The sequence below is a fragment of the Psychrobacter sp. Arc29 genome (assembly GCF_041431175.1).
Classification (GTDB): Bacteria; Pseudomonadota; Gammaproteobacteria; order Pseudomonadales; family Moraxellaceae; genus Psychrobacter.
Window position 1 is genome coordinate 115,343 of record NZ_JASMRR010000003.1, and the last position, 57,671, is coordinate 173,013.

General features: G+C 44.5%; 50 protein-coding genes. 32 read left to right on the plus strand and 18 right to left on the minus strand.

Going from position 1 to position 57,671, the window contains the following annotated elements; all coding sequences use genetic code 11:
• Nucleotides 1–232: 232 nt before the first annotated feature.
• On the plus strand, nt 233–862 hold the full coding sequence (locus QO189_RS05560) for a LysE family translocator (protein WP_371531883.1): 630 nt from the start codon (nt 233–235) through the stop codon (nt 860–862).
• Between the two features lie 189 nt (nt 863–1,051).
• On the opposite strand, the gene QO189_RS05565 is transcribed toward QO189_RS05560, so the two are convergent.
• Together QO189_RS05565 and uvrA are read right to left on the minus strand one after the other, a co-directional pair.
• The gene (locus tag QO189_RS05565; protein WP_371531884.1) at nt 1,052–1,582 is read right to left on the minus strand and encodes a hypothetical protein; all 531 of its coding nucleotides are present in this window, start codon (nt 1,580–1,582) and stop codon (nt 1,052–1,054) included.
• Between the two features lie 183 nt (nt 1,583–1,765).
• Entirely contained in the window at nt 1,766–4,672 is a 2,907-nt protein-coding gene (uvrA, locus tag QO189_RS05570) for an excinuclease ABC subunit UvrA (protein WP_371531885.1), read from the minus strand.
• Between the two features lie 670 nt (nt 4,673–5,342).
• Between uvrA and QO189_RS05575 the strand changes: the two genes are divergently transcribed.
• The 14 genes from QO189_RS05575 (at nt 5,343) to QO189_RS05640 (ending at nt 19,957) form a co-directional block, all read left to right on the plus strand.
• Nucleotides 5,343–6,707: an MFS transporter gene (locus QO189_RS05575; RefSeq protein WP_371531886.1), complete on the plus strand. Its 1,365-nt coding sequence runs from the start codon at nt 5,343–5,345 to the stop codon at nt 6,705–6,707.
• A gap of 129 nt (nt 6,708–6,836) precedes the next feature.
• The gene (locus QO189_RS05580) at nt 6,837–7,394 is read left to right on the plus strand and encodes a DUF3833 domain-containing protein (RefSeq protein WP_371531887.1); all 558 of its coding nucleotides are present in this window, start codon (nt 6,837–6,839) and stop codon (nt 7,392–7,394) included.
• A gap of 245 nt (nt 7,395–7,639) precedes the next feature.
• Nucleotides 7,640–8,248 carry a single-stranded DNA-binding protein gene (gene ssb / locus QO189_RS05585; RefSeq protein ID WP_371531888.1) on the plus strand — a complete coding sequence of 203 codons (609 nt, stop codon included), beginning with the start codon at nt 7,640–7,642 and terminating at the stop codon, nt 8,246–8,248.
• Between the two features lie 601 nt (nt 8,249–8,849).
• Entirely contained in the window at nt 8,850–9,524 is a 675-nt protein-coding gene (locus QO189_RS05590) for a hypothetical protein (protein ID WP_371531889.1), read from the plus strand.
• A 76-nt stretch (nt 9,525–9,600) separates the two neighbouring features.
• Nucleotides 9,601–10,128 carry a BLUF domain-containing protein gene (locus QO189_RS05595; protein WP_371531890.1) on the plus strand — a complete coding sequence of 176 codons (528 nt, stop codon included), beginning with the start codon at nt 9,601–9,603 and terminating at the stop codon, nt 10,126–10,128.
• A 56-nt stretch (nt 10,129–10,184) separates the two neighbouring features.
• Complete coding sequence (locus tag QO189_RS05600; protein ID WP_371531891.1) at nt 10,185–10,622, plus strand: BLUF domain-containing protein; 438 nt, start codon at nt 10,185–10,187, stop codon at nt 10,620–10,622.
• Nucleotides 10,623–11,077: 455 nt separating this feature from the next.
• On the plus strand, nt 11,078–11,401 hold the full coding sequence (locus QO189_RS05605) for an H-NS family nucleoid-associated regulatory protein (protein WP_371531892.1): 324 nt from the start codon (nt 11,078–11,080) through the stop codon (nt 11,399–11,401).
• 242 nt (nt 11,402–11,643) lie between these two features.
• Complete coding sequence (gene gspN, locus QO189_RS05610; protein WP_371531893.1) at nt 11,644–12,480, plus strand: type II secretion system protein N; 837 nt, start codon at nt 11,644–11,646, stop codon at nt 12,478–12,480.
• On the plus strand, nt 12,481–13,377 hold the full coding sequence (locus QO189_RS05615; RefSeq protein WP_371531894.1) for a type II secretion system protein N: 897 nt from the start codon (nt 12,481–12,483) through the stop codon (nt 13,375–13,377). It abuts the gene before it with no gap.
• Nucleotides 13,378–13,455: 78 nt separating this feature from the next.
• A complete protein-coding gene (gene gspD, locus QO189_RS05620; RefSeq protein WP_371531895.1) occupies nt 13,456–15,708 on the plus strand; it encodes a type II secretion system secretin GspD in 2,253 nt (750 codons plus the stop codon).
• 225 nt (nt 15,709–15,933) lie between these two features.
• Nucleotides 15,934–16,098, plus strand: a complete 165-nt coding sequence (locus QO189_RS05625; RefSeq protein WP_371531896.1) for a hypothetical protein — start codon at nt 15,934–15,936, stop codon at nt 16,096–16,098.
• 172 nt (nt 16,099–16,270) lie between these two features.
• Nucleotides 16,271–17,209 carry a TatD family hydrolase gene (locus QO189_RS05630; RefSeq protein WP_371532049.1) on the plus strand — a complete coding sequence of 313 codons (939 nt, stop codon included), beginning with the start codon at nt 16,271–16,273 and terminating at the stop codon, nt 17,207–17,209.
• A gap of 69 nt (nt 17,210–17,278) precedes the next feature.
• Nucleotides 17,279–18,160: a ThiF family adenylyltransferase gene (locus tag QO189_RS05635; RefSeq protein ID WP_371531897.1), complete on the plus strand. Its 882-nt coding sequence runs from the start codon at nt 17,279–17,281 to the stop codon at nt 18,158–18,160.
• Between the two features lie 21 nt (nt 18,161–18,181).
• Nucleotides 18,182–19,957 (plus strand): ATP-binding protein, encoded by a 1,776-nt coding sequence (locus tag QO189_RS05640; RefSeq protein ID WP_371531898.1) that lies wholly within the window; start codon nt 18,182–18,184, stop codon nt 19,955–19,957.
• 218 nt (nt 19,958–20,175) lie between these two features.
• On the opposite strand, the gene efp is transcribed toward QO189_RS05640, so the two are convergent.
• Complete coding sequence (gene efp / locus QO189_RS05645; RefSeq protein WP_201602581.1) at nt 20,176–20,748, minus strand: elongation factor P; 573 nt, start codon at nt 20,746–20,748, stop codon at nt 20,176–20,178.
• A 162-nt stretch (nt 20,749–20,910) separates the two neighbouring features.
• Between efp and epmB the strand changes: the two genes are divergently transcribed.
• The 8 genes from epmB to QO189_RS05685 all read left to right on the plus strand — a co-directional run bounded on the left by epmB (nt 20,911) and on the right by QO189_RS05685 (nt 31,830).
• Nucleotides 20,911–21,918, plus strand: coding sequence for an EF-P beta-lysylation protein EpmB (epmB, locus tag QO189_RS05650; protein WP_371531899.1), 1,008 nt, complete (start codon nt 20,911–20,913; stop codon nt 21,916–21,918).
• A 400-nt stretch (nt 21,919–22,318) separates the two neighbouring features.
• Entirely contained in the window at nt 22,319–24,058 is a 1,740-nt protein-coding gene (locus QO189_RS05655; protein ID WP_371531900.1) for a hypothetical protein, read from the plus strand.
• Between the two features lie 330 nt (nt 24,059–24,388).
• Nucleotides 24,389–26,476 carry an EAL domain-containing protein gene (locus QO189_RS05660; protein ID WP_371531901.1) on the plus strand — a complete coding sequence of 696 codons (2,088 nt, stop codon included), beginning with the start codon at nt 24,389–24,391 and terminating at the stop codon, nt 26,474–26,476.
• A 58-nt stretch (nt 26,477–26,534) separates the two neighbouring features.
• Entirely contained in the window at nt 26,535–26,993 is a 459-nt protein-coding gene (locus QO189_RS05665) for a cytochrome c family protein (protein ID WP_371531902.1), read from the plus strand.
• A 48-nt stretch (nt 26,994–27,041) separates the two neighbouring features.
• Nucleotides 27,042–28,070, plus strand: a complete 1,029-nt coding sequence (locus tag QO189_RS05670; protein WP_371531903.1) for an AAA family ATPase — start codon at nt 27,042–27,044, stop codon at nt 28,068–28,070.
• Between the two features lie 110 nt (nt 28,071–28,180).
• Nucleotides 28,181–29,197, plus strand: coding sequence for a DUF58 domain-containing protein (locus QO189_RS05675; protein ID WP_371531904.1), 1,017 nt, complete (start codon nt 28,181–28,183; stop codon nt 29,195–29,197).
• Nucleotides 29,194–31,425: a transglutaminaseTgpA domain-containing protein gene (locus QO189_RS05680; protein ID WP_371531905.1), complete on the plus strand. Its 2,232-nt coding sequence runs from the start codon at nt 29,194–29,196 to the stop codon at nt 31,423–31,425. Before QO189_RS05675 ends, QO189_RS05680 begins: the two co-directional genes overlap by 4 nt.
• 117 nt (nt 31,426–31,542) lie before the next feature.
• Nucleotides 31,543–31,830: a DUF4031 domain-containing protein gene (locus QO189_RS05685; RefSeq protein ID WP_371531906.1), complete on the plus strand. Its 288-nt coding sequence runs from the start codon at nt 31,543–31,545 to the stop codon at nt 31,828–31,830.
• A 92-nt stretch (nt 31,831–31,922) separates the two neighbouring features.
• On the opposite strand, the gene QO189_RS05690 is transcribed toward QO189_RS05685, so the two are convergent.
• Both QO189_RS05690 and QO189_RS05695 read right to left on the minus strand, forming a co-directional pair.
• Nucleotides 31,923–32,441: a DUF302 domain-containing protein gene (locus tag QO189_RS05690; protein ID WP_371531907.1), complete on the minus strand. Its 519-nt coding sequence runs from the start codon at nt 32,439–32,441 to the stop codon at nt 31,923–31,925.
• A 93-nt stretch (nt 32,442–32,534) separates the two neighbouring features.
• Nucleotides 32,535–33,401 carry a LysR family transcriptional regulator gene (locus tag QO189_RS05695; RefSeq protein WP_371531908.1) on the minus strand — a complete coding sequence of 289 codons (867 nt, stop codon included), beginning with the start codon at nt 33,399–33,401 and terminating at the stop codon, nt 32,535–32,537.
• 297 nt (nt 33,402–33,698) lie between these two features.
• On the opposite strand from QO189_RS05695, the gene QO189_RS05700 reads away from it, so the two are divergent.
• Nucleotides 33,699–34,823 (plus strand): S-(hydroxymethyl)glutathione dehydrogenase/class III alcohol dehydrogenase, encoded by a 1,125-nt coding sequence (locus QO189_RS05700; RefSeq protein ID WP_371531909.1) that lies wholly within the window; start codon nt 33,699–33,701, stop codon nt 34,821–34,823.
• Nucleotides 34,824–34,954: 131 nt separating this feature from the next.
• Here QO189_RS05700 and QO189_RS05705 read toward each other — a convergent pair whose 3' ends face one another.
• Together QO189_RS05705 and QO189_RS05710 are read right to left on the minus strand one after the other, a co-directional pair.
• Nucleotides 34,955–35,650 carry a haloacid dehalogenase type II gene (locus QO189_RS05705; RefSeq protein ID WP_371531910.1) on the minus strand — a complete coding sequence of 232 codons (696 nt, stop codon included), beginning with the start codon at nt 35,648–35,650 and terminating at the stop codon, nt 34,955–34,957.
• A gap of 44 nt (nt 35,651–35,694) precedes the next feature.
• Nucleotides 35,695–36,348, minus strand: coding sequence for a DsbA family protein (locus QO189_RS05710; protein ID WP_371531911.1), 654 nt, complete (start codon nt 36,346–36,348; stop codon nt 35,695–35,697).
• A 399-nt stretch (nt 36,349–36,747) separates the two neighbouring features.
• On the opposite strand from QO189_RS05710, the gene nfsB reads away from it, so the two are divergent.
• The 7 genes from nfsB to QO189_RS05745 all read left to right on the plus strand — a co-directional run bounded on the left by nfsB (nt 36,748) and on the right by QO189_RS05745 (nt 44,665).
• Complete coding sequence (gene nfsB / locus QO189_RS05715; protein ID WP_371531912.1) at nt 36,748–37,404, plus strand: oxygen-insensitive NAD(P)H nitroreductase; 657 nt, start codon at nt 36,748–36,750, stop codon at nt 37,402–37,404.
• 418 nt (nt 37,405–37,822) lie between these two features.
• The gene (locus QO189_RS05720; RefSeq protein WP_371531913.1) at nt 37,823–38,494 is read left to right on the plus strand and encodes a 2Fe-2S iron-sulfur cluster-binding protein; all 672 of its coding nucleotides are present in this window, start codon (nt 37,823–37,825) and stop codon (nt 38,492–38,494) included.
• Nucleotides 38,491–39,483 (plus strand): xanthine dehydrogenase family protein subunit M, encoded by a 993-nt coding sequence (locus QO189_RS05725; RefSeq protein ID WP_371531914.1) that lies wholly within the window; start codon nt 38,491–38,493, stop codon nt 39,481–39,483. The genes QO189_RS05720 and QO189_RS05725 overlap by 4 nt, the downstream gene beginning before the upstream one ends.
• Nucleotides 39,484–39,485: 2 nt before the next feature.
• Nucleotides 39,486–41,909: a molybdopterin cofactor-binding domain-containing protein gene (locus tag QO189_RS05730; RefSeq protein WP_371531915.1), complete on the plus strand. Its 2,424-nt coding sequence runs from the start codon at nt 39,486–39,488 to the stop codon at nt 41,907–41,909.
• 125 nt (nt 41,910–42,034) lie between these two features.
• Nucleotides 42,035–43,324: an XdhC family protein gene (locus QO189_RS05735; RefSeq protein WP_371531916.1), complete on the plus strand. Its 1,290-nt coding sequence runs from the start codon at nt 42,035–42,037 to the stop codon at nt 43,322–43,324.
• On the plus strand, nt 43,321–44,070 hold the full coding sequence (locus QO189_RS05740) for a nucleotidyltransferase family protein (protein ID WP_371531917.1): 750 nt from the start codon (nt 43,321–43,323) through the stop codon (nt 44,068–44,070). The genes QO189_RS05735 and QO189_RS05740 overlap by 4 nt, the downstream gene beginning before the upstream one ends.
• A 34-nt stretch (nt 44,071–44,104) precedes the next feature.
• Nucleotides 44,105–44,665: a GNAT family N-acetyltransferase gene (locus tag QO189_RS05745; RefSeq protein WP_371532050.1), complete on the plus strand. Its 561-nt coding sequence runs from the start codon at nt 44,105–44,107 to the stop codon at nt 44,663–44,665.
• Nucleotides 44,666–44,671: 6 nt separating this feature from the next.
• Here QO189_RS05745 and QO189_RS05750 read toward each other — a convergent pair whose 3' ends face one another.
• From QO189_RS05750 to hutU, 11 genes are all read right to left on the minus strand, one after another.
• Nucleotides 44,672–45,349 carry a methyltransferase gene (locus QO189_RS05750; protein ID WP_371531918.1) on the minus strand — a complete coding sequence of 226 codons (678 nt, stop codon included), beginning with the start codon at nt 45,347–45,349 and terminating at the stop codon, nt 44,672–44,674.
• Between the two features lie 364 nt (nt 45,350–45,713).
• Complete coding sequence (locus QO189_RS05755; RefSeq protein ID WP_201599568.1) at nt 45,714–46,328, minus strand: hypothetical protein; 615 nt, start codon at nt 46,326–46,328, stop codon at nt 45,714–45,716.
• 61 nt (nt 46,329–46,389) lie between these two features.
• Nucleotides 46,390–47,019, minus strand: a complete 630-nt coding sequence (locus QO189_RS05760; RefSeq protein ID WP_371531919.1) for a hypothetical protein — start codon at nt 47,017–47,019, stop codon at nt 46,390–46,392.
• Nucleotides 47,020–47,118: 99 nt separating this feature from the next.
• Nucleotides 47,119–47,868 (minus strand): PhnD/SsuA/transferrin family substrate-binding protein, encoded by a 750-nt coding sequence (locus tag QO189_RS05765; RefSeq protein ID WP_371531920.1) that lies wholly within the window; start codon nt 47,866–47,868, stop codon nt 47,119–47,121.
• Between the two features lie 3 nt (nt 47,869–47,871).
• Nucleotides 47,872–48,366, minus strand: a complete 495-nt coding sequence (locus QO189_RS05770) for a PAS domain-containing protein (protein ID WP_371531921.1) — start codon at nt 48,364–48,366, stop codon at nt 47,872–47,874.
• An 83-nt stretch (nt 48,367–48,449) separates the two neighbouring features.
• On the minus strand, nt 48,450–48,812 hold the full coding sequence (locus QO189_RS05775) for a roadblock/LC7 domain-containing protein (protein ID WP_040641606.1): 363 nt from the start codon (nt 48,810–48,812) through the stop codon (nt 48,450–48,452).
• Between the two features lie 242 nt (nt 48,813–49,054).
• Nucleotides 49,055–50,380: an imidazolonepropionase gene (hutI, locus tag QO189_RS05780; RefSeq protein ID WP_371531922.1), complete on the minus strand. Its 1,326-nt coding sequence runs from the start codon at nt 50,378–50,380 to the stop codon at nt 49,055–49,057.
• A gap of 57 nt (nt 50,381–50,437) precedes the next feature.
• Nucleotides 50,438–51,469, minus strand: coding sequence for a formimidoylglutamase (gene hutG, locus QO189_RS05785; RefSeq protein WP_371532051.1), 1,032 nt, complete (start codon nt 51,467–51,469; stop codon nt 50,438–50,440).
• 42 nt (nt 51,470–51,511) lie between these two features.
• The gene (gene hutH, locus QO189_RS05790; RefSeq protein ID WP_371531923.1) at nt 51,512–53,074 is read right to left on the minus strand and encodes a histidine ammonia-lyase; all 1,563 of its coding nucleotides are present in this window, start codon (nt 53,072–53,074) and stop codon (nt 51,512–51,514) included.
• A gap of 121 nt (nt 53,075–53,195) precedes the next feature.
• Nucleotides 53,196–54,560, minus strand: a complete 1,365-nt coding sequence (locus QO189_RS05795; protein ID WP_371531924.1) for a YjiH family protein — start codon at nt 54,558–54,560, stop codon at nt 53,196–53,198.
• Between the two features lie 70 nt (nt 54,561–54,630).
• Nucleotides 54,631–56,343 carry a urocanate hydratase gene (gene hutU, locus QO189_RS05800; protein WP_371531925.1) on the minus strand — a complete coding sequence of 571 codons (1,713 nt, stop codon included), beginning with the start codon at nt 56,341–56,343 and terminating at the stop codon, nt 54,631–54,633.
• Between the two features lie 293 nt (nt 56,344–56,636).
• On the opposite strand from hutU, the gene QO189_RS05805 reads away from it, so the two are divergent.
• Complete coding sequence (locus QO189_RS05805; RefSeq protein ID WP_371531926.1) at nt 56,637–57,380, plus strand: UTRA domain-containing protein; 744 nt, start codon at nt 56,637–56,639, stop codon at nt 57,378–57,380.
• Nucleotides 57,381–57,671: the final 291 nt, after the last annotated feature.

The window sequence follows — 57,671 nt, forward strand, 5'->3', positions numbered from 1 at the left end:
TATTCATTATATTACTAATATTATGGCAAATTACATTGCATATAAATGAAATTTAAAACCTCATCCGATAAAAAAGGCCACTCCCAAAGAGTAGCCTTTTATCACTCGTTCAATAATTTCTATTAGCTTGTGTCTTTGAGCTTGAAAGTATTCTAAACCAATCATACTGACATAGATATTTGTTTATTAAATCAATTATACTTAAGGATTAATAGAGACATAAAGGACTGTCATGACCATCACTACCATCCAGCTATTTACTTTCATCATTGCTGTATTCATATTTATCATGACGCCGGGTCCTGGTGTGTTTGCTACGATTGCCAAAGCCATGACGCAAGGCTCTTGGGCGGCGCTGCCCTTAATCATTGGACTTGCCGCAGGCGACACTATTTATATGGTTTTCTCAGCTTATGGACTGAGCGCATTGGCAAGCAATTTTAATACCTTGTTTACTATAATTAAGTTTGTAGGTGCAGGTTATTTATTTTACTTGGCGTATAAGATGTGGACGACGGTGCCAAGTGAAATTATCACTGGAGATATAGCGTTAAAGAATAAGAATGAGGGATTAAAAAGTGTAACGTCAGGCTTTTTGGTATCTATTAGCAATCCAAAAGTTATTTTATTCTACATTAGCTTGTTACCCAGTTTTTTTCCAGTCACTAGCCTGACAGGGGCAGATATTACGATTCTATGTCTGGTGATTTTTAGCTGCGCCATTATTGCCATGATGATGTATGCCTTTATGGCGAGTTATGCGCAACAACGCCTAAAAAGTCCTAAAGCGCGTCAGAAATTTAACCGAGTAGGGTCTTCATTTATGGGATTGGCTGGCACATGGTTGATCGCGAAGGGTTAGATTTATAATACAAGGGTGGATAAATAGCTCATTGGATAGGTGTTTATCCAAGTAAATCAAAGTTGCCAAAAATCGTGAGCAGATTTTAAAGACAACTGCAGTTTTGAAAGTTAAGTAGAGTGATGCGTAGATTGGTATTGGGATATGAGGCTGAATAAGATGATTTTATCAAATGTTGGGTTTTCTGTGTCAATGCAATCTACGAGCTTGAATAATACTATTTTTAATTTCAAGAGCTCGTGTTCTTCCTTTGCTAGTAAAAGATATTAGATTAGGATCAAGGAAGTTAATATCAATAAGGCCTTTATTTGATAAGTCTGATACAATTTCTTGAAGCTCAAGCTTAGAAGAATTCATATTACTATAGTCTAAACTACCTAAATTTAAAAAGTCTTCTCTGCTATCTTCTATCATTACAGCAAAGTTGTATAGAAAAGATTGTTCATGATCTGATAGGTTTAAAGCTCTTACTTCTTGAGTTTTATTGCTAATACTTTTAGAGAAAAATTTCCAAATATATGGAATTATCAGAAATGATAACAGTGTTCCAGAGAATAAAAGACCTCCAATCAGTGGAAGTTTCCATTCATCTGGAATCTGAGGGATTATGCTAGGTATAAATGAATGTCCTAATAATATAGATATGCACACTACAAAAACTGCTGTAACAAATGCATGTGAAGTTTGTAACTGTTTTATTATTTCTGTTAGCCAGTCCATAGATACTCTTTTAAATTTTTTGCTAAAATTTAGCTTTAGTTTACTCTAAAAAATTTACTTTATAAAAAAATTAGCACCGAGAAAAGTAAAAAGTAGGATTAAACTATCACAAATAAATTCTAGGCAACAAAAAAAGGCCACTCCCGAAAGAGTAGCCTTTTAGCAATCATTCACTAATTTGTCTTAGCTTACGTCTTTTAACCCTTGCTCAAGCATGGGCTTTAAGAACTCACCCGTATATGAGCCTTTCACTTCCGCCACTTCCTCAGGTGTGCCTTCAGCGATGATCAGTCCGCCACCTTTACCGCCTTCAGGGCCTAGATCAATTACCCAATCGGCAGTTTTTATCACGTCCAAGTTATGCTCGATAACCACGATGGTATTGCCCTTATCGCGTAGGGTATGCAGGATATGGAGCAGCTTATAGATATCATGGAAGTGCAAGCCCGTGGTTGGCTCATCCAAGATATAGAGCGTCTGTCCCGTATCACGCTTGGCAAGCTCACGCGCCAGTTTGACACGCTGCGCTTCACCGCCAGATAGCGTCGGTGCAGACTGACCGAGGCGAATATAACCAAGACCGACATCCATCAGCGCTTGCAGACGGCGATAGATCGCAGGTATCGCTGAGAAGAACTCAACCGCATCTTCAACAGTCATCTCTAACACTTCGGCGATACTTTTGCCTTTATAGTGAATCTCTAAGGTTTCGCGGTTGTAGCGTTTGCCTTCACAGGTATCGCATGGCACATACATATCAGGCAAGAAATGCATTTCAACTTTGATAAGACCATCACCTTGGCACATCTCACAGCGTCCGCCTTTGACATTGAAACTAAAGCGACCCGGCTTATAACCACGAGCGCGCGCTTCTTGCGTTTGGGCAAACATTTCACGCACAGGGGTAAATACGCCCGTATATGTCGCTGGGTTTGAGCGCGGCGTGCGACCGATGGGGCTTTGATCGATATCGACCATTTTATCCAAATGCTCAAGACCGCTGATGCTTTCATGCTTGTCTGCGATAAGCGTTGAGGCATTATTTAACTGCGTCGCGGCCAATGGCATGAGCGTACGGTTGATCAAGGTTGATTTGCCCGAACCGGATACGCCAGTCACACAGGTCATGACGCCAACAGGGATGGTCAAATCCACATCATGCAAGTTATTGCCTGACGCGCCTTTTAGCTCAATGGTCATCGGTACTTTTTTGGCTTTGGCTTTACCCTTGACTTCCACATCCATGGTTTTGGCTTTATGACGCACGGTTGGAATTTCGATGCGCTTTTTGCCAGACATATATTGTCCAGTGAGCGATTCTTTGTTTGCCATGATGTCATCGACCGTACCTTGAGCGATCACATGACCACCGTGTACGCCTGCGCCGATACCGATATCGATCACGTGATCCGCTTGGCGAATGGCGTCTTCATCATGCTCAACGACCAGCACGGTATTACCCAAATCACGCAAGCGCGTCAGCGTCTTTAGCAGACGATCATTGTCACGCTGATGCAAACCAATTGATGGCTCATCAAGTACATACATGACGCCCATGAGGCCAGCACCGATTTGGCTCGCAAGCCTGATACGCTGTGCTTCACCACCCGATAATGTTTCGGCAGAGCGCGCTAGGGTCAGATAATCCAGTCCAACGCTGACGAGGAAGTTTAAGCGCTCGTTAATCTCTTTAAAGATTTTTTCCGCAACTTCACCTTTATGACCGCCAATTTTTAGCGTTTTATAATAGTCCGCAGAATCGCCAATAGAGAGCTTAACGATGTCAGCGATGGTTTGGTCATCAACACGGACGTTGCGAGATATTTCATTGAGACGCGCGCCATCACAGACGTTACACGTAGTGTCAGCCAGATATTTGGCTAGCTCATCGCGGACAAGGTTACTTTGCGTTTTAGCATAACGGCGTTCTAAGTAAGGCAGCACGCCTTCAAACGGTACGGTCTTATTCGTCTTACGACCGCGCTCATCAGTAAAGTTAAAGGTGAGTTTTTCTTTACCAGATCCGTGCATGATGAGGTCTTGCTGCGCTTTTGACAGGTCTTGCCACGGCATGTCCATATCGATTTTGAAATGCTTACAGACAGTGCTAAGCAAACCAAAATAGTAGGCATGACGTTTGTCCCAACCATTGATTGCGCCTTGATTAAGCGATTTTTCATGGTGAGTAATCAGTTTTTCAGCGGCGAAGTATTGGCGTTTACCAAGACCGTCACAGCTTGGGCACGCCCCATATGGGTTGTTAAAACTGAACATACGCGGCTCAAGTTCAGGTACGGCGCGATCACAGACAGGGCATGAGTGCTTGGCCGACATGACTTGATTGTCGTCACCGCCTTCTTTTGGGTTGCCATCCATAAAGTGTAGCGTGACCAGCCCTTGACCCAAACGTAACGCTGTCTCTAGACTCTCAGCGACACGGTTGCCCAAGTCATCACGGACTTTAAAGCGATCAACTACCACTTCGATGGTATGTTTTTTCTTTTTATCGAGTGTTGGTAGTTCGTCCGTATCGTACACGTCGCCATCGACACGTACACGGACAAAGCCTTGTCCAATCAGCTGCTCAAGTAACACGGTATGCTCACCTTTACGCTCACGAATCACCGGTGCCAAAATCATGAGTTTGGTATCTTCTGGCAAGGCCATGACTTGATCGACCATCTCGGTGACCGACTGTGCGACCATCGGCTCGCCGTGCTCAGGGCAGTACGGCGTACCGATACGCGCATAGAGCAGACGCAGGTAGTCATAAATCTCGGTAATCGTCCCAACGGTTGAGCGCGGGTTATGGTTGGTCGATTTTTGCTCGATGGCAATCGCAGGGGAGAGACCTTCGATGCTATCAACTTCCGGTTTTTCCATTTGCGAGAGGAACTGACGCGCATATGCCGACAAGCTCTCGACATAACGACGTTGCCCTTCGGCATAGAGGGTATCGAATGCCAGTGACGACTTACCAGAGCCAGACAAGCCTGTGATTACCACGAATTTATCTCGTGGAATGTCTAAATCAATGTTTTTTAAATTATGAGTACGTGCGCCGCGTATTGCGATATGGTCATGTGCCATCGTTTATGGGTTTCCTATTTGCTAAAAGAGTATTGGGAAATATCTCAAATGAAAAGGTAAATACAGATCAGTAAAATTATTGGTTAAAAACGCGAATGATTTCTAAATTTATAATGTTGTTATAAATAGCTCGGCTATAAAAATATGGTTATAAATAGTGCTTTTATACAGTGTTCACACATCCATAGAGTAAGGACTATAAATGCCAATTTACTGTTTTCTTATTTTGCAGTCTTTGATGCGATTGATTTCTGTTCGACTAAGCAAATCTAAATTAAATCCCTGTTAAGTAACAGGCATCGTTTGTTATGGTTTTGACCAAAAATGTCATTTTGTAGAGGAGTTTGTCGTTTGAACTGTCGTTCGAGCTAATGAGTAATAATGTTTACAACGCCTTACTTTATTGTTATGGCGACCGCATTATTCAAGGTTTGATTGCGCATCTGACGCAGTTGGTAACAAAATAATTGCGTAATATGAATGGCTTGGGTTGATGCGCTACGGGCGGCTGCGTCAGGAAGACAAAAGTATCGGCAACCAAACGGCGAATGTCTTATACTAGGGGGCTTGATTTATAGGCCAGCGCCTTGATAAACCAGTAGTGATAAATCATGGTGCAGTACAAGTACCAGCAGTGAAAAAACAGCAATGATCAATCAGTGAGGCAAGTATGAATAGCGTAGAGAAACGGGCAATCCTCGGAGTCGGTGGCATCTTTGCCTTGCGTATGATTGGCTTGTTTATGATTGTGCCGGTGTTTTCGGTTTACGGTGACAATTATGCACACGCGACGCCGTTTTTGATTGGTCTGGCAGTTGGTATTTATGGACTAGGACAAGCGATCTTTCAGATACCGATGAGCCTTGCCGCTGATAAATTCCCACGTAAACCGATTATATTTTTGGGATTGATACTGTTTGCAGTCGGCGGCATGATTGCGGCAAATGCGACGGATATCTATGAAGTGATCATTGGTCGAGCGCTGGCAGGCAGTGGCGCGGTCTCTGCCGTATTGATGGCATTATTGGCTGATGTGACGCGTGAAGAGATGCGTACCAAAGCAATGGCGACAATGGGTCTGACCATTGGAACGTCCATTATGCTTGCTTTTGCTTTTGGCCCTTTATTAGTCGGTACGCTTGGTATCTCGGGATTGTTTTGGCTGACGGCAGGTTTTGCTGTTTTAGCCATGCTGCTATTGCTGATGGTTCCCACACCTTTACGTGTGCTCAAGCACAATCTGGACAACAAGTCGATTCGCGAGCAGTTAGCGACCGTCCTGAAGGTAGGGGATTTGAACCGCTTACACATTGGTGTCTTTGCACTACATCTAACGATGACTGCCATATTCGTCATATTACCGCACCAGCTCAAGGACGTCATGGGTTTGTCGGTGAGTCAGCAGGGCATGGTTTATTTGCCGCTCTTGTTTGTTGGTTTCGCAGTCGCGATTCCCTTTATCATCATTGCCGAAAAGAAACGTAAAATGCGCCAAGTGTTTTTGAGCGCCATTGCGGTAATGACCGCAGCCTTGGCATTTCTTGCCTTTGGTAGTCAGGTTGGTGTTGGTATTATTTTTGGATTGCTACTGTATTTTATGGGCTTTAATTTGCTTGAGGCGACAATTCCATCTTGGATATCCAAGCGTGCACCAGTCGCCAATAAAGCGACCGCGATGGGATTAAACTCATCGAGTCAGTTCTTTGGGGCGTTCGTTGGTGGCGCGATGGGTGGTCTATTATTAAACCAGTCTAATTTGCTGGCATGGGGGCTATTGGCACTTGTCATGGGCATCGCATTGCTGCTAATTATACCCATTGCCCAGCCGCCTTATTTATCAAGCACGACAGTGACCATTCCCAAAAACATCAATATCCAAGATTGGTCACGGCAGATGCTAGCAGTCGATGGCGTGGATGAGCTGGTCGTGATGGAAAAAGAGCAGGTCGCTTATCTCAAGTTAGATAAGACCCAAATAACAGATGAGTCACGACAGGCGCTATCGCATTTAGCGCAAAGTCCGCTAGATATTTAGTACGCGATATAAGTAATATTTTCAGATGAATAAAAATAAATAGGCAGAACTGAGTAGACAATAATCCCGTAGACCGCCACTATTAATTAGTGACCGCAAAATATTTATCTCAATTTAAAAGGAATTAATATGAGTAAGTTTAATAAGTTAGCAATAGGTTTTGGACTGTCAGCCACGCTACTGACCTCTGGCTGTGCCACGCAAAATATTCAGACCTATCAGAACACCACACCGACGCTTGATATGCATGAGTTTTTCTCAGGTCAAATTGAGGGTTGGGGTATGTTTCAAGGGCGTAACGGTGAGGTCAAAAAACGTTTTTATGTCGATATCGATGCGACTCACGAAGGCGATGACGTCATTGTTTTAAACGAGAAGTTTTCTTGGGCAGATGGCTCAAAATCGCAGCGTATATGGCGACTGACTGAGCAAAGCGATGGACGTTGGATTGGCACAGCAGGCGACGTCGTTGGCGAGGCAACAGGCGATGTGGTAGGCAATACCCTGCATTGGGATTATGTATTAAACCTGCCAGTTGAGGACAAAACCTACAAAGTGAATTTTGACGATTGGATGTATCTTATCAATGACGATGTCATGCTCAATCGTTCAGTCATGACAAAGTTTGGCGTCGAGTTAGGTAGCGTGACATTAAGCATGCATCGCAAAAATACTGATACTCAGTAACAGATAGAGCGTGAGGAACGACTTAAAAAGAATAAGCGGACGGTGTTCATGCCTATTTTAAAATGGCAAAATAGTGGCGTGTTTGTTGGTTTAATTTTTATCTTGCATACCTAAGCGACATAGATTGACGTTTATCATAGCTAGACTGTAGATATTCGAACAAAAATTGGTTAAAGTAAAATCATATCATTGGTAGGACGTGTAGGTTCTATCGAATAATTATTCATCAGTAAAAGGACGGTATCATGCGCGGAGTTAATAAAGTTATCATTATCGGTAACCTTGGAGCAGATCCTGAGGCACGCCAGTTCAATAATGGCGGTAGCGTGACCAATATCTCGGTCGCGACATCTGAGCAGTGGACGGACAAACAAAGCGGTGAAAAAAGAGAAGCGACAGAGTGGCATCGTATCTCATTGTTTAATCGTTTAGGCGAAATTGCCGCGCAGTATTTGCGTAAAGGCAGCAAAGTCTATATCGAAGGCAGCTTGCGTACGCGTAAATATCAAGATCAAAGCGGCCAAGACCGTTATATCACTGAGATTCGCGCTGAGCAAATGCAGATGCTTGATGGTATCAGTGGCGGTCAAAGCGATAACGGCGGCGGGTTTGGTGGCCAGAACGCAAACAGTTACGGCAACCAGGGCAACCAAAATAATTTCGGTCAGCAAGCAGGTAATCAGCCAGCACAGCAAGGCGGCTACAATAACCAACCGAGTGGTGGTCAGAACAGCTTTAATAACCAAAATGCACCTGCGCCGCAAAACCAGTTCAATCAACCTGCGCAAAAACCTGCGCAATCTAAGCCTACGGCGATGCCAGATGGCCCTGTAGACGATGATATTCCGTTCTGATGAATACATAAGATAATAAGATGTTTTATTTAAAAAGCCTCGCTATTAGCGGGGTTTTTTAATGCCTATCAATAAATATTTAATAAAGAAAGTACGCACTTAAGATTGTATTAAATAAGCATCAAATATAAATGTACGTACTATCCATTGCTAGTATTATTAAAAAACAAAACTTATGTTTATATAATAGTCTTATTATTTTATCTTTAGATGGTATAAAACTATTATTAAATCGTTTATTCAAGATATATGGCTACGGCTATTTTTTTATAAAGTTAGTCTTATAAAAACGATCTTCATCATTGTTTTCATTATCAAATTTTATATTGAAATTTATAAAAACTACCTTTTATACCTTATATAAACCGTTTGTGCTATCCAATTCATTTAGTGCTAACAGTCTATTAATGACATTGATATACTCTATTTAATTAAATAGTGTAGCTGACTTTAAGCGCCAAGGTTGCATCTAAAGAATCAGTTAACAATGAATTCAAATCTATCAGAGTTTGGCCATTCATGGCTGAAAAGAACAAAAATTATCTGGGTCGGCGTCTTATCAGTAAGGTGCCTATCTTGCTGTCAATACTGAGTATAAAGAATGAACTACGGTGACGTGTTTCGAAAAAGCGATTTAGGTAGAGCAGAAATAAAGTCTCAAAGTCTCGGTATATTGCCGCGAGAAGCGAGAACATTGCTGATTATGATTGATGGCAAGCGCACGTATCAAAACTACCTTTATACGCTTGATAATAGCAAAATGTTTGCTGATTTTGGCGGTGTCGGGCCTTTATTTGAATTGCTTGTAGAGCTTGAGTGTATTGAACTGATTGGTGCCGCTAACTCTAGTTCGCAAACTCAAACAGCGCCTCAGGTATCTACTGTAACCGAAGCATCTACTATTCCTCAAGTGCCAGTCGCTGAGCAACCTCAATCTACAGACAACTCATTTGATGTCAGTACTGAGATAGAGTTCGATCGTACTTTTAATAGCAAACCGCCAAGCAAAATTGCAGAGGCTAGCAAAAAGTCTATCGGCAGTATGTTTAAGTCAAAAGTTACTGGTGCCAACTATGGAACCATTAAATCTGACTTGGCGACCTATATTGAAAAAAACGCACCACCTGCAGAAGCTTGGGGCTATTTATTGAGTTTAGAGCAGTGTGAGGATAGCGCACAATTGTTGCTGCTGGCACAAGAAGTACAAAAGAGCAGCAACGCGAATCTAGCACGTGGTATGAGTGAATTTATCAAAAAAATTCAACAGTCACGTTAGTACGGCTATTGATGAGTGATTAGCAATACCTGCACCGCCTTTTTTTATAAATCTAGCAAATTAATTGGAAAAAATTATGGAATCAGTCGATCTTTCAGAGTCAAATAGTCTAAAAATGCGGCAGGGTGAGCATATCATTCTACGTTTGACTTATATCAGTCGTTATAACAACGACAACCTCAACGGTGAGGTAACTCGTATCCTTGAGCAAGCTCAGCAAAATAACGAGCGCAATGGCATCACTGGTGCCTTGGTGTTTAACCATAACTACTTTTTGCAAAGTATTGAAGGGGCAAGGCCGGTTATTAATGGCCTGCTTAGAAAGCTTGTGCAAGATGAGCGTCATCATTCTCTACAGGTGATAGAGTGCCGTGAAGTTGAGCAGCGCCATTGGAGTAAATGGTCAATGAAGTACTTGATTCCAAGTGAGGAGAACAAAGGACTGGCGTTAAAATTCTCGACAGGAAGTGAGTTCAATCCTTACTTAATGAGTACCAACCAAATCACGATGTTGATTGATACATTATCTGAGCTGCAAGAGCAACAAGCAAAGAGTGACGTGCAGACCATTCAGAAGAAGAAACCTTGGTACGATTTTAGCTAGTCTATCGATTCTGATAATCAGACCTGCACCCATGACACTTGTATGAGAGAAAAGCTATGAACTCAGTAACGACAGATGCACACATTTTAGTCAGCATGACCTATGCCAGTCGTGCAAACCCAAATGTATCAGCGACCGATTTCAATGAAATACTACAGCAAGCTCAGACAAATAATGCTGCTAATGGTATCACCGGAATGCTCACGTTTAATAAAGATTATTTCTTGCAGACGATAGAAGGCCCAAGAGCGCAAATTAATCGATTGCTACACAGTCTCATCGTTGATAAGCGTCATCATGATCTACAGATTATTGACACACGTGAGCTAAAGCATAGAGAATGGTCAAACTGGTCGATGAACTATGCGTCTCCGACCGAAGAAAACGCCGCAATCTATTTGAAATACTCTACGACTATTGGTTTTAATCCTTATCTGCTAAATGCTGAATCTGCCTATGGGTTGATGAATGAGCTAAATGCACAAAAAGGCTAAATAAAAGTCGTTAGGGTTTAGACAAGTATTCGTTCGAAAGTTCATAAGCTCTTGCTACAACGCTTAATTATTAGGCACTAATAAATCTGATTTATTAATATAGTGTATTAATGAATATTATTTTATTAAAAAACGAAAAAGTACTAATATTCAAGGAATACCGCATTTAAGAAACGCTATATAAAATAGAAATTTGTTGAGTTAAGTTTCAATAAGTAATTATTGTCGATAGATATTTGCTATATAAGGTATAATGAATACTTGTGGTTACCAGCAATATTTTCATTATTCATGTTTATTAAAATAATTATGAATAATCTTTGATTAATTAAAAATCAAATGAACCCTTAAGAACTATTAATTTTTTAATAATGAATGAGTCATCATTCAGGTATCTCAATAGGTACAATGTCTCTATTGAGGTGATATTTTTTTATCCGACAGTTGGACTTACTATGAGTAAAAATAGCGCAATCGATTTAGATAACTTAAACGTAGATGAACTACGTGCCATCACCGAAAATGCACAGCAGCTTATTGCCAAAAAACAGCATCAGCGTTTGTATGATGCTTATATGCAGTTTGAGCAAATTGCAGAAGACAGCAATGCTACGATTGAAGAGATCTTAAAAGCTGGTGAAAAACTAGAGAAAAAACGCAGTATTAAGTACCGCAATACTGATAATAAGGAAGAAACTTGGACGGGTCGTGGACGTAAACCAACGTGGTTGGTTGAAGCCTTAGCAGCAGGACGTGATCTTGAGGATTTTGCTATCTAATTAGGCTATCCAATTAGATAGTTTCGAGTCATGACATAGTACGAGACGGAGCTTATCAGTCTTATGGATAATGGTTTATTTACAATCATTTAGTCATAAACGCTGAAGCTTCGCAAAATAAAAAAGTCAGTATCTCTATTGCCAATATTTTGGTAAAAAGATACTGGCTTTTTTTCTGTCATCTATAGGTCATTGTTTGTTATGATAATGACGTTTTTGTCTTATATAAGAGTTGTGCAACCGTGGCCCAAGTATCTGAGTTGTCTCATAAGCGTCCCCGCAAGCTTTGGTGGCTGATCGGATTCGTATTGTTTGCCTTATTTGCTGTATTGCAAATGCCAGCGGCATGGCTACTCCAAAAATATGCACCCAATACGCCTTATGTGCAGCATGTGTCTGGCAATGTATGGCAGGGCTCTGCCATTTGGCAAATTCCTCTATCATCGACACCGCTCACAGGTATGGCCGAATGGTCATGGCAGCCATGGCAACTGCTCACAGGAAAGCTTGGTGCCGATGTGAATATCAACTCAGATCAAACGAGGTTAAACGGACAGGTAAAACTGGGTTTAAACTCATGGCAAGTCGATGATATGAGCGGAAAAATTGCTCCTGAGACTTTGGCAAGTGTGGTTGATTGGCAACTGCCTAATACGCCCATTCAAGTCAATGGCGTTTCGTTAAAGCGTCAGTCTAGCGACAATGCATCATCGGAATCAGCTGAGAATGAGTCTGCTAAAAATGCGGCGGGATTTAGTGAAGCGGATGGTCAGTTGACCTGGGTTGGCGGTGAAGTCGGCTATCCCAGTGGTGGTAAGGTTTTTTATATTACTATGCCTGCATTGCGAGCTGAGCTGAGTGCTGAGCAAAAGAACAATAAAAACCTGCTGCATATCAACCTATTAAATAATCAAGATAAACGCTTGGGCGATCTGTATATAGACGGGGACAACATGCTAGATGTTAGTCTGACTCAGCGTCTATTAGAAAACATGCCTGAATACAAAGGGCAAGCACCGCAGGATACACCAGTCGTTAGTGTGCGCCAGCCACTGCTCACTGGTTTGGGGGCGCCATAAATGTCAAATATTGCTGCCAGCCTAAAGCCTGTCGTGAATACTCTCAATCGTTTTTCAGGGTGGTTGTTGCTACTGGCAATTGCTTGGCTGTGTTGGACAGCGGCGCGTCTGTTATGGTTACTATTAGCAGCGCCCTTAGCACCAGCATTGCCGCTAGCCCCTTTGCAAAACAATACAAAGTCTGCCAATGACTATAGTGGTTTGTTTGCGATATTTGCTGATCCTGACCCTATTGCAGCGGCAGTCCAGCCACCACCTAATATTGAGCTTAAAGGCGTACTACTCGCCATACCGGAGAGCATGTCTTCAGCGTTGCTTGACATAAATGGTGAGGTGAAAAACTACCGAATTGGTGACGGACTAAAAGACAGCGACTATATTCTGGTTGCTGTTGACTGGAATTCGGTTATTATCGCGGATGCCAATGATAAAGAAACAGTGATTAGCATGCCAGATGCTATGCCGCTAGATCAAAGTGACATGCTGGCAGGCGGCGTCAGTAATCAGCGCTTACCGGACAATAATATGTTACCGACTGCGCCTCAGACACTACAAGATACGCCGCCTGAACCGACAGAGACGAATGGTGAAAGCAGTCCGCAAACGGCGATTGAAGAGGCGGTAACCGCGCTGCAAGAAAATCCTGCCAGTTATTTGAGTAGAATGGGGGTGATGGCCTCAGGTGAGAGCTATCAAGTCACCGCAGCGATGCCATCAAAATTACGCAATCGACTAGGGCTAGAGCCAGGCGACAAAGTGTTGACAGTAAACGGACAAAACGTGGGCAATAATCCTGCTCAAGATGCTGGCGTATTACAGCAAGTACAGCAAGCAGGCGAAGCACAAATCGAGGTTCAACGTGGTGAGCAAGTTATTACTATCCGTCAACAGTTCTAATAAGACGGACTTTTAGCAAAGATTGCTCGTTAAAAACTCAGTACATATGACGCAATATCACTGTAGGTAATTATCAATATGGTAAGTTTTCATCAATTTTCAGCCACACCTTTACACCGTATCCTGCCGCGTTTGATGCGCCTGTGTCGTCCTCTTTGCCTAGCGGTACCCTTATGGGCTGCTAGCATGGGCCTAGCGAATGCTGAGAGCTGGAAGGTAAACTTGCAAGACGCTGATATTAAAGCCTTTATTAATGAGGTAGCAACCATCACTGACCAAAACTTTGTCCTTGACCCTCGTATCAACGGCAATGTGACGGTCATCTCGAACAAAGCTTTGTCCCGTGATGAGATTTATCAGCTGTTCTTAAGTGTCATGCAGGTCAATGGGATTGCAGCGATAGAATCAGGTACGACGATTAAACTGGTGCCAGATAATGTCGCCAAGCAGTCTGGTGTCGCCGTTGACTTGCGCGGCAATAGTGTCGGTGAGTCGCTCGCAACCCGAGTGATTTATTTGACGAATACTCAAGCGGCAGAAGTGCTGGGTGTCATAAGACCTTTGATGCCGCAGTCTGCACATGCCGCCGCTGTACCTGGTGTAAACGCGCTGGTACTATCAGATCGTGCGGATAGCCTAAACCAACTCACCGCACTTATCCGTGATTTGGACAGCAACGTCAATGACAGTCTGCAAGTGATACCACTACGCCACGTCGATGCCGAACGTATGATGGAGTTAATCAGTGCCTTGGTGGCAAGCGCTGGTAGCGGACAAGCACAAGGTGGTAATAATCAACTCAAAGTGATCGCTGATTCATCAAGTGACAGGTTGCTGGTCAAAGGCAGCCCTGAGATGATTGCCAAAGTTCAGGAGATGGTTAATCAACTAGATACCGCACCGACAAGACGATTAAGTGGGTTACGTGTCTTTCGCCTAAAGTATGCCAGTGCTAGCCATATTGCCGATATGCTACGAGGTCTTTTGGCCAATCAATCGATTAATAGCGCTGGTGCCACCTCAACGTTAGAGTCCGCTTCTTTAAATGATGCCAGCACAGGTGCTACCATTAACAGTGCGGCGAGTGAGAGTATTGGCAGTAGCAGTAGTACATCAGTTGTGCCTGCTAGCAATACAGCTGGAAGCGGTACAGGCGTCGGTGGCAGACCTTTTAGTATCATTGCTGACGAAACACAAAATGCCGTCATCGTCAATGCTGCGCCTGAGCTCATGTTTGAGATTGAAGATGCGGTCAACCAATTGGACAGTCGCCGCGCACAAGTCTTAATTCAAGCCGCTATCGTCGAAGTTTCAGGTGATGATGCGACCCAGCTAGGGGTTCAGTGGGCGCTGGGTAATGCCAATAGTGGTTATGGTGTCGTCAACTTCAATAATGTTGGAGCTAGCGCGACAACCTTAGCAGGTGCTGCATTGGCAGGTAGCGGTGTCGCGGGTGCAACAGCGCTTAGTCAGGCTGCCAGCTCTATCGTTGGTGCATTGGTTGGGATTGGCGATAGCCGAAAAGACAGTCAGGGTAATACGGAATTTTATGGCGCTATCTTGCAGGCGCTTGATAAATCTACCAGTGCCAATCTGTTGTCCATGCCGTCTATTTTGACATTGGATAATGAGAAAGCCAGTATCTTAGTTGGTCAAAACGTACCTTTTGTGACGGGTTCCTTTACCACCAGTGGCAACAACTCAAACAACCCTTTCCAGACTATCGATAGGCAAGATATTGGTATCAATCTGAACGTCATTCCTCATATTGGTGATAATGGCACGGTACGCTTGGAAGTCTCACAAGAAGTTTCTAGCATTGCACCGACTAGTAGCGGTGTAAACGGCTTGATCACTAACAAAAGTCTTATTAATACAACGATTTTAGCAGACGATCAGCAAACCATCGCTTTAGGTGGCTTGATGCGTGACAACAGCACGACCAGTCAACAAAAAGTCCCAGGGCTTGGTAATGTGCCCTTCATTGGCAGATTATTCCGTTCTGATAACGACAATACCCAAAAGAGCAACTTGATCATATTTTTGCAGCCAACGATCTTGCGTGATGGCGGTGCGGTAGCGAGTGTGACCGAGCGTAAATTCAATCAAATGCGTGTACTGCAATTGGTTATTGATAAAAACGGCACCATCAAACAACTGCCTCTAAGCGGTACGGAAGGTTGGGATGGCAATGTCGATGCAGATTACGAATTAATGCCGCTTAACCCACTCATTCCTAAGCGTGATCAAACCCCGCGATCAACCTCTCAAGGTTTCACCAAGGTAGATAGTCCTAACAGTGGTATGACGACGTATCCTCTCAATCGTTAAAGCAGTTGTTAATCACCACTTTAAACAACCGATATCTTCAATCAGCGCAAGCCAATGTACGATGTAATAAACAAAAGTTACATCGTACATTGGCTTGCGTATTCGTAACACAGATAAACATAGCCATAGCCATATTTTTCGTATACTAAACATTAGTAGGATAATGTTATATATCTGCTTTTTACGTTCTAAGGTTTATGGTTAAATGATAAGTAGAGATCAACAATGGCAAACCATGAAAAGTTAAAAAAATGGCTGGTCTTGAGTGCGGTTGCTACGGCATTATTGGTCATCCCTCGGCGTAGTAGCCGAAAAGCTGATGAGATGACTGACGTTAATATAGCAAATTTGAAAAATAAGCGCAGTCATTACGGTGATAAGGACGCTTAATAAGGAGTCGTAACGCTTTATATTGAACGCGGCATAGATTGAATAAGCTGTTACTACAGCCATTTGTATAATATGATGATTGACAAAGTATTTTGCTAAAGACGTTAATTTTTGGAGTGTATCAGTGTCTGTTCTTGAATCATCGGCTAAGGCAAAACAAGTATCAACCAGTATGTATCCCCTTATCGATACACACACGCATTTCGACGCGCCAGTATTTGATAATGATCGAGAGCAGCAGGTTCAAAGCGCTTACCGTCAAGGTATACGGCATCTCGTACTGGTTGGTTATCTGTATCAGCATTTTGAGCGTATGTATGACATTAAGCAGTTGATCGATAAGTTATCAAAGCGCTTTGGCATAGATACCGATGAACACAACAAGTATGATTTCTGTACGCATATTGCGCTAGGCTTACATCCTTTTTATATTGAGCAGCATACTGATGCACATCTAATAGAATTGGCACAAATGGTTGCTGCCTGTCGACCATTAGCCATCGGTGAAATCGGCTTGGATACCTTTACTGATGCAATGAAAGAGCCTGACGTATTTGATAAACAAAAGCGGTTCTTTGAGGCGCAGCTAGATATCGCTGTGACCCATCAGTTGCCCGTGATGCTTCATATTCGTAAGGCGCATGCCGAAGCGCTCGCCATATTAAAAGCGCACAAATACGATACTCACACATTAGGCGGTATTGCGCATAGTTTTAGTGGCGGTGAACAAGAGGCCAAAGCTTTTGTAAAACTAGGATTTAAGCTGGGCGTTACAGGTCAGGCGACCAATCCGAACGCCAAAAAACTGCGCCGTGCTATTCAGGCTGCTGTGGATACATATGGTATTGAGTGCTTGGTGATTGAGACAGACTGTCCGGACATGACACCGATTATGTGTCAAAATTCAAATAGTCAGCATTCAGCCGTTGGACAAAGTCCAGACAATGAATGGGAGGCTGCCCACACGCATGATAGGAATGTTCCTGCTAATCTGCCTTGGGTGTTGTCGAGTTTAAGTGAATTATTGGGTGTCTCACAGGATAAACTTGCTAAACAGTTATGGAAAAATAGCTGCGATGCCCTAAAAGTAAACTGGGCCTACCCAACATAATTATTAAACTTATAATCAAACGATGAAGCAAGCACAGTCAAAATATTTAAAAAGAGTATTTAAAAAGCTATGAATGAAACCAGACAAATTGAGCGCCCAGTCGTAGAGCCAGTCACTGCCGAATATGATAATGTACAAGCTGGCGTGGATGAAAAGGATGAGCAGTATGACCGCCGCTTTCAAGGGACGCGCACGCTTTATGGTACATCAGCTGTCGATACGTTTGCAGCGTCGCATGTCTATATCATTGGGGTAGGTGGTGTTGGTTCTTGGGCAGCAGAAGCGTTGGCGCGAACGGCAGTAGGAACCATTACTTTAATTGATTTGGATGTGTTGGTTGCTTCTAATGTCAATCGGCAGCTACCAGCGTTAGACAGTACTTTTGGCCAAAGTAAAATCACAGCAATGGCGGTACGTATTCAAGAGATCAATCCTCAAGTCACCTTAAATCTCGTTGATGATTTCTTGACAGTTGAAAACGTCGCAGCGCTACTACCTAGTCGCCATGAAGCGAAAGCAGCCGCTGATCAAGGTGAACCTACTGTGATTTTAGATTGCGTGGATGATATGAATGCCAAGCTGGCGATTGCCTTGCATTGCCGTTTTAATAAATTGAAGCTGGTCTGTGCAGGCGGTGCAGGTGGTAAGATAGATCCAAGTCAAATAAGAGTGAGCGACTTGCGCGACAGCTATCAAGATCCATTACTTGCTAAATTGCGTAACAAGCTGCGCCACGAAAAAGGCATCAACAGCGCGCTAAAAGAGAAGTTCGGTATCAAATGTGTCTATTCTACCGAGCCACCGCATGTGGATAAGAGCTGCCAAGCAGGCGGGCTACAATGTGGTGGTTATGGGTCGGCAGTGGTCGTCACATCGGTGGTCGCAATGATTATGGTGAATGAAGCGTTACAATTATTGATAAAGCAGACGAGTCACCAATCGAGCGTCTGATATTATTTAATGGAGTCTATCTTGTCTATATCTAACTCACCTAAAAGCAGCTACCCAGTAGCGGTAGATGAAGTAGAGCGTGTCAACAAGTTGAAAAAATATCAGGTACTCAATGAAGACGAGGAGCCTGCATTTGATCGACTCGTTGCACTCGTAAAGCTGTTTTTTGATGTGCCGGTGGTAACGATCACTTTTATGGATGAGGAGACGCAATATTTAAAACCAGCCTGCAAATTTGACAGTATGCCTGAAAGTGTCAGTATGGCACCACGTGAGACGGCCTTTTGTAATTATACAATATTGTCCAATGAGATGTTGATAGTAGAAGATACATTAGAGGATAGTCGTTTTAGCCAAAACCCAATGGTTGTCAATGCGCCCTATCTACGATTCTATGTTGGCGCCCCGATTATTTTATACGAAGACAATAAAACTTATCGTTTAGGCACTTTATGTCTCATGGATACCAAGCCCAACCATAGCTTTAGTGACCAACAAAAAGAGATATTGGCACAGTTTGCGATGATGGCAGCAGATGCATTGAAGCTACAGGATAAAGAACGCGATGCCAAACATGCCAATGAGATGAAATCGAACTTTTTGGCCAATATGAGTCACGAAATACGGACACCAATGAACGGTATCATTGGTATGGTGGAGATGCTAGGTGACACTGAGCTTAGTGCTGAACAGCGAGAGTATGTAGATAATATCAAAGTCTCTAATGAGCATTTGATGGTGATTATTAATGGGATTTTGGACTTATCGAAAGTTGAGTCTGGAAAAATGTATATTGACTCTATTCCACTCAATTTATCTACATTATGTAATGAGGTGGTCAGCCTATTTTCTATCAAGGCACGTCAGCGAGGATTGACGCTAGATTATCACTATACCGAGTCGTTATCACCTTATGTGAAAGGGGATCCAGTACGCCTTAAACAAATCATCGCAAATCTTGTCAATAACGCGATTAAGTTTACCCGTGAAGGCGGGAGAGTGAGTATTGATGTCAAGCATATGAATAATTGCTATCGCGAAAATATTGACAAAAATAGCATGAGGCAGGAGACGTTAGAACGTAAGGCGGATAAAAATATGACTTTATGTATCGAGGTCACAGATACAGGTGTCGGTATAAAAGCTGAGTCATTAGAGGCAATATTTGATGCTTATGATCAAGCCAATAAATTCACGCATCGCCTCTATGGTGGTACAGGTCTTGGGCTATCGGTCTGCAAATCTCTTGTCGATCTGATGGGTGGGTATATTTGTGTCGATAGTACCGTAGGCGTTGGTACTACATTTCGAGTGTTATTGCCGCTACCGACTATTGATGAAGAGAAATACGAAACATGGCAAGACTCCCATGATCTCACAATGGCAGAGCCTAGTCACGAGCGTGCAGGTCATATATTATTGGTAGAAGATGATACCGTTAATGCCATTATTGCCAGAAAGGCACTGACCAATAGCGGTCATACCGTCACTCATGTGACTGATGGCCAGCAAGCGATTGAAGCTTTTGCTTTATTTCCCAAACGTTATGATGTCATCTTGATGGATCATCACATGCCGATTTTGGATGGTGTACAGGCTACTATTAAGCTGCATGAGCTTTATGACCCTCAAGACCTACCACCTATTATCGCTTTGACTGCCAATGCCATGGATGGAGAGCGCGAAAAGTACTTAAAAGTTGGTATGCAAGATTATTGCACCAAACCTTTTAAACAGGAGCAGCTAAATGCTTTGGTACAATATTGGTTGATACAAAAACAATTAGAAGAAGAGTAGGTCACAGGTCATTATCATGATAATTGCCATGACAATGACTATTAAATATTAGGCGCGACTAACTAAATACTAAGAGCTACTAAACGTTAAAGGCGACTATGCGACAATAAATACAGCCGCTGTAAATACAAAAAAGCTTAACCGTTTATATAGCGGTTAAGCTTTTTTATTAGTGATCAGCACAACAATCTCAGCGATCAATCACGCTTATTGCGCTATTAGTTTACACGAGTTTGGTAGTCACCCGTACGCGTATCAACACGGACGATTTCACCTTGCTGTACAAATAGCGGTACACGTACCACGGCACCAGTTTCTAGCTTAGCCGGTTTACCACCGCCGCCTGAGGTGTCACCGCGTACACCAGGATCGGTTTCTGTGATTTGTAACTCAACGAAATTAGGCGGCGTTACTGATAAAGGCGCGCCATTAAATAAGGTAATGATACACAGTGCATTACTGTTCTCTTTTAACCATTTAGGTGCATCGCCTATGGCGTTTTTGTCAGCTTGGATCTGTTCAAAGCTTTCAGGGTGCATAAAATGCCAAAACTCGCCATCGTTGTATAGATAGTTCATTTCGGTATCCATCACATCAGCCGCTTCTAAGCTGTCGCCTGATTTGAATGTTTGCTCCAATACTTTACCACTACGAAGATTACGCAGCTTAACGCGGTTAAAGGCTTGACCTTTACCAGGCTTAACAAACTCGTTTTCAAGAATAGCACAAGGGTTGCCATCAAGCATGACTTTTAGACCAGCTTTAAATTCATTAGTAGAAAAACTTGCCACAAGAGACTCCTAGGGGTTGTAGATATGGTAGTAGATAGATATGAGGCTGACTGTACCAAAAGTTGCTGCCAAGCCAAGTACTTACGTATTAGCGGTATACTTTGATAGGGTAGACACTAAGGGCGTATAATATCCGATTTTGGGCACAGGTAGTAGGCTGTCATGATAAACCATTTAATCACACAAAAAAACTGGCAAACGCAATTATCGGAAGCCATTACCTCTGTTGATGAGCTGCTCAGTCTCCTAAAACTTGAATCATTGCGCGCAGACGTCTATGTGCCGAAGCATTTTGAGCTGCGTGTGCCGCGTGGCTTTGTAGCAAAAATGACCGTCGGCGACCGTGATGATCCATTATTAAGACAAGTACTGCCAGACCAACAAGAGCAAATCAACGTAACGGGCTACGTGTCGGACCCTTTAAGCGAAAACAGCCAAAACCCTGTCAAAGGTATGCTCCATAAGTACCAATCAAGAGTACTACTGACGATCACTGGGGCGTGCGCGATTCATTGTCGCTACTGTTTCCGTCAGCATTTTGACTATAGCGCCAATATGCCAACTGCTAATGCAAAAGAAAATATCATCAACTATATCAGCGCGCATCCTGAAATCAATGAAGTGATTTTGAGCGGCGGTGATCCCTTAAATGTGACCAATAGACGGTTATTCGCATGGTTAGATACTCTGGAGTCTATTCCGCAGCTGACGACGATTCGACTACATACTCGTCTACCGCTGGTTATTCCAGCCCGATTGGATGACGCGCTATTAGACAGACTGTCTCACAGTCGCTGCCGTATCGTGATGGTCATTCATTGTAATCATGCCAACGAAATTGATGATCTGACAGCAGAATACCTGCAACGTGCTCGCGCAGCTGGCGTGACGCTGCTAAATCAAGCAGTATTATTAAAAGGTATTAACGATAATATCGATGATCAGACAGAATTAAGCCAGCGTTTGTTTGCTTGTGGTGTACTACCGTATTATCTACATGTTTTAGACAAAGTGGCTGGTGCCGCGCATTTTGATAGCGACGAGCGGTCGTCAATTGAGCTCTACTGGTCGTTATTGGCAGCATTACCGGGATATCTGGTACCTAAGTTGGTCAGAGAACTGCCGAATAAACCATTTAAGGTGCCGATTGACATTTACAATCACGATTAATATAGGCAATATAGGGTTTCGCAAAAATTACTAAACAAAGGATGGTTTTTTATCAAAACGATTGGCCAATTGCTAATGGTTTTAATAATAGAGCGTTTAGGGTCGTTGTGCTCATCTATGGATGGTATCGCGAGAATATTGTCGCATAGAGTGCGAATATAGCTACTGAATGGCATATGTCATTTGATTTTACGACTTTGGCTGCTTTAATTCATATACTGTTATATAGCATTTAAAAATACACTATCTGGAAGTACAGCGGCTAAGCATTGATGGTACCGCTTCCTTAAAAAGAACGGCAGCATGCATTCTTTTTATCTAATATTGCTCGACTTTGTGTGGTTGCATATTTGCCTCTTGCAAACTTACTCAAAGTGATTAACAGTGAGTAGGAATACTGATGATAACTTTATCTATGTTTCAAGAAGCCCTTTCTTCCAAAGAGCCACTACCAACGCCAAATCAATCAGTGAACGGCCAAGAGCATCATCTGCTCAAACTATTGACAACGCTATCTTCACAAACCCAAGAGCAGCAAGCTGAGCACTTAGAAAAAGTCCTCTCCGTATTATGCGAGGCTAATATAGATGAGCTTCAACGCCTTAAACTGATGACGGCTGTGAGCGATGCTTCAGATCGGTTGATTGCCACGTTACGGCAGCAGTATATTTATGAAACAGGCGCGCTGAGTGAGGTGCAGTTGGGTTATGTGGCTCAAGTAAAATCCTTGCATTATTTAATTATTTTGGCTTATGACAAGGTTGTACGTCGTCAAGAATTAATATCAAACAGTCAGCCAAAAAAAATTTCAAAGAAAGGTTTTCCACCCTATTTTAATACCAATAAAAAACGCGCCAATACGCTTACTGTTGCCATTTATCAGTCGCTACTGAGGTACCACAAGCTATTGTGTGAAGAGGCACTTTGCTATCGCAAGCCATCAGATTATCTCTGGTTCAGAATTAATCAGCTGTATCATCTCGCCTATCAACAGCGTGTGTCTCATCTAGATCTGAATCGAGAAACAGTGACACCCTACACAAATAATATTCATCAGCTTTATTGCCAAATATGCTTGCACAGTTTATTGAATGTACGTGCCATGCGTCGTCCTAACATTCTATTGGTGCAACGTTTATTGCCTGAATGGTCTCAGTATATTGTCGCGACAATCGAACCAACGACGGAGACACGAGTGTTCGTGGATTTACAGAGTGATAAACCACCAACGTATCTAACGCCCAATTCTGAGATAAATCCCTATGAAGATCACCATGACTGCTTGTTTCTAGAGCTGACCCCTATGGTGCAGTATTTTAATTCACGTAGGCAGGTATCCATTGAGGGCAGTAATGTAGGGATAGGACACGGTCTGCTAAATACGATCTCAATGACCATCAGTTATCGTTATCTACAGTCACAGCTCACACTGCCTACTAAATATAGTGTCAAACACCGTGCGAGCTTAATCGCTGGTTTTAACAGTATCCACCACTATGTTGGTGACTCGAGCAGCTTTGCTAGCTTGATAGCAATAGACGAGCTATCCATAGACGAGCGCCCTCGTTATGACACGGTTAATGCAGAGCAAAACAATAACAGCGCGTCAGACATAGAAGTGTTTGACAGTCATGACCGTCTGTCACTATTTCGTACACTGCGATTGATGCCAACAGTAGATGTCTTGAATGAAGAGCATGTTGGAGAAGAAGCTCTTGATATGGATACGATAGATGGCGAGCTTGTTGCAGTCACACCGCCATCACTACATATCATGAGTTTGTTCTTGGTCTGTCAACCTGATGTGACAGAGCAGCCAGATCGATCAATAGGGGTAGTGCGTTGGCGGCATTTTGATACCAAAGACAAAGAGGTTGAATGGCAATTGCTTGGTCATCAGATCGTGGCATGCGGGTTACGCTTGGAAGGGAGGGACCCACAGAACCATCATTTCGTGCCGGCGCTGATTCTTGGCAAAGATGAGCAGCTGCAAACCATGAGTTCACTTATTGTACCTTCGTCTTACTTCCAGCCTGATGATAGAGTCATAATGCGTATCAACAGTAAACAGACCCATTTACGTTTGGGTCGTAGATTACTGATGACTGACGGGTTTAGTCAATACGAAATAGCCAAATAATGACTATTTATAAATTTGTTGAAAGAAAGATAGGTTGCACCGTGTAAGAAAAAAGGCTGATGTTTTTTTGATAATAATATTAAACAAACAAGGTCATAAGTTAACCTGCAGTCAACCAAATTATTGTCTATAATGAGGGATATTGTTACTCTGATTTATAAGATACCTCGGGCGCTAGAATATATCATGCCAACTAAAACTCAGCCACTATCACAATACTCACTGAGCCTACTCTCTATAGTGTTTTCTAAGCTAGGCTAGTGTTTGGAAACAGTATAAGGTGTCAAAAATAAGAGATAAAGATACAACCATAAGATTAAAAGGCTACCTATGCGCATTCAGTCCACCTTAAATTTATTAGTGATTAACGATGATCAGCTCTATGCTGAGCGTCTTGTACATCTACTGAGCAATTATTATGACAGCGTGAATTTAGGATTTTTGGATGATAAAGAAGAGCTGTTAAAAGTACTGCGCCAGTCGTGGGATGTGCTGGTGTTCGGTAGTGCCTATGATATGAGCTTTACGGATGTGGTTGGTATCATTCAAGAGCAGAGCATTGACTTGCCGATGATTTATTTGATGAAGGATGAGGCGATATCGACCGCGTGTAATGATGAGGGGTTGCCTGCGGTGATGAGCGGAACCATGGTCAAAGCACTCAAGGCTGATCAAGAGATGGCTATCGTTATGGCTATCTGCTTACAGCATGACAGCTTACGTAGTCGCCGTGAGCTCAAGAAACTACGCCATGTTCTATCAGAAGCAGAGCAACGTGCCAATGTGCTGATTAAGAACTCAAAAAGTGCAGTTGCCTATATCGATGAAGGCATCCATATCTTTGCCAATGATCCTTATCTTCAATTGTTTGGCTTTCGGTCAATGAATGATGCCATAGGTGTGCCTGTTATTGATTTGATTTCAGGTGGCGATAGTGTCAAGGACTTCAAGCAATTTCTACGTCAGTTCGATAAAGGTAGCCGTGACGAAGTCGAGTTTAACTTTGAAAGCGTGCGCACGGATGGCAGTACTTTTGAGGCAAAATTACAGTTGGCATCTGCGACTTTAGATGGCGAACCCGTTACTCAGATTATCATACAACAAAATGCTAGCAACAGCGCAGAGGTTGCCAAACGCTTGGCTGAAGCAGAGCGTAAAGATAACCTGACAGGTGTGAATAATCGCCGCGGCTTTGAGGAGCAAATGGCGATAGTGCACCAGCAAGCAACTCAAGGCGTGCTGACAGCAGCATTGCTCTATGTACAGCTCGATAATATTGGAAAAATAAGAAGTAGCCTCGGTTTGCAAGGAGTAGATACGACTGTCAAACAGGTTGCCTATGCATTAGATGAACTGGTATCGGATGGACATGTCAGCCGCTTTAGTGATACCGCATTCATGATACTTGTCAAAGACAAAACTACCTCAGAGCTCAAAGAGCTGGCTGAGAACATCGGTTCGCGTATCAGTGAGATGCTCATTGAGGTAGACAAGCGTACGACGAGTACCACGGTGAGTATTGCGATCGTCAAAATCGAAAAAAATACCGCAGAGCCCGCTATAATAATAGAGCGGGCTATGGATGCTATTAGCCAGATTATGGTCGAAACCTCTAACCATGGTGACACTTATCATCTATATGATCCAAGTGAGCATGCCAATAGTGATGATCATGCACTTGCTGAGTCCCTGATTGATGCTATTACAAATAGTCGGTTTGAGCTGTCATTTCAACCGATATATGATATCAATCAAGATCGTAGTGACTTTTTTGAAGTGTATTTGCGACTGCCATTGGCCGATGCCGATAACACGGTATTGACTCCTGATCAGTTTATGGCTGTTGCCAAGAAACATAAATTACTCGAAAAAATAGATCGCTGGGTACTTATTAATGCTTGTAAAAAAGTAAATGATGTCCGTAAAGAGCATCCTGAAGCCAGACTATTGGTGCAGCTAACCAGTGCCTCATTGATTGATAAGAAGCTGCCCAATGTTGCAAGCCAACTGATCAAGGCAGTAGGCGGCGCTGCTGGTGTGTTAACATTGCAATTTAACGAAAAAGACATCTCGGACCATTTAACTGTGGCAAAATCTCAGTTTTCGGCCCTTAACGAAGTTAACTGTCAAATGGGTATCAATAACTTTGGATCTTCTACTAAATCTATCGAAATTGCTAATCTAGTGCAGCCGGATGTTGTGCGTTTGGCCCGCAACTATGTACAAGATATCCACTCAGCAGATAATTTAGATACGGTTAAGTCACTTATCACGCGTACCAATGAGGTAAATGTTGATGTTCTGATGCCGTATATTGAAGATGCAGCGACTATGTCGGTCGCATGGAGTGTGGGGGCACGCTATCTGCAAGGGTACTATTTAGAAGAGCCTAGCAAAACGCTAAAGATCGCCAGTTAACATATTGCGATGCTACAAAATCTTTACCGCTAATGCTCACCAACCAAAGATTGCCAAAATGTCTATTGTTAATGAATATCAAATAAGCAGTCTTTTTGCCGCTGTTTTATTGCTCACTGCTTGTGAGCGTACACCGCCTGATCATCGCGACCCTGTGACCCTGCCATTGTATACTAAAGGAGATGCAGTTAACGGCGCGTTGATCTATAAAGATGCTTGTGGTCAGTGCCATCAACGTAATGCTGGTCTCAATAAAAAGGGCCCGCAATTAATGAATATATACGGCGCACCAGCTGCTGAGCTAAAAGATTATACCTACAGCAAAGGGCTCACAGAGTCAGGGTGGGTATGGGATGCCAAAACGCTCAATCCCTATATCGCGGATGCACAAAAAGCTATGCCAGATTCAAAGATGCTATCAGACCCTATGCCAGATGCCAAAGAGCGCGCGGATATTATTGCGTATTTATCAACCCTTCGCGCTGATGCGCCGATTGTCGTAGATGATGCAAACTGACCTTAATGGTTGATCGTTATGACCCAAAAAATGAGCCGATAATTTACTATGACCCATGCCCCTAACGATATAGCACCATCACACACATATCAAAAAATAGCCGAAACGCTTAGTCAGTCCGCTCCTAGTGCCGTCGACTTACAACGCAATCAGCAGAAAATTGCACAATTGATGGCGCAATTGAACCAAATTGTATTGGATAAACCGCAAGCAGTTAAATTGGCACTCAGTGGCATACTGGCAGGTGGGCATTTATTGCTACAAGACTTGCCTGGTATGGGCAAGACAACTCTAGCTCAAGGTTTGGCTCAGCTGTTAGGCCTGAGTTTTAGCCGAGTACAGTTCACTAATGACATGCTACCTGCCGATATCTTAGGGATGAGTATTTACGACCAAAGCAAATTGCGCTTTGAATTTCGTCCCGGTCCTATTTTTACTCAACTGCTACTCGCTGATGAAATCAACCGCTCCAGCCCCAAAACGCAAAGCGCGTTACTCGAAGCAATGGAAGAGCGACAAGTGACGCAAGATGGGCAGACTTATCCCTTGCCGCAGCCGTTTTTTGTTATTGCAACCCAAAACCCACTGCAACAAGCTGGCGTCTATCCGTTACCTGAATCACAGTTAGATAGGTTCTTGCTGTGTCTGTCATTGGGCTACCCGTCACCTATGGCAGAGCGTGAACTACTAAAAGGTCAAGATCGCCGTGAGTTGCTAAAAGATTTAGATGCGGTGCTTGATACTGAAGCTGTACTGTTGGCACAGCAAGGCGTAAAGCAAGTTTATGTGGCAGACGTTGTATTGGATTATTTACAAAGACTCGTTGCAAAGACTCGAGCAAGCCAAGAGTATCATGGGTTATCACCACGTGGCGTGCTATCGCTGCAGCGTGCTGCACAGGCGTATGCTTATGTGTCAGGGCACATGGAGGTGACGCCTGAAGATATCCAAGCAGTCTTTGCTGCCGTGGCTGATCATCGTCTTGGTCAGCGTTTTGCACCTGCACAAGTAGTAGGTGGGCAAGCACCGCAGACCATCGCCCAACGCATTTTAGCAGACGTGCCTGTCATCGTTTAGCTGTCCATGTTGTAGTACGAGCAGGTTTGATAATACATGGCTATATCATTGTGTCCGTTAGTCTGAGGACAAGTGACTAGAGTCAATTATATGGTAAGAATAGGGTAGTCATGAGCTTTTTACCACAAGCCTTAACCGCGGCAACCAGGTCAGTAATGAGCCGTTGGTTTGCCTCGCGCGCACCCAAAAATGATAGCGCGACGCTCAATCTACGCAACGTCTATATTTTTTTTAGTCGTGAGGGCATGCTATTTGCCGTGCTATTAGTGATTACCTTTATCGCGGGTATCAATTATGGCAATAACTTGGTACTTGGCTTATGTTTTTATCTGGTCAGCGTTTGGTTGATTAGTTTTCATGTGACTTTTGCGCACATATCGGGTCTGCAAGTGCGTCTGCTAGAAGTGACTATGACAGAGGAAGGTACGCCCGCTTGGGTAACGCTGCAACTCAAAAGTGAGAGCCGTCAACCAAGGCGACAGTTATTATTTGAGTTTGAGCAAGCAGCTGATAAGAAGAATAAAGCTGGCACGAATCGACAAAGCTCCATACTCGTAACGAGTCTACAAAGTGAGCAAACTATTCGCCTACCTGTTCAAACCCGCAATCGTGGCCCTCTTGAGCTGCCACGGTTAACAATCAAAACGGTTTATCCTTTGGGTATTATGCGTGCTTGGTCTTATGTTTATTTTGAACGAAAGGCTTGGGTATATCCCAAACCTGAAGCGTTTGACTGGCAGGCGCAGTATTCAATTGCGAGCTCGGAGGATCTGCCAACTGGTGGGCAATATCGACAAGGACAAGACGACTTTGAACGACTGGATAATTATGTCGAAGGGGAGTCACTGGCTCGAGTCTCTTGGGGACATGTAGCACGGGGTCAGGGTATGTTTACCAAGCACTTTGCAGATCCTGTTGGTCATGAGCAGACACTTGATTATGCAGATATGCCAGCCGCACATCACGAACAGAAGCTTGCGCAATTGGCTCATGGGGCGTTAACATTGGGCCAATTAGGCGTACCCTTTCAAATGCGTTTACCCAACGATATGCCTGCTAGCGCAGCGGTGGGTGATGGCGAGACTTTTGCGCAAGCGTGCTTGCTAAGGCTGGCGAAAGCACCATGACTGAAATCAAGCAGTTTTCTGCAACCGATGCCACAAAAACGGCAAGCTTCGAGCAGTTAGCACTCGGTCAAAATACCCAAGCGAAAAATGGCATGGCAGCTGATAATAAATGGTATCGGCGACTACTGGCACTACCAGCCTACTACTGGGTGCTAATTGCTCAAATAGCAGTCGTGTTGCCACATGCTGCTCACTTGCCAATATGGTTAATCGGGTTTGCTGCGGTTAGTATCATTGCCCAACTACCGCGTATCAAGAGTCGGCTAAAAAAAATCTCGCATTTAAAACGTGTCTATCAAAGTATGCAGATGCTGGGCTTCCTGCTAGGCCTAGTAGGTCTGTGGCTAACGTATAACACAGCCTTTGGGCTAGATATGGGTGTGGCATTTTTGGTGCTATGTCTTGCTAGTAAGCTTTGGGAGTTGTACAAGCGCCGCGATGCTTATGTGGTGTTGAATTTATCGCTATTTGTAATTGCTGCCTTGTTTTTGATAGATCAAGGTTTGATTACCACTCTAGAAGTGATAGTAGGAGCGGTGATCGTACTATTGGCGTTTATTGCGCTCAATGATGACAGTAACGCTCGTGGTGATGGACGCTTGCGTACTTTAGGGGTTTTAGGGATTGGGGCACTGCCATTATTAGTAGTGCTGTTCCTGTTTTTCCCAAGACTGCCGCCACTCTGGTCAGTACAACTATCAGGTCAGCAAGCGACCACAGGTGTCTCTGATAGTATGTCACCCGGTGATTTTGCCAATCTAGGCCAGTCAACTGAGCTGGCTTTTCGCGTAGAGTTTGCTGATGATCGTCCACCGCAACAGCAACTATATTGGCGGGGACTCGTGTTTAGTGATTTTGACGGGGTAACATGGCGACCAAGCAATCAGGTAAGCCAATGGTCGACTAGATCGCCAGCACCAACATGGTTTCAGAATGCCTTTGCTACCGTTCCTGAGCAAGTGCAAGCAGCACCTACTCGCTATCAAATTATCCTAGAACCTACTCAGCAAAACTGGCTATTCGGACTCGATTATCCTTTTTCTCAGCAGCCAGATATCAACGTTACCTCAAACTTTACGTTATCAAAAGATCAGCCAGTCACGCAGCAGCTGCGTTATGATGTAATGCAGTTTGCGCCGATGCGTATTGACCCGATTCTGACAGATGTATCACGACGCCTAAATCTTGCGCTGCCTAATGAAGGCAACCCTCAAGCACGCGCGCTTGCTAAGCAGTTGTTTGCGCAATCAGGCTCAGATCCCGTGCGCTACATGGCTGCTATCGAGCGCTGGATTAATCAAACAGAATTTCGCTATACGTTGTCGCCGCCACGACTCAATGCCAACCGTATTGATGAGTTTTTGTTTGAGACCAAAGCAGGATTTTGTGAGCACTACTCTTCAAGTTTTACTTTTATGATGCGCGCAGCTGGTGTCCCAGCGCGGGTGGTAGCAGGCTATCAAGGGGGCGAGCCCAGTCGCAATGGCAACGTATGGGAAGTGCGGCAAATGGATGCGCACGCATGGACTGAGGTTTGGCTCGAAAATCAAGGCTGGGTACGCGTCGATCCAACGTCGTTTGTGGCGCCTGAGCGGGTCGAGCAGGGCATGAATGCGATGACCCAGCAGCAAGGGGCAGCCATGTTTGGCAGTGGTGCGAGTGCGCAAATCAGCTATCAGCAGTATCAAATGCTACAAACGTTACGTCGTTTATCCGATCAAGCCAGCTATTACTGGCAAAAAGATGTGGTCGGCTATGACCAAGACAAACAAGCAGATTCGCTACTAAAATGGTTCAACATCAGCTCCATCATGCAGCAAATTATCTCGTTAGCGGCCAGTGCTGTTATGATTATGGCCACTTTAGTATTTATCATTTGGCGCCGCCGCCGCAAACGCTGGCACCCAGCAGATTTGCCGCTTGCCCAGCTCTCAAAACGTATCGGTAAGCGTGATAAATTGCTGGCTCGAGAGGATCATGAAGGGCAGTTAGCTTGGCTTGAACGCTTAGCATCTGCTATCGATAGTCGCCTAGATAACGATACTCACCGTAATGCAAGTCATTTAACAGACAGTGAACATCCGATAGCGATTCAGACAAAGCTGGTTGAAATTAGACAAGATTACCGTCAGCTACGTTATGGACGCCTGAGTAACTTGGATACTGGCCATAGTGAGTATCAAAAACTACTCAAGCAACTCAAAAAAAATGTGCGCGAATTATTGTAACGTTTTAATATATGGCGTTGATAATTTGCGTGAGATTAAAGATATGGATTTATAGATATTTGGCAGGCATCAGTGAAGGCTAGTTTGAGAAGATTAGTAAGTAAGAGAGAGTGACTTATGGCGGTATATGTAGATTTTGTGCAGATAAAATTCAAAGGCTATAGGTGGTGCCATATGCTTGCGGACAGTTTGCAAGAGCTGCATGATTTTGCAGCATTCATTGAGGTAGATCCGCGTTTATTCCACCGTAATGCCAGCTATCCACATTATGATATCACCGTACAGATGCGCGAAACAGCTATTGCTCAAGGCGCGCTTCCTGCAGACAGAAAAAAGATTATTGAGTGCGCAAAGAAGCTAAAAGTAGAGCTACAGTCTGAAATGTCGTTATCTGATAGTGACTGATGCAGCTTATAGGCCACACAAAGAAAAAGGTAGGTGAAGCTTTTGCTCACCTGCCTTTTTCTTTACTCAGATTATACTTTTCTCGGTTGGTATTATTTGGCAACTGCCGCCGTGCTGATAGCGTTAAGTGCTTTTGAAATATTATCAATAACGGTATTGCAACCTTTGATATTATGGCGTGTTTTTAGATATTCAGGATTGTTGTATGACAGCCATACCTTTTTATCGGCATCTTCGCTAATGAGGATTTTCTGCGGTAAATCAATGGCGACGGTTTGCTCGCAATTCATCAAAGGCGTACCCGCTTTGGGGTTGCCAAACATGATGACTTGTGTTGGTCGTAATGACAAGCCTGCACTCTGAGCATTTTTTTGATGATCGACGCGCGCAAACACTTTCATATCTTTACTTTCGATCATTGAGACCAGCTTATCTGCGGTATCTTGGACGGAATGATTGCTTGGTAAGGTTACTAGGCCTTTCTCAGCATTGATTGACTGGGTTGTGTCTGTCAGTGAATCAGTAGCATCGGCTTTATTCAAAAACGTATCAACACTGGCGCAAGATGACACGGCCAATGCTAGAGCGGCAATAGAGACAGTTTTAATCATAGTGATATCCTTTAGCGGTCCGTAGTAGGTGGCAATACCGAATACTTATTGTGCGTCATCAGACTGGTGATGGCAACACGTCTTAATAGATCGCTAAACCAAACGCTCTGCCAGATAATCAACCAGTAGTCTAATCTTTGGTGATAGTTGACGGTTATGTGGGTAGATGGCCCAGATGCTTTCTTCAGGCTCTCTATAGTCATCAAGTACGCTCACCAACTCCCCCGATACCAGATATTTTTGCACATAATAATCAGGCAACTGTACGATACCAAGTCCTTTTAGCGCCGCATCAACCAGACTATAGCCGCTGTTATACTGTATGGAACCAGAGACGCGCAGGTTTTTTTCTGTGCCTTTTTCGACAAAATGCCAATAGTCACGTGTACCCAGTAGGCAGTTGTGCTGGCTGAGATCGTCAAGCGTGCGCGGCATACCATATTGATGCAGATAAGCAGGTGTCGCACAGACAAAATTGGTGCGCAGGCTAAGCTTTTTTGCCATCATCGTGGAGTCGCGCAACTTGCCAATACGAATGGCCAAATCATAGCCGCCTTCGACCAAATCAATCTGTTGATTGCTTAAAAAAGCGGTCACTTCGATCTTACGATACTGAATCATAAAATCATTGATCAGCGGTAGTAATTGCTGCTCGCCATAAGTCACAGGCGCGGTCAGTTTAATTCTACCTTGAGGCTTTGACTGCAAATTGCTCACCGCTTGCTCAGCCGCGTCCAAACCATCGAGTACACTGCGGCAATGCTGATAAAACACGCGGCCCTCTTCAGTGAGTGAGACCTTGCGCGTGGTACGATATAGCAGCTTTATATTCAGCCGCTCCTCTAATGCGCTGATCTGGCGGCTGACTTGCGCAGTCGAGATGCCAAGCGTTTTTGCAGCGCGCGTAAAGCTCTCATACTCTGCCACACAGACAAACTCACTAATCCCTTCCCAGCGCATGATTATTACCAATATGTAAAAGATATTTGCAAATATAGCATATTGTTATCCGCTCAGAAATAAATATAATGGTTAGTATCAATGTAAATAGATGCTGCTTTACTGTCATCGATGCTTGCCTATATAGGGCAGGCAAGATAAGCTCAGTCTATCTTTATCCGTTTTAAGTACCGAAATCATGACTATTAAAACGAGCAGATAACATTATTGAAAAAAAATAATGATTGGGCGTGAATGACGGTCTTAAGTTTACGCTACGTCACAATCCATCAATAACAATCAAAAAGAGAGATTCCTATGTCAGATAAATTTATTAAATCAAAAGCCGCTATCGCTTGGGGCCCAAAGCAGCCATTATCTATCGAAGAAGTGGACGTCATGCTACCGCGTAAAGGCGAAGTCTTGGTAAAAATCGTGGCCAGCGGTGTGTGTCATACGGATGCGTTTACTTTATCTGGTGAAGACCCAGAAGGCGTGTTCCCCGCGATTTTGGGTCATGAAGGTGGCGGTATCGTTGAGCAAGTAGGCGAAGGCGTGACCAGCGTTCAGGTCGGCGACCATGTCATCCCGCTATACACGGCAGAGTGCGGCGTGTGTAAAATGTGCCGCTCAGGCAAAACCAATCTTTGCTCAGCAGTACGTGAGACGCAAGGTAAAGGTTTGATGCCAGATGGCACGACGCGTTTTTATAAAGACGGCGAGCCTATCTACCATTATATGGGCTGCTCAACGTTTTCTGAGTACACGGTTTTACCAGAGATCTCTTTGGCTAAGGTCAATAAGGACGCGCCATTAGAAGAAGTTTGCTTGCTTGGTTGCGGTGTTACCACGGGCATGGGTGCGGTCATGAATACCGCAAAAGTCGAAGAGGGTGCAACGGTCGCTATCTTTGGTCTTGGCGGCATTGGACTATCCGCAGTCATCGGTGCTGCGATGGCAAAAGCCAGCCGTATTATTGCGATTGATATTAACGAGAGCAAGTTTGAACTGGCTAAAAAACTGGGCGCAACGGATTGTATCAACCCGAAAGATTATGACAGACCGATTCAGGAAGTCATCGTTGAGCTAACCGACGGCGGCGTTGATTATTCGTTCGAATGTATCGGTAACGTCGATGTCATGCGTTCAGCCCTAGAGTGCTGCCATAAAGGTTGGGGCGAGTCGGTCATCATCGGTGTCGCTGGTGCTGGACAAGAAATCTCCACGCGTCCGTTCCAGTTGGTGACAGGTCGCGTCTGGAAAGGTTCCGCATTTGGCGGTGTGAAAGGCCGTACAGAGTTACCAGGTTATGTCGAGCGTTACCTTGCGGGCGAAATCCCACTACAGGACTTTATCACCCATACGATGCCAATAGAAGACGTCAATGAAGCGTTTGATTTGATGCATAAAGGCGAGAGCATCCGTACGGTTGTCAATTTCTAAGCGTCGTTACTGACAGTAATATTAAAATCACGGTTTTAACCTGATGACGCTATAATAAAAAATGCTGCTTCAATTTTGAAGCAGCATTTTTTTTGATTTTATTTTTAAATACATCCTAATATTTGGATGTATTAAGCACCCTTTTTGCCAATAATTTGATCCGCTAGTGTCGATAAATCTGATGCGATCAAATCTGGTACTGGTACATTTGGTGCGCTGAGTATCTCGTTATACGGGCGGGTCAAAAAGGCACCGCGACAACCTACCGCTTGCGCGCCGATGGTATCCCAAAGGTGACAAGCGACAAGGCACAAGTCTGATGTCTTAACATCAAGCGTATCGGCTACCATTTGGTAAGTTTCAGGTGCTGGCTTGAACTTACTAACAGTCTCAACACTAAAATGCTGCTCAAAGAACTGACTGAGTCCCGCTTTTTCTAGCGGTGTTGGAGACGCGCTGCTCGCTGAATTGGTTAGTGTGACCAATCGAAATCCTGCATCGCGCAGTCGTGTCAGTGCTGGTGCTGCATCAGGATGCGCCGGCAACGCACTCATTCTTTCTTTAAACTCATCGATATCAGACTCTGTCAGCGTCACTTGCCTGATATCTGCAATCATCTGTAGTGCGCCAACGCCAATCTTATCGAAAGGCGTATACATACCAGATAGCGTCATGGTTTGAGAATACAAGACCAGCTGAGCGAACCATTCGCGCATGACATTTTGGTCATCAAAAATGCGTGCAAATAAAGGAGTGAGCGTTTCGATATCGAGCAGCGTCTCATTGACATCAAAGACAATGATCGAAGGAAAGGGTTTAGAAGACATAAAGCATCCTTGTATAGAATAACATTTTTATAATGACAGACGGTTTAATCAGTCATATTCGCCAACTGCTCTAATATACTGACGTAATTCTCAACCCCTTGCGCACCGCTGACCAAATGGCGCTCGTTGAAGATAATCGCCGGCACGCTTTGAATGCCTTGCTGTTGCCAATGCTGTTCTTCTGCTCGTACTTCTTTTGCAAAGAACTGACCTTCTAACACTGCCAGTGCCTCACTACGGTCCAGTCCAGTCTCAGCTGCAATATCAGCAAGCACATTGATATCAGAGATATTCTTATTATCAGTAAAATGCGCGACAAATAACGCTTGTTTTAACTCATGCATACGTCCTTGCTGGTCTGCAAAATGTAGCAGCTGATGCAGATTAAAAGTGTTATGCATGCGTGTGTCGTCATTGAAGTTGAACTCAAAACCAACCTCACGACCCGCTTCTCTCATTCTGATTCGGCTAGCATCTGACTCTTCCTTAGTCGAGCCGTACTTTTCAATAATGTGCTCACGCAAGTTTTGCCCCTCGCTTGGCATATTGGGGTTTAACTCAAACGGATGCCAATGAATGGTATGTGCGGTATTGGTTTGCTCAAGGGCTTTTGCCAGTTGGCGATAGCCGATGACGCACCAAGGGCAAACAACGTCTGAGACAATATCGATTCGGAGTGGTTTTTCTGATGTGCTCATATGTCCTCGCAGGTATGATTATTTGTATTTTATTTGAGATTTTCATAGGTGGGTATATTAGGCAACGCTATCTAGAGGGCTTGACTCGCTGCAAAATAGCTCAGTCAATACTAAGAGAATGAAGGAGTGATTACAATGTAGTCTGAACAGTCTGCGTTATCACTTAGGTAGCTCAATTGTAACTATTATCATTAGGATAGCCGGAATTTTTGCAAAAACAGTGTAACAACTGACGCATTGATAACAAAACCTGTGATTACTTAACCAATTTGCCGTGGTCACAAAACAGGTTTTTATTTAAAGTTGCTCCATTGAAATTAGCGATGATTATTTATAAATAATGCTAATACTAATAATTTAATAAGCAATAAAAACTTAACACTCACTATGGGGTCATGTATGAAAAATATCACTGAAGCAATGAACTGGCGTTACAGCACCAAAGAGTTTGATACCAACAAAAAAATATCAGCAGAAGACTTTCAGAGTCTAAAAGATATCTTACGTCTCAGTCCGTCGAGCACCAATATTCAACCTTGGCATTTTGTGATTGCTGATGACGAAGCGGGCAAAGCTCGAATCGCTAAAGGCACTGAGGGCATGTATGAATTCAATGATGCCAAAGTAAAAGATGCATCGCATGTCATCGTATTATGTAGTCGTGTCTATGCTGATGACGAGTTTTTGAACGAAGTGCTCGACAAAGAAGATGCCGATGGTCGTTTTGCAGAACCAAAATTCAAAGAGCAAATGCATCAAACGCGTAAAATGTTTTTGGACATTCGTCGTTACGAGCAAAAAGACGAGCCGCATTGGTTGATAGAGCAGTTGTATCTTAATATGGGGGCTTTGCTACTAGGAGCTGCGACTTTAGGTATCGATGCTGTGCCAATGGAAGGCGCAGATCTAAAAGCGCTTGATGAAGAATTTGATTTGCGTAGCAAAGGCTATACCGCCGTTGCCGTGATTTCGCTTGGCTATCGTAGTGAAAACGACTTTAATGCTGATCTACCTAAGTCTCGATTTGACGAAGAAACAATCATTACTAAGGCCTAGTTTAAGTTGAAAGTATCATTCTAAAGTAGCTTCGTAATAGCCCTATAGACTCCTGTTTGTGGGGCTTTTCTTTACCGACATCTATTTGACATACTACCTTTTTCTAAAAAATAGATTGCCCACTTCACAAAGGATATGGCTAAATAATCAAGCCTACGTTTGATTGCTGATAGATAAAAATCAATCAATAAGAGTCAGCCGCGGATGGTTAGGCTAATTAAAGTAAATGATTATCAATTATCCTACAGCGATTGGTAGTATTCACTTTCAGGTACTACCTCGGTTTAAAAACTACACTGTAATGACTACAAAGTTAACACAAAATATCGTCCTCAATAAGACATAATCAATTTATTGACGCCGTAACAGCGAGGCGTTTTACTACTCCCTTATATTCATCTGCCAGCGAGAAGCCAGCATGTCTACCTTGACGTTAACAATCAATAAGCAGGATTATCAGCTCGAGAATCTTGACGCCCGTACGACATTGCTCGATGTCTGTCGTCAGCATTTACAAATTACTGGACCCAAAAAAGGCTGTGACCACGGTCAATGTGGGGCCTGTACCATGCTTATCAATGGACGACGGGTCAACTCCTGTCTGACACTTGCCATCATGCATGATGGTGATGAGATTACGACTATCGAAGGCATCGGGATGCCAGACTCACTATCGGCGCTACAACAAGCGTTCAAAGATAACGACGCGTTTCAGTGCGGGTACTGTACACCAGGTCAAATCTGTTCAGCGACTGCATTGATAGAAGAAGTAAAGCAGAATTGGCCAAGCCATGTGAGCACCGATCTACAGAATCCTGATAGCCTGCTGGTACAAGAAATCGCTGAGCGCATGAGTGGCAATATCTGCCGTTGCTCCGCTTATCCTAATATTATCAAAGCCATCTCACAAGTGCTAGAGAATGAAGCATCAGCGTCTACCTCTAAGACAGCTGACAACGCTGCGCAACACTCAAGCGTAACAGGTATTTGGTCACCGCCGCCTAGTGAGACGCAACTTGGCAAAAACTCATCAAATAATAAGATTGCAAATAACAAAACAGCAAATGGTACAACAGGAGGCCGCTCATGAAACGCTTTGAATATAGCCGTGCTGATGCACCAGAGCAAGCCGCGACATCTGCCAGTAGTAAAGATGCTTCTTTTATCGCAGGTGGTACCAACTTATTAGACTTGATGAAGTTAGAGATTGAGACACCCATCAAACTCGTCGATATTACGCGTCTTGACTTAGAGCAAGTAGAAACGACTGCTGATGGTGGTTTGCGTATTGGTACACTTGTGACCAACAGTGATTTAGCCGCGCATCCTGATGTGATTGCCAATTATCCAGTATTGTCCCGAGCTATTTTAGCAGGGGCGACTGGTCAGCTACGTAACAAAGCAACGACGGGTGGCAACTTCTTGCAGCGCACTCGTTGCTATTATTTTTATCAAACAGACAGCGCTTGTAACAAACGTGAGCCGGGGACCGGTTGTCCTGCTATCAATGGCGAAAACCGTACGCTAGCTATTCTAGGTACGAGCGATGCCTGTATTTCTCAGCATCCATCTGACATGGCAGTGGCCATGCGCTTGCTGGATGCCACTATTGAGACAATAAAGGCGGACGGATCGACTCGCGCTATCGATATCAAAGATTTTTATTGCTTGCCAAAAGACACCCCGCATATCGAAAACGTGCTAGAAGCAGGCGAGTTGATTACTCATGTTGTACTACCTGCCCCTATCAAGGGTATGCATACCTATGACAAAGTGCGAGACCGTGCTTCTTATGCCTTTGCACTGGTATCTTGTGCCGCAGTCATCGATGCTGATGAAAATGGCAACCTAAAGACAGTACGTTTGGCGTTCGGCGGCATCGGTACTAAGCCATGGCGTAATGAAGAGGTTGAGGCACTATTAACAGACACCAATGGCAACAGCGATGTTATCACGCAGGCCGCTGATCTGTTATTGCATGATGCCAAAGGGAATGGTCAAAACGACTTTAAAATACCATTGACGCGTCGCCTATTAAAACAAGTCATTCAGCGCGCACTAGCGGGCGAGGGAGCATAATCATGGCACTATTAGAATCAATCACACAGTCAGAACCAACCAAAAAACTGACCATGGATGAGCCTGTTGAAACGCTATTTAGTACAACGGCAAGCAAATTGGTCGGTAAGCCTATCAACCGTGTTGATGGTTCGCTAAAGGTTAGCGGCCAAGCAAAATACAGTGCTGAAATACACTTGGACAATCAAGCCTATGGTGTCTTGGTAGGCGCGACCATTGCCAAAGGGCGAGTTGAGAGTATTGATAATGATTCGCTAAAGGGTATTCCTAATATTATTAAGGTCGTGACTGATCCTGAGCATTTCTTACGTAACTCTCAACAAGGTGGACTAAAAAAAGCACCGACGCAGGGAGCGACTGAGATTTTTTATCATGGTCAGCCTATTGCGGTCGTCATCGCTGAGACTTTTGAAGCAGCGAGAGAAGGCGCGAAGGCGCTTAAAGTTACCTATACAGATGAGACTGATCAGGCAGCATTAAACTTTACTCAAGAGCTATCTAATGCACACGCGGTCGATGAGAAGAAAGGCTCTGACAAAAACTACGTCCAAGGTGACCCGGATCAAGGCTTAGCTGATGCGGCAGTGACTGTTGATCGCTTTTATCATACACCAAGTCAAAACAGCTCTGCGATGGAGCCTCATGCAACATTGGCTCATTGGGAAGACGATAAGCTAGTTCTGTATACTGCCAATCAGATGCTCGCTTCTTGCAAACAGCAAGTGATGGATGCTCTGGACCTAAATAAAGATCAAGTACAACTGATCGCACATTATGTCGGTGGTGGGTTCGGTAGTAAGCTCGGTATTGCTCCTGAATCTATTGCGGCGGCGATTGCTGCAAAAGATCTGGGTCGTCCTGTGTTGATCACTATGACGCGCCCACAAGTGATGGAGGCGACAGTCCGGCGCTCAAACACGCGTCAGCGTATCGCAATTGGCGCGAACAATGACGGCGTGATCGATACATTGATTCACGATACGATCTCTAGTAATTTGCCAGATGAGGCTTTCTTTGAGCCAACTGCTTTATCTACGCACTATCTATATAGCGGCAAAAACCGCCGCGTAAATTATGAATTGGTAGATATGAACCAAGTATTAGCAGGCTCGATGCGTGCACCTGGGGAAGCGGTTGGAATGATTGCCGTTGAATGTGCAATGGATGAATTGGCTACTCAGTTAGAGCTTGATCCTATCGAGCTGCGTCGCCGTAATGAACCCGAAAAAGACCCTAGTAAAGACATTCCGTTTTCGACACGCAAGCTGATTGAGTGTATGGAGCAAGGTGCCAAGCAGTTTGGTTGGGATAAACGAAATGCAAAACCTGCCAGTCAATTAGAAGGTGACTGGTGGATAGGTACAGGCATGGCTGCGGCTGCCCGTGGCAATCAATTACAGGCATCTGAAGCACGTGCAACCCTACAGGTAGATGAGTCAAAAGCACTTGGTATCAAAGCAGTTATCGAGACAGATATGACAGACATTGGTACAGGGTCTTATACGGTGTTTTCTCAGGTAGCGGCAGACCTGTTAGGACTGCCTATTGACCATGTTGAGATGAAACTAGGTGACAGTGCATTGCCACCAGCATCAGGCTCAGGTGGCAGTTGGGGTGCTGCAAGTGCGGGTAGTAGTGTCTATCTTGCTTGCGAGCAGCTGCGTGAAATGCTAGCAGAAAAAGTTGGTCTGTATCCTGACAACATTCAGTTAGATAATGGTCAAATAAAGAAAACAGGCGAGCATGCTTTAACAGCAATGGAAGCTGCTAAAAAGAGCGGACAATCACTTGCCGACAGCACTATAGATAAGCTATCGCAAACCACAGGGCTTTCGCTATCAGGACAGTCAGCATCACAAGAGTATGATTTTGAAAATACAGGGGCTTACGCGCTTGCAGAAGTAGTCGCTGGCTATGATGAGCAAAAAATCAGTGCCAAAGGTCAGATAAATCCAGGTAAGAATGGCAAAAAATATCGTCAATCTTCGTTTGGTGCTAACTTCGCTGAAGTCGCTGTTCATAAAGTGACAGGTGAGATTCGGGTCAAGCGCATGACAGGTGCATTTGCCGCGGGTCGTATTCTGAACCACAAAACAGCGACCTCACAATGCTATGGTGGCATGGTATTTGGTATTGGTTCAGCGCTGATGGAAGAGGTGATTCATGACAAACGTGACGGTCGCCTCTGTAATCACGATCTTGCCGAGTACCATGTGCCAGTCAATGCGGACGTACCGCAGTTAGATGTCATATTGGTGGAAGAGGATGATCCGTATACCAATCCAATGCATATCAAAGGTATTGGTGAGACAGCTATTGCAGGTGCTGCTGCCGCGATTGCCAATGCCGTCTACAATGCGGTAGGTGTCCGTGTTTACGATTTTCCGATTACGTTAGATAAGTTGCTTTATGAGATGCCAGAGTAGTTTTATCAGCTTATGTATGACAAGAACCCGCTTACTGAGCGGGTTTTTGTAACTGGGTCGGTAGTATATTTTAGTACTATCAAAAAATTCATTATAAAAGAAATAATTATTAAATAAGAGGCATTATGAATCAAGTCGCTGACATTCTGAAGCTGGCAAGCGAGGCTCAGCAGCAAGGTGTTGATGCTGTATTGGCCACTGTCATTCGTACAGAAGGCTCAGCGTATCGCCGTGCTGGCGCCATGATGCTCATCTGTGAAGATGGTCGCTCAGTTGGAATGATTAGCGGTGGTTGCTTGGAGCCCCATATTATCAAACGTGCCTTTTGGCTCACGCGTGACGGTGCCAATGTGCAGGTTTATCAGACGGGTGATGACATTGAATATGCCGAAAATGGTCAAGCGCAGGCAGCGATCAACAAAGAAGCTGGCGATACAGATGATGATCTAGACGACTTGGATGGCCTGGATGACATGGACTTTGATGAGTTGAACTTTGGACTCGGGTGTAATGGACGTGTCCATGTGCTGTTTGAGCGTCTGGCAACAGCTGTACCATTTTTAGATTTAATTCGTCAGGTTCGGCGAACTCAGCAGCCAGTTATGGTCGCTACTTTGATACGTGCCAACGGTTATCAGAATACTAAGCTGCAAATAGGCATGCGTATCAATTTAGAGGAATATCACGATTCGGAAGATTTGCCAGAACAAGAGATAATAAAACCTTCGAATATAATTGCCGATATCGTAGAAAAGTTAGCAGAGTACAAGCTGTCTGAGGGAAATGCCGAATACGTGACCATAGAAACGAATGAGGTAACCACCGAGTGGCTCGTGCAACACCTGCAACCACAAGTGCGTTTATTAATTTGTGGCGCAGGTAATGATGTGATGCCACTGGTGACCATGGCAAAGCTACAAGACTGGCATGTGACGGTCATAGACAGTCGCACACAATATGCGACTCGTATGCGTTTTCCTCAGGCAGACACCGTCATGTCATTATCTCTAGAGGATAGTGATACGTTGCTGAAGCTGAGCCACAACGCTGCAGTCGCTCTGATGTCACATAGCCTGACTCAAGACCGCGCTCGCTTGGCGATATTGCTGGCACATGCGCAAAATTATAGATATTTAGGACAGTTGGGGCCACGTTATCGTACCGAACGCTTAATCAATGAAATCAGCGCCAACATTGCAAATCCTACTGTTTTGGATGTTGGTATCCGTAAATTGCATTATCCAATTGGCTATAAACTGGGCGGAGATGGTCCTGAAGCACTCGCACTTGGTATCATGGCACAGATAAATGCAGTCATGCACGATCAAGCCTCATCAATAGCGGTTTCGGATAGTAGTTTTTTGCATACAGCAGCGTTGAGTAGTGATGCTGATATTGTGCCGAGTACCGCATGAGTAGTATCGTCTTAGAAGAAAATGACAGACAGGGGCAAAATCATGCTGTCATCATATTGGCAAGTGGCCTCAGTCAGCGTCTAGGTCAACCCAAACAGCTGCTCGTTAAGGATGGCGAGCCATTAATCATGCGCACGATCCGATTGGCAGTAAGCACCAATCCGCAAGCCGTCATCGTTGTGATTCCTGATAAGCATCCTGCAATTGCTAGTACAGTTACAGAGTTGGCTGTGCAATATCCAGCGGTTCAAGCGGTAGTAAATCCAAAACCTGAAACTGGTATGGCGGACAGTTTGCGTTTGGGTATTAAGACCATCGCTAGCCTTGACACTGCGTCAATCGAGCGCGTGCTCATTATGGGTGTTGATCAGGTTTTATTGGGTGAGTCACACTTAACGGCTTTGCTGGCTGGTGAACAGTCTGTAGTGGCAAGTAAGTATCATAGTTGGCACAACTGGCAAGATTTAGAAAACTACCAAAATTTGGGTGAAGAAGAATCTAATAAAAGTTCCGCTGCCAATAAATCCACAAGCAATATCATTGGTCTACCTTTAGTCATTAACTATCAGCTACTCAGACAATGGCAGGCAATGTTAGCAGGGGATAAAGGGCTACGGCATCTGATTAGAGAGTTGCCAGCCGATCAAATAGGTAAAGTCAATAATGACCAACTTAGCTATGATATTGATACGCCTGAACAGCTAAGCTATGCCAAACAACAAGGCTGGCTTGATAAGAAATTTTAATGATACTGAGTACTAAGCGACCGATATGACAAGTATGATAGAAACCGAACGACTGTACCTCAGACAGTGGCAAGCGAGCGACTTTGCACCATTCGCTGAAATGAATGCCAATCCTGAAGTAATGGAATATTTTCCCAAGTTATTACCTACTTCTATGAGTAATACTATCGCCAAAAAATGCCAGACGCTGATTGAGGATAATGGATGGGGATTTTGGGCGGTGAGTCGCAAAGGCTGCTCAAATAAAAACGATGACTTTATCGGTATGGTTGGGTTAAATAACGCGCATGCCGACATGCCGTTTTCTCCTGCTGTCGAGATTGGTTGGCGCTTGCACAATGATTATTGGGGACAAGGGTATGCGACCGAAGCCGCGCAGGCTGCTTTGCGCTATGCTTTTGATGTTTTAGAACTTAGCGAGGTTGTTGCCTTTACTGCCGTTATCAATAAGCGCTCGCAAAAGCTTATGGAGCGTCTTGGTATGATCAACACACAAGACAATTTTTATCACCCTATGCTTGATGCCAAGCACCCACTTGCTGAGCATGTTCTATATAAAATCACACGAAAGCAGTGGCAATCCCTTAGCGCATAACGGACTCTATGTATCTGATACGGCCGATCTTGAAAACGTCAAAATATGTCCCTTAAACGGCAACTCTAAATAAGTCGTATTTTCAGGTTTGACATGCTGACTACTAAAGCCAAACTCGATCATTTTATTGGTCAGTTTGTTTTTGCGACCGCGACCAGGATCGACTACGATGACTTCACAGGTTGGCAGCGCATGACGCTCGATGAATTCAGCCAATATATCGATGTGCTGGTCTTCATAGAGCAAGTCACTGCCGATAATGATATCAAACTTGCCAAGATGGCTATTGTCCTCTGACCAGTCCAAACGCTCAAAATTAATCTCTTTGTTATTATTCAGCGTGGTATTTCTATCCAGAAAATACTCAACCGTTGGATGATAGTCAGTCGCTGTAATGTCCGCATGTCTATGATTGAGCAGCAGACTCGATAGCGCCATGCCGCAGCCCACTTCCAAAATTCGTTTGCCCGCGATATCGTAATCCAGCATATGATTGGCAAGCACCAAGCTTGATGGCCATATGACGCCAAACATCGGCCAAGACGCCGAGCAAATGCCCAAATTTAACGCCTCATCATCAGGATCGCTAAATTGCTGATTGTCACGCAGGGTGCAAATATGAATGTCAGTGTTGCCAATTTCGATCGTTTGATAGCGCACGCGCACGGTGGTCAGCGAAGTCATAAACTGTCCTAAAAAATAAGCAAGAATGCAAGGTTTGGCAGAGGTTGCCACTGTCGATGAGGTAGGACGTTGGAGGCGATAATTTAAATCTTTGAAATGGTATAAACTCGATTTTGTAGAAGCTGATATCTTGCAGAAATTTAATCGGCAACAAGATAAGCGTGCGAAGAGTATGCATCAAATATTGACAAGTTATTGTTAATTCTGAAGGTATTGTTATTGCTGCGCAAAATCGTCCAGCACTAGAAAGTAAAGTCATTAAGAAGCGGATGGTTATAAGAGAGGAAAGGGCGCTCGACCTAAGACAAGCGCACTTATATTGCTATGGTATAAAGGGTTTGTGTTGAGTAAGGGCTTAACTCCATCAACTAAGAAACTTTAGACCAGATGTCTTGAGTGCCCATACCAGCTCTACAAAGGCGCGACTGTTGGTTAAGGGTTCGCCATCGATGATGAGCACATAACCTGCGCCATCGATCCATAAAAACACAAAGCTGGTCTCAGGAATAAGTAAATCAACTTGCTGAAAAAATGAAATCGCTTGACTCTCTACTGCCCAGCCGCGCTGTTTTTGGCGAAGCATAAATCCTGAAAAATCAGCAGCGGCGACACTGAGCATGTCCGCTTCTTCTTGACTGTAGCCAATCCGAGCCAAACAAAATCCTTCATCAGAGCCAATCGCTGCACGGCGTTTGCCAGATAAGCTCGCGACCACATAAGGCAAAAATTGATCCAATGGCAAATTGGGTGCTGGCAAAAGCAAAGACAGTTTTTCAATCCAGCCTTGCTCGATAAAGCTTTGTAGCCATATATCAGAATAACGCTGCAACCAATCAGCGGCGAGTAGCGTCTGCCCATAAGACAATAAATCTTGTAGCGCCAACTGCTCGTCAGTCGGCTCATTTTGTGAAAACGCCTCAAAAATACCAGCGGGCGTTAAGGTCAGATAGGTTTTATCAGCATTCAAGTAAGAGGACATAGCGGCTACCGTAGTGATGAAAGGGCAATAAAAATATTTAAAGTTATAAACGAATGACAATCTACTGTTTGGCTGGAGGCGTCATCGTTTGATCAAGATGCTGTTGGCAATTGTCCCAGCGCTTATCAAACTGCCAATCGCTTTTGCCCAAGCTAAACCATACTAATGAAAATGCCAGACGATCGTTGCGCGCCGTACAATAGGCAAAAAACTCATTTTCAATTTGCTCAATGGTGCCCCAGTCTTGGCTAGCACGTGCTTGCATCAACTCGCTTGTGATGTCTTTAGCGATTTCTTTGGCATCATCGCTACTGATACGCAGTCGTTGTTTTTGCTCATTGAGCGAAGGCGACACCAGTACACTCCAGCGAGTGGCAAGCATACTATTGCGCTGAATGTAGCTTTTTTTATCAATACAATCGCGAAACCCTTGCTGGGCATCAGGATACAAGCGATCCTTGATACGCGTAAATAGGTTATTGACATCGTACGGAATATCAAACCAGCAACCATAGAAAAAGTCCGCTACAGCGCCTTGTAACGGTTCTTTTTCAGTCATTAGTAACGCGGCGTTGATACGCTGCTCGTGAAAGTGACGGTTATTGGGTGCCAAAAATACCTTACGCGAGTAAAGTCGAAATATTCGGTGCGCCACTTTCTCATTTTCTTTGATCAGGTCTGCATCAGACATCATAGTATCCTTGTATCATAGCCGTGATGGCAATAAGCGCAACAAGCCACAGCCTAATTCCGTAAAACGAAGTGCGATATCAATAAAGCTGATAAGCGATCAGTCCAATAACGTCTGCATCAAATCAATCATGAATTCAGCATCTTCTTCACTCATCGCCTCAAATCCTTGCGGCATACCAAGCTCAGTCAAGGCTTCTTTGCCATCGTCATCGCTATGCAAATCAAGAATCGCATCTATAAAGAGTTGCGCATCTGGAAAGTCTTCTTTAATGAGCAGGACATGGCTAATATCTGCCAAATCACTCTCAATCAGTACCGATAGCTGAGCTTTGGTTAAGCGTGAAAAGCTGTGAAAGATTTCCGCTAAGAAAAAGGCAGCTTGGGCATCGCCTTTGATCACTTTGCGGGCCGCTGCCTGATAGGTCTCAGTTACATCCCAGTTAAGATCAGATTCTTCTATATCGACGGCTTCTAGTAAACGTAAACCAATCAGCTTGACGTCGCGGTTGTCTGCCATCGCCACAGTTGCACCCGCATGGATATCTTCTAGGCGGTCGACATCGCTATTGGCCGCTGCTGCAATCACCATTTCATCAGACTTGCCGATAGGTCGTGCAATGGCTCGGTAGCCTTGCTCGCGGATGAGAGTGGCCGCATCAAAAGGATTGGCGTAGATAATTTGAATATCACCTGCCTCAATCAATGCTTCTTGCTCAGCATGTGATGCGGGGATATTGAGGTGCATGTTGAGGTTGGTACGTTTTTGAATCAATGTGTTGAACATGTGCCAGCCTGCAAAGCGCTCAGGCGAAAAATCAGGGGCGATTAACATATTGTGTGTCGTCATGACTTAGCCTTCCTCATGTTGTTTCATTTGGGCGTACTGAGCCAGTGCCGCTTCAATTTTGCTGCGTGATGGCTTACGGCGTACTGAGGTGTAGCCAACGGTTTCGCCGCGGCGAACATTGGGTACGACCGTGGCATATACCCAATAGTGACTACCGTCTTTGCATAAGTTTTTGACATAGCCATGCCATTTTTGTCCAGATTCAGCGGTATCCCACAGGTCTTTATAAGCAGATTTTGGCATATCAGGGTGGCGCAAGATAGATTGCGGTTGACCGATGAGCTCATCAACGCTGTAGCCACTAATCTCGACAAAGGCATCGTTGACGTGAGTAATAATACCGTCTAAATCGGTGCGCGAGACAATCAGTTTGCCATCGGGATAGGGACGTTCTATCCCCGTATCATAGACAGTCCGTGACGTGCCATCATAATAGGTTAGGGTGATTTGCTCAGCAGGCAGTTCAGGCTTGTGTGCATCAGGGATTGGAGAACCCATGGTCATCTCCTTTATTAGTCGTTATATGTATAATGAGTAAAAAGCGAATAAATAAGGTGCTTGTCAAAAGCTAAAGCTACCAATCAAATGAGTTTTGCAAGGGCTTCTGAAGCACGCTTGATATCTAAGAATATCAAGCCAAGCTTGGCATTGGGTTTTGCCATGATGGTGAGGACTGCTTCTTCGCCTGATGAAGTCATGATCACATAGCCTTTTTCGCCTTGAATCATGATGCGATCGATACTGCCGCGTGCCAATTCACGGCCTGCACGGTCGCCCAATGATAGCAGTGCCGCTGACATCGCCCCAACACGGTCTTCATCAACGCCAGTTGGTAGAGCTGAGGCAATCATCAGACCATCGTTAGAGATTAGGGCAGATGCTTCAACATCTGCTGATGAGCTGTTTAAGTCTTCCAATATCTGTTGAAATGAATCTGTACGCATATCGCTTTCTCTATACTGTGTGTTAATTTTTATTTATGAACTATAGTTAGCCAAAAATAACCCTGTTTAAAAAAGGGTATTATAAATCCTTACTAAAAATATTGATATAGTAAATCCCTATTTAAACTAAGGTTATAAAGATTTTTTCTTTAGTTTCATAAAATTTTCAATATTTTTGCCAAAAAAAGCCCAGTCATTGGGTGACTGGGGCTTTTTAATTGAGATAAATGAAAATGTATTGACTATATGGTCTCGTGCCATTGTCCTTGAACCATAATGCCTTGGATAGGGTTCAGCCCCATCTGATAGGCCAAGTCAGCAGGACGGGCGATATCCCATAGTGCCAAATCAGCATCACAGCCAACTTCTATTTTTCCTTTATTAGCGAGTCCTAAAGCCTGCGCCGCATAAACCGTCGAGCCTGCCAGTACTTCTTCAGGCGTGAGGTAAAAAAGCGTACAGCCCATATTCATCGTCAATAACAGCGACGTTAACGGTGAGGTGCCAGGGTTACAGTCAGTTGAAATCGCCATCGGGACTTGGTGCTTGCGCAGTGCCTCAATCGGTGGCAGCTTGGTGTCACGTAACGTATAAAACGCTCCGGGCAATATCACCGCAACCGTATTACTAGCAGCCATTTTTTGGATATCATTCTCTGATAAGTGTTCTAGATGGTCGCTAGATAACCCGTTGTATTCAGCAACTAAAGCGCTACCGCCGATATCAGATAACTGCTCAGAGTGCAGTTTGACTGGCAGGTCTAAGGAGCGTGCAACCTCAAAAACGCGTCTAATCTGTTCGCTACTAAACGCAATGTTTTCACAAAAACCATCGACCGCATCGACTAAGCCTTCGGAGTGTAAAATGGGCAGCCACTCGCAGACTTGCTTGATATAGTCGTCCGCACGGTCCTGCATATTAGACTTGTATTCAGGTGGTAAGGCGTGCGCAGCTAGATAAGTAGTGCTCACATGAATGCCGTGCTTTTCGCCAAGCTGGCGAGCGACGGTAAGCATTTTGCGTTCAGTGTCTAAGTCCAAGCCATAGCCCGATTTGATTTCGATACTGGTGACGCCTTCTTTCATTAGCGCGACTAGACGTTTTTCACTTTGGGCAAATAGCGATTCAATGCTGGCGGCGCGGGTGGCGCTCACGGTTGCGACAATACCGCCGCCTTGTGCAGCAATGTCTTGGTAACTGGCGCCTTGCAAACGCGCTTCGAATTCGTTGCTGCGGTTGCCACCATAGACAATGTGTGTATGACAGTCGATAAGCCCCGGGGTCAGCCATTTACCATCGGCGTTAGTGACTTGATTTTCTTGATAATGAGGCAGATAAGTAGCGATTTGCTCTTGTGCCCCAATCCATGCAATTTTGCCGTCTTTAATACCGATAGCGGCGTTCTCTAGCTGACCGTATGGGATGTTATCAGTATCTGAATTCTCGTAAATATCGAAACCATAGTGTGCTGAAAACGTCGCAATATTGGCATTAATAATGAGTTGATCAAACGATGTCATAGTAGATTCGTCGAGCGTCTGTTCTTTAAAATTTTCTGATTCATTCATAGTATGCTCCTAATTATTGGGAGGCGAGTAACCTGTTAAGACCTTTTTTTGTAAGAGCTAGCTGACAAGTAAGTGCTGTTCTACAATCGTTGCCAGCAGTCGAGCAGCGACTTTACAGCTACGATTATCCACATCAAAGGTCGGGTTGATCTCAGCAATATCGGCCATTTTTACTTTACCTGATGACATAATCAGCTTGACCATACGCTCAACAAAACCCAGCTCAATACCAAAGGCGGCAGGTGCACTGACACCTGGGACAACACTAGATGGCAGGCAGTCCATATCAATGGTGAGATACACTATATCGACCTGATCTATGAAGCTTTTGACCTGCTCGGCAAGTGTATCCCAAGGCTGATAATGACAGTCTTCATCACTAATGACCTGTACACCCAGTTGCTCAGCACGATCAAAGAGCGCGGCGGTATTAGAAAAGCGACTGACGCCTACACAGCAGTAGTGAAAGGGCTGATCGTGTGCGTCAAGATGCTCAGCAATTTGACGAAACGGTGTCCCAGAAGTCGCCACATCAGACTGACGAGTATCCAAATGCGCGTCAAAATTAATGATTCCGATAGTAGGTACTGCGGATGTGCTGACAGTCGTATCATTTGTTTCTTTCAACGCCTGCCATAATCCCAAAAAGCTACCGTAAGCGATGGCATGACCACCGCCCAATCCGATGGGTAGTCCACCTTGCTTGACGATAGTGCTAACTGCATCAGCGTATTTCATCTGAGCTTGCTCAAGTGTACGCTCGGCAAAGCCGTCGTTATCATGACAATGAATGTCACCTGCATCACCGAGTAAGGATGGTAGTTGATCATTAAAGCGTTGTTGCAACTCGGCAATGACTGGCAATGCAGCGAACGCCCGACGAATCAAAGGCGGTGCAGCTCGTGCGCCCACGCGCCCTTGATTGCGTCTGACCCCTTGGTCACACGCAAAACCAACCAGCCCAATATATTGAGTCTCGTAAGGCTGGGCGAGCTGATACCAATAGCGGGCGCGCTCAGTCTCAAACGGCTCAGCACGGCCTGTCCACTGAGTCATATCAGCAGGTGTATGGCTAATGGGTGTGGTCATGTTTGTGACTGCCATCATGGCTCTCCTTTTACCAGTTAACCGTTACTTAGAATCGTACCAGTCGCGACGCAGTTCTTGCCAATGCTGAGCAAGTGTACCGTCTAGTACTAACTGTTTGGCTGCCTCGATATCTGGGGCTAGGTAGCGATCTTTATCATAGAATGTCACTTTCTCGCGTAGCTTCTGATGCGCCACTGTCAATGGCTCTGATGTCTCGAGTCCGCGATGGAAGTCGATGCCTTGACCAGCAGCTAACAGCTCAATACCGATGATGGTGGCGGTGTTGTGAGCCATCTCGTATAGACGGCGAGCACAATACGTTGCCATGGATACATGGTCTTCTTGGTTGGCAGAAGTCGGGATACTATCGACACTGCCTGGATGGGCGATAGATTTGTTTTCTGAGGCGAGGGCAGCAGCGGTCACGTGCGCAATCATAAAGCCTGAATTGACCCCAGCATTTTCGACCAAGAACGGCGGCAGGCCACCTGACAAAGTTGCATCAATAAGTAAGGCAACACGGCGCTCAGACATCGAACCGATCTCGGCGATTGCCAAGGCCAAAATATCCGCGGCAAAGGCCACAGGCTCGGCATGGAAGTTGCCGCCTGAGATAGCAACTGGACCATCTTCGTTATTAAAGATAAGCGGATTGTCGGTTACCGCGTTGGATTCGATGAGTAGCGTTTTTCCTGCTTGGTTGATGATATCAAGACAAGCACCCATGACCTGCGGCTGACAACGTAGGCAATAAGGATCTTGTACTCGATCGTCTTGCTCATCATTGTGCGAAGCGCGGATCGCACTGCCTTTGATCAATTGACGATGCGCTTTGGCGATTTCAATTTGCCCATGATGACCACGTACCTCGTGAATACGCGCATCAAATGGTGAATCCGAGCCTTTGGCCGCATCAATTGACAGTGAGCCGACGATGGTAGCTGTCTCAAGCAAATCACGCGCTAAGAAATAACCACGTAATGCTAGTGCCGTTGATACTTGTGTACCGTTGATGAGTGCAAGGCCTTCTTTGGCTGCCAATGTAATCGGCTCAAGTCCGTGCTTCGCTAAGGCATCAGCGGCAAGGACTTTTTTGCCATCGACATAGACGTGACCTTCACCCATCATAGCTAATGTCATATGTGATAGTGGCGCTAAATCACCAGAGGCACCAACTGAACCTTTGGCTGGAATGTTTGGTGTGATTTGATTGTTGATTAAACCAAGCAAGCTATCAACCACCTCGCGGCGTACGCCAGAGACGCCTTGTGCCAGACTGGCGACTTTCATCACCATAATCAGTCGTACCACACCGTCTGGTAGCGCGTCACCAGTACCTACCGAGTGAGAAATGATTAGATTGCGCTGTAGCAGCTCAAGCTGGTCATCACTGATACGCGTCTTGGCAAGCAGACCAAAACCAGTATTGATGCCATAAGCGCTCTTGTCACGGGCAATGATGGTGCGTACATCTTCGTGCGAGGCATCAATCGCCTCATAAGCACTCTCAGGCAGTGTCAGTACAACGGGCTGATCGTAAATGTCACGTAGCATCTCAAAGCTAAGCTGGCGTGGGTGTAGGGTTAATTGTTTGATATTGCTCATAAGGGTAATCCTAGTGTTGTAAGCGGTGTTAATTATATTATTTTTAAGGCAAATCGTTGTGAGGTTAAGCTGTTTGGTCGCTTTTAGATCATTTAATGTATCTTCTTTGATGTCATTTTTATTAACCAATCCAGTTCATATACAGCGCCAATTGTCCAAACGCTGCGGCTAGCAAAATACTAAGAACCACGCGTTCAAACCAAATAATGACCATTTTACCAACAGAGACTGGGATTTCGGTAGCCAGTACACAAGGTATCATGGCTGAGAAAAACAGTACGCTGCTAATAGAGATGACCCCTGCCACATAGCGCGTCAGTATATCTGCGTCACTTAGCAGTAGTGCTGGCAAGAACATTTCAGCCAATCCTGCTGACATTCCTTTGGCAGCGACAAGAGGGTCTGGTAGGCCGCCAAGCCATGTGAACGGATAAAGCAGCAAGCCTAACGCACCGAACACGGGCGTATATTTTGCTAATAGTAATCCGGTCAGACCGACAGCGATGATAGAAGGCACAATAGCGGCTGCCATCGTCAGACCATCACGAAAATTAGACCATAAGATTTGTTTGAGGTCAGTTGCTTGACGGGAAGTGGACAAACCCAAATCAAATGCTGCTGCTAGTCGTTTACCTCTTGCGTGATCAAGGGTTGGACGATCAACCTTATCATCAAACAGACTGATGGGCGGAATCCGAGCAGTAATCGCAGTGACAATAAAGGTAATTACTAGCGTTGACCAAAAAAAGAGGTTCCAAAATTCCATTATCCCAAGCGTTTTGGCCACAATCACCATAAACGCTGCTGATACCGTCGAAAATCCAGTCGCGATGATAATGGCTTCACGCGCTGAATATTGCTTTTGTAGGTACACGCGATTAGTAATGAGTAGACCGATAGAGTAGCTACCAACAAAAGAAGCGACGGCATCAATCGCCGATGATCCGGGCGTTTTCCAAATAGGTTTCATGATTGGCTGCATCAGTACACCAACCATCTCGAGCAAACCAAACCCAACCAAAAATGCCAATATCAATGCCCCGATGGGTACAATCATACCGACTGGTAATGCCAGTTTTTCAAACAAAAACGGCAGCATGTCGGCTTCCATCATGAAGGCAGGCGCAGCGCCAGCAACATACATCACTGCCAATACCAGACCGATGACCTTAAAAGCAGTCATAATCATGTGAGTGATATTTTTATTCCACGAGCCGTCGATAAATGGTTTACTCACGCCATAGAGCATAAGTAAAAACAATAACGTCACCGACAGAGTATGCTGCTGAGTAACCAAATAGGTCGCGCCATGATCGAACAAAATCGTGCTCTTTTCACCAATGGTAAACGGCACAAAAAACATCACTAGACCGATAGCGCTAAAGACAATGAGCTGTATCAGTGCCACAGGGGTCGAGAGCAGTTTTTTTGACGATGTCGTTGCATTGTCATCGTGCAGACTAGATGTTGTATTTTGCTCAATCATATTATCCTCCTTGATAAATCGGCGGTTATGTCCTTATGTCAATTCATCGCTCATAAGGACAAGGAACAAACTATTTAATCATTGGCAGGTTTAGACCGTAATCCTTCGCAGTTTTAATCGCTAACTCATAACCTGCATCGGCATGACGCATAACGCCTGAACCGCAGTCATTGACCAGTACGCGCGACAAGCGTTTGGCCGCAGCGTCTGTACCATCTGCAACGATGACCATGCCTGAATGCTGCGAGTAGCCCATGCCGACACCGCCGCCATGATGTAGTGATACCCAAGTGGCACCGCCTGCGACATTGAGCATACCGTTCAATAGCGCCCAATCAGATACCGCGTCTGAGCCGTCTTTCATGCTTTCTGTTTCGCGGTTTGGACTGGCAACAGAGCCTGTATCCAAGTGATCACGACCAATGACGATAGGGCCTTTTAGCTCACCGTTTTTGACCATCTCATTAAATGCCAAACCTGCTTTGTCACGCTCACCCAGACCTAACCAGCAGATACGCGCAGGCAAGCCTTGGAACTGAATGCGCTCTTTTGCCATATCGAGCCAGCGATGGATATGTTGATTTTCAGGGAAGAGCTCTTTAATTTTTTGATCGGTCTTATAAATGTCTTCTGGATCGCCTGAGAGTGCTACCCAGCGGAATGGGCCTTTGCCTTGGCAAAACAACGGACGAATATAAGCAGGGACAAAGCCTGGGAAGTTAAAGGCATCTTTGACGCCTTCGTCAAACGCAACCTGACGGATATTATTGCCGTAATCAGTCGCTGGGATATTCATCGCTTGCAGATCCAAAATCGCTTGGACGTGTACCGCACAAGATTGAGCAGCGGCTTTGGTGAGGGCTGCGTGTTGCTCCGGATCTTCTTGGGCAGCTTTCCATTCTTCAACCGTCCAGCCGCTTGGTAGATAGCCATTGATCAAATCATGCGCTGAGGTTTGATCGGTGACCAAATCAGGCTTCATGCCGCCAGCGTTGGCGCGTTTAACCATTTCAGGCAAGATATCTGCGGCATTACCGAGTAGGGCGATAGAGACGGCTTCGCCCGCGTCCGTATGTTGTTTGATCAACTCATAAGCATGGTCAAGATCATCTGCTTGCTTATCGACATAACCAGTACGCAAACGGAAATCGATACTCGATTGCTGACATTCGATGTTCAATGACGTTGCGCCTGCAAAGGTTGCGGCTAGTGGCTGTGCGCCGCCCATACCCCCAAGACCCGCGGTCAAAATCCAGCGACCTGCCCAGCTGCCATCATAATGCTGACGACCTGCTTCGACAAAGGTCTCGTAAGTCCCTTGCACGATGCCTTGGGTGCCGATGTAAATCCAGCTACCTGCTGTCATCTGACCGTACATAAATAGGTCTTTGCGATCGAGCTCATTGAAGTGCTCCCATGTCGCCCAGCGTGGCACAAGGTTAGAGTTCGCAATCAATACGCGTGGTGCATTTTCGTGTGTTTGGAAGACACCAACGGGCTTGCCAGATTGTACTAGCAACGTCTCATCATCTTCTAATTCTTTTAATGACTCTAAGATTTGATCATAGCTCTCCCAGTTACGGGCTGCACGTCCGATACCACCGTATACCACAAGGCTTTTTGGGTTTTCTGCCACATCAGGATGTAGGTTGTTTTGCAGCATGCGATAAGGGGCTTCGGTCAGCCAGCTTTTGCAATGCAACGTGCTGCCTGTAGGCGCGGCGATATCGCGAGACTCATCACGGCGGGTAAGCTTATTGTTGATTCCATTTTCAGTAGTCATGGTCATATCCTTGTGGTAACTAATAGGGCGATAAAATAATCAGAATAGGTGTTTTACAGTCAGTCTATAAACGCATCGAAATATAGAGTAGCTAGGTCAAGATTTTTAGACTTGCTATAAGTTGTATATACAAATTATCAAAGATACTTTTTTCATGCAAGGATTTTTTGATAAAAATGAGAATTAATGAAAAAAAGAGCATAACTGATAGAGTGATATGAATAAGAGTTCGCATGATTGTCGTGATATTATGGCGCTACTCTTATTAGCGGAACTGACGGTTTAAAACGAATATGACAAAAACGATTCCGGCGTATCAGCGGATTAAAAATGCGATATTAGACAATATTCACTCTGGCAAATGGCAAGCAGGCAACGCGATCTCGACAGAAATGGCACTGGCTGAGGAGTTTGGCGTTTCGCGGATGACGGTGAATCGCGCGCTCAAAGAGCTAAGCGAGGAGCGTGTATTGGAGCGTCGACAAGGCTCAGGGACATTTGTCGCGCAGCAACAGTTCAACCATACTTTTGTGGAAGTGCGTAATATCGCAGAGGATCTAAAATCTGCCAATCGCGATTATGAAGCAAAAGTGGTGAGTAAGCGCGCAGTCACAGCTTCGATGCTCGATGATGAGTTGCGCCGTAAGTTTGGTATCGATGAGATGGCTACCGTGACTCATACAGACGCTAGTGATGCACCGATTTTATACGAGGTGAAAATCATTCACGTTGCCGATGGTCAGCCCATACAGTTTGAAGAGCGCTGGGTCGATGCCAAAAAAGTGCCTGAGTTTATTGAGCAAGACTTTACTGTGGTTAATACCAGTGATTATTTGGTTGCCAAAATACCGTTAGAGAGTGGTAGCTATACCATACGTGCGCTTGCGGCACCAAACGAGGTGGCAGATGCGTTGCAGATTGCCGCGCAGTCACCAACGCTCGTATTGCGTCGCCAGACTTATTCAGCCGGTCAGGTCGTCACTTTTGTGAAGATGTGGCATGCCGGTGATCGCTATCAGTTCTCGGGTGAGCTGTAGTCCGGCGTTAATGACAGTCATTACCTGACGTATACTCACTGATTTTGTACGTTTTTTCTGTCTAACGTGAGATACTATATCCATGAGCTGCGATTTACTTAGCAGCAGTAGCGATTTATTAAAGAGCAATCCGATAGTAATACGCTTAAAAAATTCAAAAATAATAGGGAAGCCGCATTGAAAAATATGCTGAGCACCCTCAAATCGAGCAGCCAAAGCCGAATATTGCAGGGCGGTTATTATATTGTCCTCTTGTATCGGCTTTTCCCTATTTGTTGGCGCTAACCATTT

What these genes read in the sequence shown, in the direction of transcription:
- QO189_RS05560 (WP_371531883.1), top strand. Translation starts at nt 233, where the DNA reads ATGACCATCACTACCATCCAGCTATTTACTTTCATCATTGCTGTATTC.
- QO189_RS05565 (WP_371531884.1), bottom strand. Translation starts at nt 1,582, where the DNA reads ATGGACTGGCTAACAGAAATAATAAAACAGTTACAAACTTCACATGCA.
- uvrA (WP_371531885.1), bottom strand. Translation starts at nt 4,672, where the DNA reads ATGGCACATGACCATATCGCAATACGCGGCGCACGTACTCATAATTTA.
- QO189_RS05575 (WP_371531886.1), top strand. Translation starts at nt 5,343, where the DNA reads ATGAATAGCGTAGAGAAACGGGCAATCCTCGGAGTCGGTGGCATCTTT.
- QO189_RS05580 (WP_371531887.1), top strand. Translation starts at nt 6,837, where the DNA reads ATGAGTAAGTTTAATAAGTTAGCAATAGGTTTTGGACTGTCAGCCACG.
- ssb (WP_371531888.1), top strand. Translation starts at nt 7,640, where the DNA reads ATGCGCGGAGTTAATAAAGTTATCATTATCGGTAACCTTGGAGCAGAT.
- QO189_RS05590 (WP_371531889.1), top strand. Translation starts at nt 8,850, where the DNA reads ATGAACTACGGTGACGTGTTTCGAAAAAGCGATTTAGGTAGAGCAGAA.
- QO189_RS05595 (WP_371531890.1), top strand. Translation starts at nt 9,601, where the DNA reads ATGGAATCAGTCGATCTTTCAGAGTCAAATAGTCTAAAAATGCGGCAG.
- QO189_RS05600 (WP_371531891.1), top strand. Translation starts at nt 10,185, where the DNA reads ATGAACTCAGTAACGACAGATGCACACATTTTAGTCAGCATGACCTAT.
- QO189_RS05605 (WP_371531892.1), top strand. Translation starts at nt 11,078, where the DNA reads ATGAGTAAAAATAGCGCAATCGATTTAGATAACTTAAACGTAGATGAA.
- QO189_RS05615 (WP_371531894.1), top strand. Translation starts at nt 12,481, where the DNA reads ATGTCAAATATTGCTGCCAGCCTAAAGCCTGTCGTGAATACTCTCAAT.
- gspD (WP_371531895.1), top strand. Translation starts at nt 13,456, where the DNA reads ATGGTAAGTTTTCATCAATTTTCAGCCACACCTTTACACCGTATCCTG.
- QO189_RS05625 (WP_371531896.1), top strand. Translation starts at nt 15,934, where the DNA reads ATGGCAAACCATGAAAAGTTAAAAAAATGGCTGGTCTTGAGTGCGGTT.
- QO189_RS05630 (WP_371532049.1), top strand. Translation starts at nt 16,271, where the DNA reads ATGTATCCCCTTATCGATACACACACGCATTTCGACGCGCCAGTATTT.
- QO189_RS05635 (WP_371531897.1), top strand. Translation starts at nt 17,279, where the DNA reads ATGAATGAAACCAGACAAATTGAGCGCCCAGTCGTAGAGCCAGTCACT.
- epmB (WP_371531899.1), top strand. Translation starts at nt 20,911, where the DNA reads ATGATAAACCATTTAATCACACAAAAAAACTGGCAAACGCAATTATCG.
- QO189_RS05655 (WP_371531900.1), top strand. Translation starts at nt 22,319, where the DNA reads ATGATAACTTTATCTATGTTTCAAGAAGCCCTTTCTTCCAAAGAGCCA.
- QO189_RS05660 (WP_371531901.1), top strand. Translation starts at nt 24,389, where the DNA reads ATGCGCATTCAGTCCACCTTAAATTTATTAGTGATTAACGATGATCAG.
- QO189_RS05665 (WP_371531902.1), top strand. Translation starts at nt 26,535, where the DNA reads ATGTCTATTGTTAATGAATATCAAATAAGCAGTCTTTTTGCCGCTGTT.
- QO189_RS05670 (WP_371531903.1), top strand. Translation starts at nt 27,042, where the DNA reads ATGACCCATGCCCCTAACGATATAGCACCATCACACACATATCAAAAA.
- QO189_RS05675 (WP_371531904.1), top strand. Translation starts at nt 28,181, where the DNA reads ATGAGCTTTTTACCACAAGCCTTAACCGCGGCAACCAGGTCAGTAATG.
- QO189_RS05680 (WP_371531905.1), top strand. Translation starts at nt 29,194, where the DNA reads ATGACTGAAATCAAGCAGTTTTCTGCAACCGATGCCACAAAAACGGCA.
- QO189_RS05685 (WP_371531906.1), top strand. Translation starts at nt 31,543, where the DNA reads ATGGCGGTATATGTAGATTTTGTGCAGATAAAATTCAAAGGCTATAGG.
- QO189_RS05690 (WP_371531907.1), bottom strand. Translation starts at nt 32,441, where the DNA reads ATGATTAAAACTGTCTCTATTGCCGCTCTAGCATTGGCCGTGTCATCT.
- QO189_RS05695 (WP_371531908.1), bottom strand. Translation starts at nt 33,401, where the DNA reads ATGCGCTGGGAAGGGATTAGTGAGTTTGTCTGTGTGGCAGAGTATGAG.
- QO189_RS05700 (WP_371531909.1), top strand. Translation starts at nt 33,699, where the DNA reads ATGTCAGATAAATTTATTAAATCAAAAGCCGCTATCGCTTGGGGCCCA.
- QO189_RS05705 (WP_371531910.1), bottom strand. Translation starts at nt 35,650, where the DNA reads ATGTCTTCTAAACCCTTTCCTTCGATCATTGTCTTTGATGTCAATGAG.
- QO189_RS05710 (WP_371531911.1), bottom strand. Translation starts at nt 36,348, where the DNA reads ATGAGCACATCAGAAAAACCACTCCGAATCGATATTGTCTCAGACGTT.
- nfsB (WP_371531912.1), top strand. Translation starts at nt 36,748, where the DNA reads ATGAAAAATATCACTGAAGCAATGAACTGGCGTTACAGCACCAAAGAG.
- QO189_RS05720 (WP_371531913.1), top strand. Translation starts at nt 37,823, where the DNA reads ATGTCTACCTTGACGTTAACAATCAATAAGCAGGATTATCAGCTCGAG.
- QO189_RS05725 (WP_371531914.1), top strand. Translation starts at nt 38,491, where the DNA reads ATGAAACGCTTTGAATATAGCCGTGCTGATGCACCAGAGCAAGCCGCG.
- QO189_RS05730 (WP_371531915.1), top strand. Translation starts at nt 39,486, where the DNA reads ATGGCACTATTAGAATCAATCACACAGTCAGAACCAACCAAAAAACTG.
- QO189_RS05735 (WP_371531916.1), top strand. Translation starts at nt 42,035, where the DNA reads ATGAATCAAGTCGCTGACATTCTGAAGCTGGCAAGCGAGGCTCAGCAG.
- QO189_RS05740 (WP_371531917.1), top strand. Translation starts at nt 43,321, where the DNA reads ATGAGTAGTATCGTCTTAGAAGAAAATGACAGACAGGGGCAAAATCAT.
- QO189_RS05745 (WP_371532050.1), top strand. Translation starts at nt 44,105, where the DNA reads ATGATAGAAACCGAACGACTGTACCTCAGACAGTGGCAAGCGAGCGAC.
- QO189_RS05750 (WP_371531918.1), bottom strand. Translation starts at nt 45,349, where the DNA reads ATGACTTCGCTGACCACCGTGCGCGTGCGCTATCAAACGATCGAAATT.
- QO189_RS05755 (WP_201599568.1), bottom strand. Translation starts at nt 46,328, where the DNA reads ATGTCCTCTTACTTGAATGCTGATAAAACCTATCTGACCTTAACGCCC.
- QO189_RS05760 (WP_371531919.1), bottom strand. Translation starts at nt 47,019, where the DNA reads ATGTCTGATGCAGACCTGATCAAAGAAAATGAGAAAGTGGCGCACCGA.
- QO189_RS05765 (WP_371531920.1), bottom strand. Translation starts at nt 47,868, where the DNA reads ATGACGACACACAATATGTTAATCGCCCCTGATTTTTCGCCTGAGCGC.
- QO189_RS05770 (WP_371531921.1), bottom strand. Translation starts at nt 48,366, where the DNA reads ATGGGTTCTCCAATCCCTGATGCACACAAGCCTGAACTGCCTGCTGAG.
- QO189_RS05775 (WP_040641606.1), bottom strand. Translation starts at nt 48,812, where the DNA reads ATGCGTACAGATTCATTTCAACAGATATTGGAAGACTTAAACAGCTCA.
- hutI (WP_371531922.1), bottom strand. Translation starts at nt 50,380, where the DNA reads ATGAATGAATCAGAAAATTTTAAAGAACAGACGCTCGACGAATCTACT.
- hutG (WP_371532051.1), bottom strand. Translation starts at nt 51,469, where the DNA reads ATGACCACACCCATTAGCCATACACCTGCTGATATGACTCAGTGGACA.
- hutH (WP_371531923.1), bottom strand. Translation starts at nt 53,074, where the DNA reads ATGAGCAATATCAAACAATTAACCCTACACCCACGCCAGCTTAGCTTT.
- QO189_RS05795 (WP_371531924.1), bottom strand. Translation starts at nt 54,560, where the DNA reads ATGATTGAGCAAAATACAACATCTAGTCTGCACGATGACAATGCAACG.
- hutU (WP_371531925.1), bottom strand. Translation starts at nt 56,343, where the DNA reads ATGACTACTGAAAATGGAATCAACAATAAGCTTACCCGCCGTGATGAG.
- QO189_RS05805 (WP_371531926.1), top strand. Translation starts at nt 56,637, where the DNA reads ATGACAAAAACGATTCCGGCGTATCAGCGGATTAAAAATGCGATATTA.